This is a genomic window from Mucilaginibacter gossypii, from assembly GCF_017569325.2.
Classification (GTDB): Bacteria; Bacteroidota; Bacteroidia; order Sphingobacteriales; family Sphingobacteriaceae; genus Mucilaginibacter; species Mucilaginibacter gossypii.
Window position 1 is genome coordinate 6,052,164 of the sequence record NZ_CP071878.2, and the last position, 55,752, is coordinate 6,107,915.

Annotated in this window: 67 protein-coding genes and 1 tRNA gene (2 of these 68 running past the window's edge); 27 read left to right on the forward strand and 41 right to left on the reverse strand. The window is 41.9% G+C overall.

Annotated features, from left to right (window positions below; translation table 11 throughout):
* Positions 1-517, forward strand: the 3' portion of a protein-coding gene (locus J3L18_RS25745; RefSeq protein ID WP_223266101.1) for a murein L,D-transpeptidase catalytic domain-containing protein. It extends 89 nt beyond the left edge of the window; 517 of the gene's 606 nt are visible here — the last part of the coding sequence; the start codon falls outside the window, past its left edge; it ends in the stop codon at positions 515-517.
* A gap of 27 nt (positions 518-544) precedes the next feature.
* Here J3L18_RS25745 and J3L18_RS25750 read toward each other — a convergent pair whose 3' ends face one another.
* The gene (locus J3L18_RS25750) at positions 545-1,126 is read right to left on the reverse strand and encodes a hypothetical protein (RefSeq protein ID WP_129568205.1); all 582 of its coding nucleotides are present in this window, start codon (positions 1,124-1,126) and stop codon (positions 545-547) included.
* 129 nt (positions 1,127-1,255) lie between these two features.
* Positions 1,256-3,616 (reverse strand): prolyl oligopeptidase family serine peptidase, encoded by a 2,361-nt coding sequence (locus J3L18_RS25755; protein ID WP_129568206.1) that lies wholly within the window; start codon positions 3,614-3,616, stop codon positions 1,256-1,258.
* Positions 3,617-3,687: 71 nt separating this feature from the next.
* Between J3L18_RS25755 and J3L18_RS25760 the strand changes: the two genes are divergently transcribed.
* Genes J3L18_RS25760 through J3L18_RS25775 form a run of 4 tightly spaced genes read left to right on the forward strand, consistent with a single transcriptional unit; the run spans position 3,688 to position 4,980 of the window.
* Positions 3,688-4,203, forward strand: a complete 516-nt coding sequence (locus tag J3L18_RS25760) for a GNAT family N-acetyltransferase (protein WP_129568207.1) — start codon at positions 3,688-3,690, stop codon at positions 4,201-4,203.
* Positions 4,204-4,219: 16 nt separating this feature from the next.
* Complete coding sequence (locus J3L18_RS25765) at positions 4,220-4,483, forward strand: ATPase (protein WP_208102379.1); 264 nt, start codon at positions 4,220-4,222, stop codon at positions 4,481-4,483.
* Positions 4,476-4,808, forward strand: coding sequence for a hypothetical protein (locus J3L18_RS25770; protein ID WP_208102378.1), 333 nt, complete (start codon positions 4,476-4,478; stop codon positions 4,806-4,808). The genes J3L18_RS25765 and J3L18_RS25770 overlap by 8 nt, the downstream gene beginning before the upstream one ends.
* Before the next feature lies 1 nt (position 4,809).
* On the forward strand, positions 4,810-4,980 hold the full coding sequence (locus J3L18_RS25775) for a DUF8506 family protein (RefSeq protein ID WP_189549082.1): 171 nt from the start codon (positions 4,810-4,812) through the stop codon (positions 4,978-4,980).
* Between the two features lie 7 nt (positions 4,981-4,987).
* Here the strand turns inward: J3L18_RS25775 and J3L18_RS25780 are convergent, their stop codons facing one another.
* Positions 4,988-5,482 (reverse strand): GNAT family N-acetyltransferase, encoded by a 495-nt coding sequence (locus tag J3L18_RS25780; protein ID WP_129568208.1) that lies wholly within the window; start codon positions 5,480-5,482, stop codon positions 4,988-4,990.
* A gap of 41 nt (positions 5,483-5,523) precedes the next feature.
* A complete protein-coding gene (gene pepT, locus J3L18_RS25785; RefSeq protein ID WP_129568209.1) occupies positions 5,524-6,774 on the reverse strand; it encodes a peptidase T in 1,251 nt (416 codons plus the stop codon).
* A 78-nt stretch (positions 6,775-6,852) separates the two neighbouring features.
* Here pepT and J3L18_RS25790 point away from each other — a divergent pair, with 78 nt between their 5' ends.
* From J3L18_RS25790 to J3L18_RS25810, 5 genes are all read left to right on the forward strand, one after another.
* A complete protein-coding gene (locus J3L18_RS25790; protein ID WP_129568210.1) occupies positions 6,853-7,602 on the forward strand; it encodes a hypothetical protein in 750 nt (249 codons plus the stop codon).
* Positions 7,602-7,967 carry an MmcQ/YjbR family DNA-binding protein gene (locus J3L18_RS25795; RefSeq protein WP_129568211.1) on the forward strand — a complete coding sequence of 122 codons (366 nt, stop codon included), beginning with the start codon at positions 7,602-7,604 and terminating at the stop codon, positions 7,965-7,967. Before J3L18_RS25790 ends, J3L18_RS25795 begins: the two co-directional genes overlap by 1 nt.
* Before the next feature lie 16 nt (positions 7,968-7,983).
* The gene (locus tag J3L18_RS25800) at positions 7,984-8,385 is read left to right on the forward strand and encodes a ribonuclease E inhibitor RraB (RefSeq protein ID WP_129568212.1); all 402 of its coding nucleotides are present in this window, start codon (positions 7,984-7,986) and stop codon (positions 8,383-8,385) included.
* Between the two features lie 63 nt (positions 8,386-8,448).
* Positions 8,449-10,194, forward strand: a complete 1,746-nt coding sequence (locus J3L18_RS25805; protein WP_129568213.1) for a M14 family zinc carboxypeptidase — start codon at positions 8,449-8,451, stop codon at positions 10,192-10,194.
* A complete protein-coding gene (locus J3L18_RS25810) occupies positions 10,195-10,824 on the forward strand; it encodes a rhomboid family intramembrane serine protease (protein WP_129568214.1) in 630 nt (209 codons plus the stop codon).
* Here the strand turns inward: J3L18_RS25810 and J3L18_RS25815 are convergent.
* On the reverse strand, positions 10,793-11,782 hold the full coding sequence (locus tag J3L18_RS25815; protein ID WP_129568215.1) for a hypothetical protein: 990 nt from the start codon (positions 11,780-11,782) through the stop codon (positions 10,793-10,795). The two genes, J3L18_RS25810 and J3L18_RS25815, sit on opposite strands and share 32 nt — an antisense overlap.
* A 54-nt stretch (positions 11,783-11,836) precedes the next feature.
* On the opposite strand from J3L18_RS25815, the gene J3L18_RS25820 reads away from it, so the two are divergent.
* Both J3L18_RS25820 and J3L18_RS25825 read left to right on the forward strand, forming a co-directional pair.
* The gene (locus J3L18_RS25820) at positions 11,837-12,850 is read left to right on the forward strand and encodes a dipeptide epimerase (protein WP_129568216.1); all 1,014 of its coding nucleotides are present in this window, start codon (positions 11,837-11,839) and stop codon (positions 12,848-12,850) included.
* Positions 12,851-12,963: 113 nt separating this feature from the next.
* Positions 12,964-13,149: a CsbD family protein gene (locus J3L18_RS25825; RefSeq protein WP_091169309.1), complete on the forward strand. Its 186-nt coding sequence runs from the start codon at positions 12,964-12,966 to the stop codon at positions 13,147-13,149.
* A gap of 31 nt (positions 13,150-13,180) precedes the next feature.
* Here J3L18_RS25825 and J3L18_RS25830 read toward each other — a convergent pair whose 3' ends face one another.
* Positions 13,181-13,732, reverse strand: a complete 552-nt coding sequence (locus tag J3L18_RS25830; RefSeq protein WP_129568217.1) for a Uma2 family endonuclease — start codon at positions 13,730-13,732, stop codon at positions 13,181-13,183.
* A gap of 131 nt (positions 13,733-13,863) precedes the next feature.
* On the opposite strand from J3L18_RS25830, the gene J3L18_RS25835 reads away from it, so the two are divergent.
* From J3L18_RS25835 to lpxB, 4 genes are read left to right on the forward strand one after another with little or no spacing between them, the layout of a single operon-like run.
* Positions 13,864-15,216: an alpha/beta hydrolase family protein gene (locus J3L18_RS25835; RefSeq protein WP_129568218.1), complete on the forward strand. Its 1,353-nt coding sequence runs from the start codon at positions 13,864-13,866 to the stop codon at positions 15,214-15,216.
* 42 nt (positions 15,217-15,258) lie between these two features.
* The gene (gene surE / locus J3L18_RS25840; protein ID WP_112655549.1) at positions 15,259-16,032 is read left to right on the forward strand and encodes a 5'/3'-nucleotidase SurE; all 774 of its coding nucleotides are present in this window, start codon (positions 15,259-15,261) and stop codon (positions 16,030-16,032) included.
* A gap of 2 nt (positions 16,033-16,034) precedes the next feature.
* Positions 16,035-16,301 carry a hypothetical protein gene (locus tag J3L18_RS25845; RefSeq protein WP_090532473.1) on the forward strand — a complete coding sequence of 89 codons (267 nt, stop codon included), beginning with the start codon at positions 16,035-16,037 and terminating at the stop codon, positions 16,299-16,301.
* A complete protein-coding gene (gene lpxB / locus J3L18_RS25850) occupies positions 16,301-17,422 on the forward strand; it encodes a lipid-A-disaccharide synthase (protein ID WP_129568219.1) in 1,122 nt (373 codons plus the stop codon). Before J3L18_RS25845 ends, lpxB begins: the two co-directional genes overlap by 1 nt.
* 95 nt (positions 17,423-17,517) lie before the next feature.
* On the opposite strand, the gene J3L18_RS25855 is transcribed toward lpxB, so the two are convergent.
* The 5 genes from J3L18_RS25855 to J3L18_RS25875 form a co-directional block, all read right to left on the reverse strand.
* Positions 17,518-17,685: a hypothetical protein gene (locus J3L18_RS25855; RefSeq protein ID WP_167516292.1), complete on the reverse strand. Its 168-nt coding sequence runs from the start codon at positions 17,683-17,685 to the stop codon at positions 17,518-17,520.
* A 377-nt stretch (positions 17,686-18,062) separates the two neighbouring features.
* Positions 18,063-18,227, reverse strand: coding sequence for a hypothetical protein (locus J3L18_RS25860; RefSeq protein ID WP_158604167.1), 165 nt, complete (start codon positions 18,225-18,227; stop codon positions 18,063-18,065).
* A gap of 38 nt (positions 18,228-18,265) precedes the next feature.
* Complete coding sequence (locus tag J3L18_RS25865; protein ID WP_255485329.1) at positions 18,266-18,394, reverse strand: hypothetical protein; 129 nt, start codon at positions 18,392-18,394, stop codon at positions 18,266-18,268.
* Between the two features lie 41 nt (positions 18,395-18,435).
* Positions 18,436-18,612 carry a hypothetical protein gene (locus tag J3L18_RS25870; protein WP_189549084.1) on the reverse strand — a complete coding sequence of 59 codons (177 nt, stop codon included), beginning with the start codon at positions 18,610-18,612 and terminating at the stop codon, positions 18,436-18,438.
* Between the two features lie 201 nt (positions 18,613-18,813).
* Positions 18,814-20,025: an MFS transporter gene (locus J3L18_RS25875; protein ID WP_208102377.1), complete on the reverse strand. Its 1,212-nt coding sequence runs from the start codon at positions 20,023-20,025 to the stop codon at positions 18,814-18,816.
* Positions 20,026-20,798: 773 nt separating this feature from the next.
* Here J3L18_RS25875 and J3L18_RS25880 point away from each other — a divergent pair.
* The 10 genes from J3L18_RS25880 (at position 20,799) to J3L18_RS25925 (ending at position 26,739) form a co-directional block, all read left to right on the forward strand.
* A tRNA-Ala gene (locus tag J3L18_RS25880) sits at positions 20,799-20,872 on the forward strand.
* A gap of 401 nt (positions 20,873-21,273) precedes the next feature.
* Complete coding sequence (locus J3L18_RS25885; RefSeq protein ID WP_112658263.1) at positions 21,274-21,603, forward strand: ArsR/SmtB family transcription factor; 330 nt, start codon at positions 21,274-21,276, stop codon at positions 21,601-21,603.
* A gap of 56 nt (positions 21,604-21,659) precedes the next feature.
* Positions 21,660-22,232: a DUF6428 family protein gene (locus tag J3L18_RS25890; protein WP_129568220.1), complete on the forward strand. Its 573-nt coding sequence runs from the start codon at positions 21,660-21,662 to the stop codon at positions 22,230-22,232.
* A 10-nt stretch (positions 22,233-22,242) separates the two neighbouring features.
* Entirely contained in the window at positions 22,243-22,668 is a 426-nt protein-coding gene (arsN2, locus tag J3L18_RS25895; protein WP_112658259.1) for an arsenic resistance N-acetyltransferase ArsN2, read from the forward strand.
* Positions 22,665-23,087 (forward strand): arsenate reductase ArsC, encoded by a 423-nt coding sequence (locus J3L18_RS25900; RefSeq protein WP_112658257.1) that lies wholly within the window; start codon positions 22,665-22,667, stop codon positions 23,085-23,087. Before arsN2 ends, J3L18_RS25900 begins: the two co-directional genes overlap by 4 nt.
* A 64-nt stretch (positions 23,088-23,151) precedes the next feature.
* Entirely contained in the window at positions 23,152-23,778 is a 627-nt protein-coding gene (locus J3L18_RS25905; RefSeq protein WP_112658255.1) for a hypothetical protein, read from the forward strand.
* Between the two features lie 43 nt (positions 23,779-23,821).
* Positions 23,822-24,913 carry an ACR3 family arsenite efflux transporter gene (gene arsB, locus J3L18_RS25910; RefSeq protein ID WP_112658253.1) on the forward strand — a complete coding sequence of 364 codons (1,092 nt, stop codon included), beginning with the start codon at positions 23,822-23,824 and terminating at the stop codon, positions 24,911-24,913.
* On the forward strand, positions 24,913-25,683 hold the full coding sequence (locus J3L18_RS25915) for a metallophosphoesterase family protein (RefSeq protein ID WP_112658251.1): 771 nt from the start codon (positions 24,913-24,915) through the stop codon (positions 25,681-25,683). The genes arsB and J3L18_RS25915 overlap by 1 nt, the downstream gene beginning before the upstream one ends.
* Entirely contained in the window at positions 25,683-26,375 is a 693-nt protein-coding gene (locus J3L18_RS25920; RefSeq protein ID WP_112658249.1) for a metallophosphoesterase family protein, read from the forward strand. The genes J3L18_RS25915 and J3L18_RS25920 overlap by 1 nt, the downstream gene beginning before the upstream one ends.
* 1 nt (position 26,376) lies before the next feature.
* Positions 26,377-26,739 carry a hypothetical protein gene (locus J3L18_RS25925; protein ID WP_129568221.1) on the forward strand — a complete coding sequence of 121 codons (363 nt, stop codon included), beginning with the start codon at positions 26,377-26,379 and terminating at the stop codon, positions 26,737-26,739.
* Here J3L18_RS25925 and J3L18_RS25930 read toward each other — a convergent pair.
* From J3L18_RS25930 to J3L18_RS26065, 28 genes are all read right to left on the reverse strand, one after another.
* Positions 26,736-26,951 carry a GDCCVxC domain-containing (seleno)protein gene (locus J3L18_RS25930; protein WP_112658245.1) on the reverse strand — a complete coding sequence of 72 codons (216 nt, stop codon included), beginning with the start codon at positions 26,949-26,951 and terminating at the stop codon, positions 26,736-26,738. The two genes, J3L18_RS25925 and J3L18_RS25930, sit on opposite strands and share 4 nt — an antisense overlap.
* A 4-nt stretch (positions 26,952-26,955) precedes the next feature.
* A complete protein-coding gene (gene merTP / locus J3L18_RS25935; protein WP_112658243.1) occupies positions 26,956-27,558 on the reverse strand; it encodes a mercuric transport protein MerTP in 603 nt (200 codons plus the stop codon).
* Positions 27,555-27,923, reverse strand: coding sequence for an ArsR/SmtB family transcription factor (locus tag J3L18_RS25940; RefSeq protein ID WP_311084507.1), 369 nt, complete (start codon positions 27,921-27,923; stop codon positions 27,555-27,557). The genes merTP and J3L18_RS25940 overlap by 4 nt, the downstream gene beginning before the upstream one ends.
* A 69-nt stretch (positions 27,924-27,992) precedes the next feature.
* Positions 27,993-29,240: an efflux RND transporter periplasmic adaptor subunit gene (locus tag J3L18_RS25945; protein WP_112658239.1), complete on the reverse strand. Its 1,248-nt coding sequence runs from the start codon at positions 29,238-29,240 to the stop codon at positions 27,993-27,995.
* Positions 29,233-30,507, reverse strand: coding sequence for a heavy metal-binding domain-containing protein (locus tag J3L18_RS25950; RefSeq protein WP_112658237.1), 1,275 nt, complete (start codon positions 30,505-30,507; stop codon positions 29,233-29,235). The genes J3L18_RS25945 and J3L18_RS25950 overlap by 8 nt, the downstream gene beginning before the upstream one ends.
* On the reverse strand, positions 30,482-31,717 hold the full coding sequence (locus J3L18_RS25955; protein ID WP_112658235.1) for a TolC family protein: 1,236 nt from the start codon (positions 31,715-31,717) through the stop codon (positions 30,482-30,484). Before J3L18_RS25955 ends, J3L18_RS25950 begins: the two co-directional genes overlap by 26 nt.
* Positions 31,718-31,721: 4 nt before the next feature.
* Positions 31,722-33,614, reverse strand: a complete 1,893-nt coding sequence (locus tag J3L18_RS25960) for an efflux RND transporter permease subunit (protein ID WP_112658233.1) — start codon at positions 33,612-33,614, stop codon at positions 31,722-31,724.
* The gene (locus J3L18_RS25965; protein ID WP_112658231.1) at positions 33,611-34,885 is read right to left on the reverse strand and encodes an efflux RND transporter permease subunit; all 1,275 of its coding nucleotides are present in this window, start codon (positions 34,883-34,885) and stop codon (positions 33,611-33,613) included. Before J3L18_RS25965 ends, J3L18_RS25960 begins: the two co-directional genes overlap by 4 nt.
* A gap of 58 nt (positions 34,886-34,943) precedes the next feature.
* Complete coding sequence (locus tag J3L18_RS25970) at positions 34,944-35,186, reverse strand: heavy metal-binding domain-containing protein (protein WP_112658229.1); 243 nt, start codon at positions 35,184-35,186, stop codon at positions 34,944-34,946.
* 41 nt (positions 35,187-35,227) lie between these two features.
* Positions 35,228-35,650, reverse strand: coding sequence for a hypothetical protein (locus J3L18_RS25975; protein ID WP_129568222.1), 423 nt, complete (start codon positions 35,648-35,650; stop codon positions 35,228-35,230).
* Between the two features lie 123 nt (positions 35,651-35,773).
* The gene (locus J3L18_RS25980; protein ID WP_129568223.1) at positions 35,774-36,148 is read right to left on the reverse strand and encodes an HYC_CC_PP family protein; all 375 of its coding nucleotides are present in this window, start codon (positions 36,146-36,148) and stop codon (positions 35,774-35,776) included.
* 410 nt (positions 36,149-36,558) lie between these two features.
* Positions 36,559-36,744 carry a hypothetical protein gene (locus J3L18_RS25985; protein ID WP_112683082.1) on the reverse strand — a complete coding sequence of 62 codons (186 nt, stop codon included), beginning with the start codon at positions 36,742-36,744 and terminating at the stop codon, positions 36,559-36,561.
* Between the two features lie 298 nt (positions 36,745-37,042).
* A complete protein-coding gene (locus J3L18_RS25990; protein ID WP_208102376.1) occupies positions 37,043-37,582 on the reverse strand; it encodes a c-type cytochrome in 540 nt (179 codons plus the stop codon).
* A gap of 108 nt (positions 37,583-37,690) precedes the next feature.
* The gene (locus J3L18_RS25995) at positions 37,691-38,119 is read right to left on the reverse strand and encodes a hypothetical protein (RefSeq protein WP_112658221.1); all 429 of its coding nucleotides are present in this window, start codon (positions 38,117-38,119) and stop codon (positions 37,691-37,693) included.
* An 18-nt stretch (positions 38,120-38,137) separates the two neighbouring features.
* A complete protein-coding gene (locus J3L18_RS26000) occupies positions 38,138-38,641 on the reverse strand; it encodes a GNAT family N-acetyltransferase (protein WP_112658219.1) in 504 nt (167 codons plus the stop codon).
* A 26-nt stretch (positions 38,642-38,667) separates the two neighbouring features.
* The gene (locus J3L18_RS26005) at positions 38,668-40,773 is read right to left on the reverse strand and encodes a copper-translocating P-type ATPase (RefSeq protein WP_223266102.1); all 2,106 of its coding nucleotides are present in this window, start codon (positions 40,771-40,773) and stop codon (positions 38,668-38,670) included.
* A gap of 7 nt (positions 40,774-40,780) precedes the next feature.
* Positions 40,781-41,359: a TlpA family protein disulfide reductase gene (locus tag J3L18_RS26010; RefSeq protein WP_112658217.1), complete on the reverse strand. Its 579-nt coding sequence runs from the start codon at positions 41,357-41,359 to the stop codon at positions 40,781-40,783.
* A gap of 17 nt (positions 41,360-41,376) precedes the next feature.
* On the reverse strand, positions 41,377-42,291 hold the full coding sequence (locus J3L18_RS26015; protein WP_208057684.1) for a DUF4396 domain-containing protein: 915 nt from the start codon (positions 42,289-42,291) through the stop codon (positions 41,377-41,379).
* Positions 42,292-42,352: 61 nt separating this feature from the next.
* A complete protein-coding gene (locus J3L18_RS26020; RefSeq protein ID WP_112658213.1) occupies positions 42,353-45,073 on the reverse strand; it encodes a multicopper oxidase domain-containing protein in 2,721 nt (906 codons plus the stop codon).
* A gap of 74 nt (positions 45,074-45,147) precedes the next feature.
* The gene (locus J3L18_RS26025) at positions 45,148-45,597 is read right to left on the reverse strand and encodes a heme-binding domain-containing protein (RefSeq protein WP_112658211.1); all 450 of its coding nucleotides are present in this window, start codon (positions 45,595-45,597) and stop codon (positions 45,148-45,150) included.
* 4 nt (positions 45,598-45,601) lie between these two features.
* Entirely contained in the window at positions 45,602-46,207 is a 606-nt protein-coding gene (locus J3L18_RS26030) for a DUF3347 domain-containing protein (RefSeq protein ID WP_112658281.1), read from the reverse strand.
* Between the two features lie 76 nt (positions 46,208-46,283).
* Positions 46,284-46,784: a DUF3347 domain-containing protein gene (locus tag J3L18_RS26035; protein WP_112658209.1), complete on the reverse strand. Its 501-nt coding sequence runs from the start codon at positions 46,782-46,784 to the stop codon at positions 46,284-46,286.
* 73 nt (positions 46,785-46,857) lie between these two features.
* Positions 46,858-47,286 (reverse strand): hypothetical protein, encoded by a 429-nt coding sequence (locus J3L18_RS26040; protein ID WP_112658207.1) that lies wholly within the window; start codon positions 47,284-47,286, stop codon positions 46,858-46,860.
* Between the two features lie 91 nt (positions 47,287-47,377).
* Positions 47,378-48,628, reverse strand: coding sequence for a type II restriction enzyme NmeDI-related protein (locus tag J3L18_RS26045; RefSeq protein ID WP_112658205.1), 1,251 nt, complete (start codon positions 48,626-48,628; stop codon positions 47,378-47,380).
* A gap of 160 nt (positions 48,629-48,788) precedes the next feature.
* On the reverse strand, positions 48,789-49,514 hold the full coding sequence (locus J3L18_RS26050) for a class I SAM-dependent methyltransferase (RefSeq protein ID WP_166091214.1): 726 nt from the start codon (positions 49,512-49,514) through the stop codon (positions 48,789-48,791).
* 258 nt (positions 49,515-49,772) lie between these two features.
* The gene (locus J3L18_RS26055) at positions 49,773-50,870 is read right to left on the reverse strand and encodes a multicopper oxidase domain-containing protein (RefSeq protein WP_129568225.1); all 1,098 of its coding nucleotides are present in this window, start codon (positions 50,868-50,870) and stop codon (positions 49,773-49,775) included.
* A gap of 20 nt (positions 50,871-50,890) precedes the next feature.
* On the reverse strand, positions 50,891-53,329 hold the full coding sequence (locus J3L18_RS26060; protein ID WP_129568226.1) for a TonB-dependent receptor domain-containing protein: 2,439 nt from the start codon (positions 53,327-53,329) through the stop codon (positions 50,891-50,893).
* Positions 53,330-53,786: 457 nt separating this feature from the next.
* Positions 53,787-54,338: a hypothetical protein gene (locus J3L18_RS26065; RefSeq protein WP_129568227.1), complete on the reverse strand. Its 552-nt coding sequence runs from the start codon at positions 54,336-54,338 to the stop codon at positions 53,787-53,789.
* A 321-nt stretch (positions 54,339-54,659) separates the two neighbouring features.
* Here J3L18_RS26065 and J3L18_RS26070 point away from each other — a divergent pair, with 321 nt between their 5' ends.
* A complete protein-coding gene (locus J3L18_RS26070) occupies positions 54,660-54,893 on the forward strand; it encodes a hypothetical protein (RefSeq protein ID WP_129568228.1) in 234 nt (77 codons plus the stop codon).
* Between the two features lie 315 nt (positions 54,894-55,208).
* On the opposite strand, the gene J3L18_RS26075 is transcribed toward J3L18_RS26070, so the two are convergent.
* Together J3L18_RS26075 and J3L18_RS26080 are read right to left on the reverse strand one after the other, a co-directional pair.
* Positions 55,209-55,376, reverse strand: coding sequence for a hypothetical protein (locus J3L18_RS26075; protein WP_166091212.1), 168 nt, complete (start codon positions 55,374-55,376; stop codon positions 55,209-55,211).
* Between the two features lie 171 nt (positions 55,377-55,547).
* On the reverse strand, positions 55,548-55,752 hold the final stretch of the coding sequence (locus tag J3L18_RS26080) for a vitamin K epoxide reductase family protein (protein ID WP_202985346.1). The gene runs 1,193 nt beyond the window's last position; 205 of the gene's 1,398 nt are visible here — the last part of the coding sequence; its start codon lies off the right edge, out of view; it ends in the stop codon at positions 55,548-55,550.

A 55,752-nucleotide genomic window follows, 5' to 3' on the forward strand; every position in this document is an offset into this window, starting at 1 on the left:
TGTTAAAGAAAAAGCCAAACAAAGCCTGGCGTTTTGCCGGCAACGTGGTTACAACACCCGCTATTGTATTTTAATTGACATGACCCTGCCATCGGGTGTTAAACGTTTTATGGTATGGGATTTCAGGAAAAACGATGTGCTGGTTTCCGGACTGGTGAGCCATGGCTGCGGCCGTAACCCCTGGAGTGGTGAATGGTCGAAAGACAAACCGGCGTTCAGTAACCTGGATGGCAGCCATTGTACTGCTCCCGGTAAGTATCAAATAGATGGGCGGGCCTACAGCGCCTGGGGAATCCACGTAAAGTATTACCTCACCGGATTGGAAGCAACCAATAATAACGCTTTAGCAAGGCAGATCGTTTTTCATTCGTGGGAACAGGTAGCCGAAACGGAAGTTTACCCTAAAGGGACACCAGAAGGCTGGGGCTGTCCGGCTATATCAAATAATACCATGAAAATTGTAGATGCTTTGTTGAAGAAACAAAAGAAGCATGTGTTGATGTGGATATACAATTAATATACGCTCATTCCCAATCTGTTTTTTCTACTTTACAATAGTTTTTACAAATCCGTACACGGATATTGTATCGGTATATTCGCTTTCCCACAAATGCGACGCGGCGATCTGAAAATAGAACTTGCCCTTCAAAAGCTCACCCTTTACGTAGGTGTCTTTATCAAGAACAACGTTTTTATCTATCACTTTAAAAACAGGTTTTTTGTATGAGCTATCAGTAATTGAAAAAGTTTGATTGTATTTGGCTTCAAATACACCTGGTGATTTAACAAACTTCAATTCATAGCGGGCATCAGAAAAAGGAGTGTCCGTCAATTTAAAAACAAGAGCATTTTTATCGAGCGTCACTTCGCAATTTCTGAAATATTGCCTGACTTTACCTTCAATAACTGTCGTTTCTGAAGTGTAATTACGTTTTGATGTATCTTTCGTTTGCCTGTTAATTACATAGCTGAAATGTTCTTCTTTAAAAAAAGGCTCATCATAAAGTTTGCTTGAATAGTTTTTCGCTGGATACAAAGTTGGTGTTTTTACCAATTTTGATTGTTTTTGTATTGGCTGTGAACAGGAAAAAAGAAACAGTGTGAGTAAAATGGATACCTTTTTCATAAATGATTGAGTTTTAGCTTAGCACGCAGCTTAACCTGTGAGAGTTTTAATATATAGCCGCCGGTACAGCATGCGATTGCCGCATCGCGTCTCCCGCTTGTCCCCCCTTTGCTGCTCCTCTTAATTACTTTACTTCTTCAACGTCCGCTCAAATAACTTATAAATCCGTTTATACTCATCGGCCCAGCTGCTGGGTTGTTCAAAGCCGTGGTCTTCTACAGGGTACGAGGCCAGCTCCCAGTTTTCTTTGTGTAACTCTATCAGTTTTTGAGTAAGGCGAATGATATCCTGGTAGTTCACATTCTGATCTATCATACCATGGAGCATCAGCAGGTTGCCTTTTAAGCCGTTGGCAAAATAAATAGGCGAACTTTTACGGTAAGCCTGTTCATCCGTAAAAGGTTCATTGAGGATGTTGGATGTATACTCGTGGTTGTAGTGCGCCCAATCGGTAACGGAACGGATGGCCCCACCTGCCGCGAAAACGTTTGGTTCGGTGAACATGCCCATCAATGTAATAAAGCCACCATATGAGCCACCATACAAGCCAACATGTTTAGGATTGACACCATACTTTTCAACCAGTAATTTTACGCCGTCAACCTGGTCGGTAAGGTCTTTGCCGCCCATGTGGCGATAGATCCCTGTCCGGAAATCCCGGCCATAACCTGCGCTCGCTGTGTAGTCAATGTCCAGCACAGTGTAACCATTATCGGCCAGCATGTTGTTGAACATAAACTCACGGAAATAATAACTCCACGAATAGGTGACATTTTGCAGGTAGCCCGCACCGTGTACAAAAACTACAGCTGGTTTTGCTGGATCTTGCTTTTTAGGCTGATACAGGCGAGCATAAACATCGGTACCGTAGCGGTTTTTAAAGGAAATAATCTCGGGGTCCCGCCAGGAGTATGACAAGTATTCGGCCGAAACCGAGTTGGTTATTTTTACCGCCTTTGCGCCCGGTTTATTAGCCTGGATATATAGCTCCCATGGCCTGTTTGAATAAGAATAGCGGATAGCCAGCCACTTTTCATCGGGCGAAAGTGTTACCTCGTTGCCGCCTTTCATACCGGTAATTTTAACAGGGGTACCACCGCTAACCGGGATGCTGTAAAAATGGGTAATGCCCGGATGATCGATATTGGCAGTAAAATAAAACGTCTTTTTATTCTGGCTTAACTGCAAAGTTTGTACTTCCCATTTGCCGCTGGTGAGCTGCTTTTTAGCACCGCTGGTTACATCAACCACATAAATATGCGAGTAACCGCTGGCCTCGCTCTGGTAATAAAAATGGTTATCATCAATAAAACCTGTATTCCCGGGATCATCAATGCCGGGGCCGCCAATCCAGGCCTCATCCCGCTGACGGTCAAGCAGGCTTAGTTTACCGCTTACCGGGTCTAAGCGCATGATCCAGCAGTCTTTATTATCCTGTGCTGAGATAATGACCACGGCATTGCTGCCGCTTTGATTCCATAAAACGCCATCGATATTTACCTGCCTGTCGGCGTTTTCCTTTTGACGGGCTTTTAATTCATCGGGATAATCTTTTAAATAGTCGGGCAGGTCTTTAATGCCGGGGATCTCTGATGTAATAACCGGGTAAACTGCTTCACGGCGTTTATCGTAAATAAACGTCTCTGAGGTTGACGATGGCCGGCCCACTTTTGAGCGGTTCGGAATATCCTCGGTAAAACCCGATGCGGTAACATAATTAGGTACAATAGCATTTTGAACGCCATCGGTGCGTTTGGTAAGGCGATAGGTGATAAACCTGCCATCCGGACTGATCTGTACAGCGCTCAGTCTTTTATCGCCATAGGCAATCTCTTTCAGCTTGTCGGGCTTAAGCAATGCTGTTTCTGTTGAATCTTTTTTATCCTCCTTTGCTTCCTTTTTGATGATCTCAAACAACTCAAGCTGTTGCTTTTTGAGCCATTGTTCCTGTTCGCCGGGTTTATCCTTACTTTTTTTATCGCTTGCTGTCCGTACAAAATTGGTGAGCTGTACCAGGGTGCCGCCATTCAGGTTCAGGGCAAAGAGATTATTATCTTCTTTGTAAATGATCTTTGTTTCATCACCGCTGAAAACAGGGCTGTCTTCCTGCGCTACGGTATTTGTTAGCCGGGTGGTTTTGTTGGCTTTTACATCGTATAAAAATAAATCGCCGTTTTTACTGAATACCTTTTGGCTGTGCTTTTTGTTCCATTCTCCGTAACCGGCTGCCAGATCGCGCTGCTCGGCAATGCTGACTTTTTGTACCTTGTTGTCGCCGGGGCTAACTGAATATAACCGGGTATCGCCCGAAGCATCATCATCCCATTTAAAATAGATCTTTTTACTATCGTTAGCCCAGTTGATATTGGAGGGTGAAACCCCGATCCATTTGGGGGCGCGCATAATTTTTTCGATGCTAAGGGTATCCAGCTTTTGGGCAAAGGCGCCCGTTGCCGGGATCAGGAACAATAAGCCTAACAGTTTTTTCATATCTCAATAAAGCATGCAATTTAACAGTTTGGCTAATGATTGTTATTTTTAAGCATTTTATTGTTACAATAATGGAACTACAGGGCAACGGATTTTTATTGAGGGCGTGGCAACCGGGCGATGAAGCATCACTTCAAAAGCATGCGGATAACCCGAAGGTATCGGCTTTTTTGCGCGACAGGTTCCCGTGCCCTTATACTATGGAGGACGCCCTGTTTTGGGTAAACCTGGCCCAAAATCAGCAACCTTTAACCAACTTTGCCATAGTAGTTAACGGTGAAGCCTGCGGCGGCATTGGTGTTGAACTTTTTACCGACGAAAGCCGCATAACCGCGGAAATAGGCTATTGGCTTGGTGAAGAACATTGGGGAAAGGGCTTAGCAACCGAGGCTGTAAAACTGGTAACCACTTATGCTTTTGAACATTTTTCGCTATTGCGTTTAGAAGCCGGTGTGTATAATAGAAACACGGCATCCATGCGGGTGCTCGAAAAAGCAGGCTATATTCAGGAGGCCGTACTACGAAGGTCAGTTATTAAAAATGGCGAGGTGATGGATAAATATATGTATGCTATTTTTAAGGATTAACAACTAAATTCACAGGATGCCTAATTTGTATATCATAGCAGGTTGTAACGGTGCCGGTAAAACCACGGCAAGCTATACAGTTTTGCCCGAATTGCTTAACTGTAATGAGTTTGTAAATGCAGATAACATCGCGGCGGGACTATCTCCCTTCAATCCGGAAAGTGTTGCATTCGAAGCCGGCCGGATCATGCTGCAACGGATTGATGAGTTGCTGAACCGGGGAGTTGACTTTGCCTTTGAAACAACGCCTTTCAACCCGGAGTTATGTATCTTTGGTTAAAAGAGCCCGGCAAAAAGGATATGAAGTTACTTTATTGTTTTTTTGGTTGAGCTCTCCTGAAATGGCAATGGAACGAGTAGCTAAACGAGTGAGTAAAGGAGGCCATAATATCCCTGCCGATGTAATAGAACGGAGATATTACCGGGGAATAAGAAATTTGGTATCTTTGTATATACCTCTTTGTGATAAATGGCTGATTGCAAACAACACGGATCTTGGGCCGGTGTTTGTTGCACAAAGTGCGGATGAACTTAAAACCAATATTATAACACCCGATATTTGGGAAACGATTTTATCGCAAGCTAATGACAACAAAAACACATAAAATGGATATAAACGAGTTTGCTGAAAAAGTGCTTGAAGGCATGAAGCGGGCAAACCGCAAACTGGTAGAAACTGCCGCTGCCAACAACGAAAGCCTTATCATTGGAGATAAAGACGGCAGTTTCAAAGCTGTACCCGCAAAAGAGCTTTTAAAAACCCTTCCCGCCAAATAGCAATCAGCTATAGTTCCTTTCGCATTACATAATCGTTCATCCAGTATTTACCAATGGCTATATCCTCTTCATAAGCTATGGTAAACCCCATTTTTTCATAGAATGATTTGGCGTTGTTGTGCCTGTTGACGTTAAGTTCCAGCGTTTTCTTACCGGCATCTTTAGTTTTTTGGGCCACCTCGTTAATCAATACCTTTCCGTAGCCTTTGCCCTGGGTTTGCGGCAGGCAGTATAGCTTGTGCAGCTTATAAACCTCCGGGTTTTCCTCGCGGGGCGAATAGGCTGCAAATGCCACCGGATTGCCTTCTTCCTCCAGTAACAGGTAAGTTTGCTGATTTTCTTTAACCTGTTTGGTTATTTTCTCTGTCGAGTAAATCTCGCCAAGCATAAAGGATATCTGTTCGCGCTCAAGAATGGGGCTGTAGGTTACCCACCATGTTTTATCGGCAATATCACTGATAGTTTCCACATCGTTTAAGGTGGCAGTACGTATTGTATACATCTTCAAATTTAGTTTGGTGTTATTAAGAAAAGTCGTATGTCTTAACTTCTTTCTTCCCAGATCATGCACAGGTGCAAAATGGTTTCAACTGCTTTCTGCATATCCTGAATTGATACCCACTCGTGCCTGCTGTGAAAAGCATGTTCGCCGGCAAAAATGTTAGGACAAGGCAAGCCCATGAATGAAAGTCGTGAGCCATCGGTACCACCCCGGATACTGCACAATTTGGCGTTTAAGCCGGTACGGTTAATGGCCTCCATTGCATAATCAACAATTTGTGGGTGTTGGTCAAGCACACCTTTCATATTACGGTATTGCTGGCTCACGGTAATATCAAACGTAGAACCGGGAAATTTCTTTAATACTTTAGTAGCGGTTTGGCGGATAACCTCTACGTGATTTGCGAGTTTATTTTCATCAAAATCCCGGATAATAAAATCGATAGATGCGGTTTCCACATGGCCTTCTATACCTACGGGATGCACAAATCCCTGCATGCCTTCGGTATGTTCAGGCGAAAGTTCATCAGGCAGGGCGGCAATAATTTGCCCGGTAATTTTAATAGCGCTTTCCATTTTGCCTTTTGCAAATCCCGGATGAGAGCTTACACCATTAATAGTAAGCCTGGCCCCATCTGCCGAAAAGGTTTCATTCTCCATATTACCCGCGCTTTCGCCGTCCATAGTATAGGCAGCAAAGGCACCCAATTTGGCAATATCCACATGATCTACACCATGGCCAACTTCTTCGTCGGGCGTAAACAGGATCCGGATATCGCCATGCTTTATTTCGGGATGGTTCATGAATTGATAGCAGGCATCCATTATTTCGGCCACGCCGGCTTTATTATCGGCGCCGAGCAGCGTGGTGCCGCTGGCTGTAATAACATCGTTACCCAACTGGTTCTTCAGATCGGTATGCTCGGCCATGCGGATCACCTGGGTGTTATCATCAGGCAATATTAAATCCTGGCCCTGGTAATTTTTATGTACAATTGGTTTTACATCCTTTCCGCTGCAATCGGGCGCGGTATCCATATGCGAGCAAAAGCAAGTTACGGGTACCGTTTTATCAGTATTTGACGGAATTGTAGCATAAACATAACCGTACTCATCCAAATGCGCATCGGTTATACCCATAACCAGCAGTTCATCAACCAGCAGCCTACCAAGATCTTTTTGCTTTTCTGTTGATGGAAATGAAACCGAAGAGGGGTCTGATTGCGTGTCTACGGTAACATAACGCAAGAAGCGTTCGGCTACTGTGAACTTAATGAATGAACTGAAATTCATATAAAGCTTTTATATTAGTGAAAATTTCGGCGGCGGTTAATACCATCTCCAATTGTAAATATTGATTAAAATTATACATTGAAAAAATATTTTCTGCTTTTTGTTTTGGTTTGTGCTTCGGCTATGGCAAAAGCCCAAAGTGGTTTTAATTATTATGAATGGGGCATTGGCGGAGGTGTCAATTACGCTCGTGGGTTCGATGACCTTAAAAAACAAGTATGGCATCCCGGGGGTACGCTCAATTTAACTTACAACTACAGTCCTTATGTACCAATAGCGCTCGATTTCCATTTTGGAACTATTGAAGGCGGCGGCCTTACACCCAGTACAGACGAGTTTGGCCGCAAATCAAAAAATAATTTTTTAGCGCTTGTTCTTCGTGCCGATTTACAAATGGGGGAAATAATTGATTATAGTAACAGCGGATTTTTAAACGTTATTAAAAACTTTTACATAGGCTCGGGCATTGGTGCAATAAAAAATAAGATGGCGTTTGTACAACGGTCAAATCCACCTGGATATGAGAACCATGGGCCTGTTGGCGAAACCGAGGGTTTTCAGGGAAAAGACAAGAGCATTAACCTTATGGTACCAATAAGATTGGGCTATGAGTTTAAAATTTACGATGATTACGACCAGGTTGGTTATACTATAACCCTTGGTGTTCAGCATAGCTATACTTTTGGCGAGGGGCTTGACGGCTACAATGACAACCCTCAAAAATTTAAGAACAATGCGCCCGATCAGTTTGTTCAATACAGCATTGGATTTAAGTATAACTTTGGCAATACAGTATCCTACACCAAATTGGTCAGAAATTTCAGGTAATGAACATAGAAGAACTGCGCGACTATTGTTTGCAAAAACCGGGTGCGACCGAAGGTTTCCCTTTTGGTGAGGATACACTGGTTTTTAAAATTGCCGAAAAGATATTTCTGTTAACCGGTTTACAAACCGGCGATAGGTTCAATGTTAAATGCGACCCTGAATGGGCTGTTGAACTCCGCGAACGCTACCCCGAAGTGCAGCCTGGCTACCACATGAACAAAAAAATGTGGAACACTGTGCAAATGAACGGCGCTCTTACCCGTAAACAAATCTGCGAAATGATTGACCACTCATATAATGAAGTGGTTAAAAGTTTACCCAAAAAGGTGCAAGCTGAGATAGCAGAATTACAAGCAAAAGCATAACATCATTTTTATCACCGTGGGATTATTCAGTTTTTTCGGTAAAAAGGATAACGGACAATTTGTATCGGCAGAGGCATTCAGTGAAAAATCGACAATACAGCTTAACATGTTGCCGGTACTTATGGAAAAACTAAGGGCGTTAAATGTTAACGAAGACAGGGAACTGATGCTTGAGTTTTTCTTTTATACCAATACCTATCAAAAGTCCGGGGCATTTGCGCAGGAATTATCCAATTTGAACTACCAGGTAAAATATGGCGTTTCTGAAGGGGATAAAAATCTATTCATTATTACCGGCTGGTCTGCTAAAGTAAAAATGCAAGATGCAGTTGTAGCTTCATGGATTAGCCAGATGTGTAGCCTTGGTTATAAATTTGATTGTGAGTTCGACGGCTGGGGTACCACACCCGATCAGTAATATTATTGTGTGCCGCACATCTAATTGGCATTCTTAAACTATATTTGAGCAACGTATTTGCTTATGAAGATAGTTTTCGCTGCCCTTATTGCCTGTTCCATTGCCTTATCTGCCCAAGCCCAGCTTACACCGTTTGAGTTAAGTAAGGATAAAAATTATACCGCCACCTACGCCCAGGTAATTGATTACTATCAAAAGTTAAATAAGCTGTATCCGCAGCAAATGAAACTTATCAACTATGGCACAACCGATGTGGGTAAACCCTTAACACTTGTAGTGCTTTCAAAAGATAAAATATTTGATCCCGCGGTTATTAAAAAGCAAAATAAAAGGGTATTGCTCATCAACAACGGCATCCACCCTGGCGAACCGGAAGGTATTGACGCCAGTATGATGCTGGTGCGTGATCTGCTTAAAAATAATACCCTGCCAAAAGATGTGGTGATTTGCCTTATAGCGCTGTATAATATCGACGGTAACCTTAACCGGGGGCTGAGCCGTGTAAGTCAGAACGGCCCATCGGCCTATGGTTTCAGGGGTAACTATCGCAATCTTGATTTAAACCGCGATTTTATTAAGGCCGATAGCCGCAATGCTTTAGCCTTTACACAGATTCTTACCACCTGGAAACCTGAAGTCTTTTTAGATAATCACACCAGCGATGGCGCCGACTATCAATATGTGATGACGCTCATTGAAACTCAAAAGGAAAAGCAAAATCCCATCCTGGCCGATTATACCACCGAAACACTTACGCCGTACCTGTACAGCAAAATGAAAAAGAGCGGCTATGAAATGATACCTTATGGCGCTGGAGAAGAGGGCTTACCCGATTCTGGCATTGTTAGTTTTTTGGAAACCCCTCGCTTTGCTACCGGTTTTACTGCCCAGCATAACATCATCAGCTATATTACCGAAACGCACATGCTGAAGCCTTTTGACAAGCGTGTATACGCAACTTATGATTTTATGCAGCACCTTATTGAAATTAACCAGCGCGATGCGAAACTGATAGGAGAACTGAAGCGTAAAGCCGATGAACAGGTAACCAGCCAAAAAACTTTTGCATTAAGCTGGGCGGTTGATAAAAGTAAGGTTGATACCATCACCTTTAAAGGTTATGAGGCAGGCTATAAAACCAGCGGAGTGAGCGGATTGCCAAGACTATATTATGATCGTGATAAGCCATACACTAAAACCATCAAATATTACAATACCTATAAAGTTACTGCCGCTGCCGATAAACCTGTTGCCTATGTAATTCCGCAGGCATGGGGTAAGGTGATTGATTTGTTTAAGCTGAACGGGGTACAAATGAAACAGCTGGCACATGATACTACGCTTAACCTGCAAATGTATTATATAGCCGATCTGAAAACACCGGCCCGGCCATTTGAGGGCCATTATCTGCATACCGGCGTAAAACTTAACCCGGTGGATATGCCTGTTAAATTTTATACCGGCGATTATGTAGTATATACTAATCAGCCAATAAACCGTTATATCGTGGAAACGCTGGAACCGCAAGGTGTCGACTCGTTTTTTGCGTGGAACTTTTTTGATTCGGTGCTGGGCGAAAAAGAATATTTTTCGGACTATGTTTTTGAAGATATAGCCGCCGATCTGCTAAAAAAGGATCCGTCGATTAAACAAAAACTGGAAGATGCCAAAGCGAAAGACCCACAGTTGGCCAATAATGCCGGAGCGCAATTATTCTTTGTTTACCGCAATTCGCCTTACTTTGAAAAAACTTTTATGCGCTACCCGGTAGGCAGACTATTAACTAATACCAAACTCGACCTTAAATAAATGGAATACTTACAAACGGCCCCGGTGGCCTGTGCTATTTTCGTAATAACAATTATTACTTCGCTTTTAGCTTTTTCAAACAATAACCTTTATGGCCGTATGATGCTGCATCCTTACACCGTTTCGCGGGGAAAGGATATTCATACCATCATCACCAGCGGGCTTATTCACCGCGATTGGATGCATTTGTTTTTCAATATGCTGTCGTTTTATTTTTTCGCGTTCGGGTTGGAGCCATTATTGGGCCACGTTCAATTTGCCATATTGTACACTGTAAGCTTAATTTTAAGCGATATGCCAACTGTGCTCAAACACAAAGATCATTACAGCTATTACAGCCTTGGAGCTTCAGGGGCAGTAAGTGCGGTTATTTTTAGTGCAATATTATATAATCCATTGGCTCAGATGATGATATTGCCGATACCGATACCTATTCCGGCAGTAATATTTGGTGTGTTATATTTGGTATATTGCCATTATGCCTCAAAGTATTCGCGCGATCAGATCAACCACGATGCCCACTTTTATGGCGCACTGAGCGGCTTGATGATCACCATTATATTTCACCATGAAATTTTGCCCGATTTTTGGCAGCAAATTACAATGGCAGTTTCAAATCTTGGCCATTAATAAACTCCCCATCAGCATTAAATAAAAAGCTCATAGGTTTTTCGGGGTTCCTGATAATCTCCAACAGCAGGAACCCCCAATTTTTCCAAAAGTTTTCCAGTACCTGTCCGTAGGTTTTGTTCATCCAGTCGTCAAACAGTGGTTTGCTGCTGGTACCACGCAGGGGCAGGGCTTCTAAGGATATAGTATCGCCAATATTGAAAATATCGTACTCGGGCAGGCGGTTAAACAGGTAAGCCGAATAAAAGAACCGGGCGTTCAACTCTTCAAACTGGATGGGGTGCAATATGTTATCGCCAATTTTATCTAAAGCTTCTTTATGATAGCGGGCGTTGGCGCCGTTATCCTGCAGGCAAAGTATCAGGCCAAAATCTTTTATCCTTAATGAAAAGGTAAGCGTATTGATCTCATCGCGGTAGCCAAAAACGTTCTCAGCATTATCAACCTTAAACAATATCAGGCTGTACGGCTTAAAACCATCAAACTCAACCGGCAGATTGAGGCTTTGCAGCATCATGTGCAGGTTATTGAACTTGTGGATAATGGATTGCGATATGTTAAATTCCTCGCCCTGCGAGTGCTGGAGTTTGATGCCGGCCTGAATCTCATTAAAAATAATTCCGTACAGCAATTTACCCGCCCACAGAAACAGTTTGTCCTCATCAAGCGTTTTCACGGCGTCGTAACCGCTATCAAAAGCAACAGCAATTTCGTTTTCGAGGGGTTCAAGATAGCGTTCGTTAACTTCGGCTGTGCAGGGCAGTTTCAGGTCTTTATAAGTAGCCATACTTTCGTCGAGCAACTTAAAAGGCTTATCTTCCAGCTCATAACGGCTCATGAGCCATTGCGGAAATACCTGGATCTGTTCCTCGGGCGAATTAAGGTTTTGCCCTGTAAGGAAACATTTATTGTTGCTGAAATTGAAACTGGTGAACGGTGAATAAATTTGTGCCGGCATGGCCGCAAAGATAAGCACGATTTTCGTACTAAAATTTTAGCTTTGGTTTTTAACATGGAACTGACATATCAACCTTACGAGCTTCAGCTGAAGCATGCTTTTACGATAGCCAAATTTTCGCGTACCTCTACCCCGGTTATGCTGGTGCAGATCAGCCATGAAGGCAAAACCGGTTACGGCGAAGCTTCAATGGTGCCTTATATGGGCGAAAGCCATCAAAGTGCTACGGAATTTTTAAGCAAGGTTGATATTGCCCGGTTTAGTTACCCTTTTGATTTTGCAGCGATCATCAATTACCTCGATAGCATTGCTCCTGGTAATCCGGCTATTAAAGCAGCCATTGATATTGCGTTGCATGACCTGGACGGCAAATTAAAAAAACAGCCCTGCTGGCAGTTATTAGGAAGCAACCCTGCGTTGATGCCCGTTACCAGTTTCACGATAGGCATTGATACGCCCGAAATGATCATCAAAAAGGTAAAAGAGGCAGAAGGGTTTAAAGTGATCAAGGTTAAGCTTGGTCGGGATACGGATAAAGAATTGATCTCTACCATCCGCTCAGTTACCGATGTGCCGCTTTATGTAGATGCTAACCAGGGCTGGACAGATCTGCAGCAGAGTTTGGATATGACCCATTGGCTGCATGAGCAAGGGGTACAATTGATAGAACAGCCCATGCTCAAAACTGATCCCGACAGCAATGCCTGGCTCACCGAACGGAGTCCTATTCCTATTATTGGCGATGAAGCCGTTCAACGTTTTGAAGATGTGGAAAAAGCGAAAGGTATTTATACCGGGATCAATATTAAACTGATGAAATCTGCAGGTTTATATGAAGCGAAAAGAATGATTGACAAAGCCCGCGAGCTTGACCTGAAGATCATGATTGGATGTATGACCGAAACAAGCTGTGCCGCTTTAGCAGGTTTAGCCATTGCTCCGCAAGCAGATTGGGTTGACCTTGACGGCCCCTTTTTAGTAAGTAATAACCCTTATGTAATGCCGGAATTTAGTGACGGAAAATACATACTAAACCACGATCCGGGCTTAGGGTTGAGATTTAGTTAAGTAGCTTTGATAACCATTCCAGGGCTTTCAGCTTTCGGCATTCTGCTTTTGGCTTTTTTTCAAACCATCCTTGGCCTCGTCCGTTATCCTGATACATCTAAATAAAAAACATTATGGACAAGTTAGAAATAAAAGGCGGATGGAATGAGCTGAAAGGCAAAATCAAACAAGCCTACGGCGACCTTACCGACGATGACCTTGCCTGGCAGGAAGGTAAAGATGATGAAACACTTGGCAAGCTTCAGAAAAAAACGGGCAAAACCCGCGATGAACTGGTAAAGTGGATAAACAGTTTATAAAATTTGAGAAGCTCCGGGGACGGGGCTTTTTTTATTGGAATAGTTTGGATACTTCAATATCAAAACCTGGTAGCAGCACTGATTTAAGAACCTCTGTTAATTGAGCTTTTTGTTCGAGGACATAAGCTCTTTCTTTTAGAATATATAAATCGGCATTTTGCTGAATAGGATCTATGATAATGTATTCCTTTACACCGTATTTTTCGTAGATGTCCTTTTTCTGCCTTAGATCATAATACGCATTTGAGGGTGAGAGTATCTCTACGATTAAGTCGGGTGCACCTTCAATGCGATCCTTTATTAGTTCTTTCTTTCTATCTTCTGCTATGTAAAGAATATCGGGCTGTACTATATTACCCACATCAAACTTCACATCCATAGGAGAGTAAAGCCATTGCCCTTTTCGGCCATGTTGAATATTGTAAAGAACAATAATTTCAGACAATGCATATAAGATCTGTTGATGAATGGGAAGGGGTGAAGGCGACATAATTAAATCATAGTTAATCAACTGAAAAGGAGCACCTTCCTCAAGCATCAAATAATCATCAATGGTGTATTTTTTCTTATCAGCCGTCAGCATAAATCAAATATAACTAAAATTCATTTTGTTACCAATATAGCCGCCATGTAAACAAACCCAATATTATTAAATATTATATATGCAACTATTCCGATGCAGGCGTGTCATATAAGTACTTATAACTACAAAATATGAAACTAAACCTCAACCATCTAATCTTATTTATTTTATTTTTTACATTCTCATCTACATTATCTGCACAGGAAAACGCTTTAGAAAAAGCCGCATCCAACGCCGAGAAAAGGATCAGCCAGATCCGGGTTAACAATGAGATCGACGCCGATTCAACCTTTAAACTGCTTAGCAACTGGCATGATTACCCGGATATAAAAGGCGGCAAAGACTATCTTTTCTACTATACTGATTCGCTGTTTGGTAAAGTGCCGTTCAGGGTGTTTGTGCCTGTTTCTTATAATAACATACGTAAATCCACTTGTATACTATTACTTCATGGTGCCGTTGGCCAAAGTAGTTTCGCCGATGCAGACAGCATTCAAAAATTTGACGATGATATCATTTTTGCCATCCTTAAAAAGCAGGATAACGTCATTGTCAGGCCGATTGGTGACCCTAAAAAGTTCTTCAACTGGGTATTAAATAAAAAAGCTTTTCGCGATCGCGATGTGCCAAATTTTACCTATCAAACACTGGCCAATATATTAATTTCGGTAAAAAAGCAAGTTAACATCAATGACAGCAAAATATTTGCTTTAGGGCATTCAGATGGCTCGGACGGCGCCATTGGTTTGGGTCTTTACACACCAAATCAATTCGCCGGCTTTATGGCGTATAATTCAATGTTCGACAATATCTTTGCCCGCGACTTTTATATCAGAAACATTATAAACAATCCGCTATACGTGGTACATTCTGACCTCGACGATCTGCGCCCCATCCAACAAACCCGCATTATTATGGATTGGTTAAAAGATAGGCATAATCATTTGATTTATAAGGAATACATCGGCTACCAACATTACGATAAGCATTTAAACACCGACCTTCCTTATACACCCGTATTTATAAATAGTGTGAGCCGTAACTTATTCAAAAACACAATCTATTGGGAATGCTATAGCGATAAAATTTATAATTCGTACGCATGGATAAAACTAACGGGTATCGATACCGGACTTAATCGTGCTGCCTGGCATCAGTCACTTACTTTTCCTAATTATGATAAGATCAAAAAAGAAATTGATACCAGGTACCGGCAGTATCAGGGCCTGAACAAAAGCGCCGCCGTTAAAGGGACATTTTTCAATAATATATTCAACCTTGAAACATCGGGTGTAAAAGAAACAGAGATAATGATTAGCCCACTAATGGTAAACCTGGAGCAACCGGTTGTTGTAAACATAAACGGCAAACAGGTTTTCAGAGGCAAAATACAAGCGGACAAAAACTTTATGCTTCGGAATTTCAAAGCCAGTTTTGACAGGGATGCCATTTGGGTAAACTCGGTTAAATTAAAAGTAGAATAAGCCTGGCCGGGTTACATTGTTGAGGATTGTTAACTTTGCCCAATGAAAGTTACCAAACCCACCATACTTGTTGTAAATGACGATGGCATCACCGCGCCGGGCATCAAAGCCCTGATGGATGCCATGGCCGAAATTGGCCGTGTTGTAGTTGTTGCCCCGGATAGTCCGCAATCAGGTATGGGGCATGCCATTACCATCGGCAAACCTTTACGGCTTGACCAGGTTGACATTTACGAGGGCATTGAAATGTACCGCTGCTCGGGCACTCCGGTTGATTGCGTGAAGCTGGCTGTTAACAAGATCTTTAAAGGTAAAAAGCCTGATCTTTGTGTTTCGGGCATTAACCATGGCCTTAATAACTCTATCAATGTGCTGTATTCGGGCACGATGTCGGCAGCGGTTGAGGGAGCCATTGAGGGTATCCCGTCGATAGGTTTTTCGTTAGATGATTATACTTTACAGGCCGATTTTGAGCCTTGCATCAGGTTTGTAAAAGAACTTGCTTTACAGGTTTTAGCCCATGGTTTACCACAAGCCAGTTTGTTAAATGTAAACTTTCCTGGTACCAAACACATTAAAGGCATTAAAATATGCAGGCAGGCGGCTGCCAAATGGGCCGAAGAATTTGATGAACGCATGGATCCGCATAAAAGGCCATATTACTGGCTTACCGGTGTTTTTCAATTGAATGATGGCGGCGAGGATACCGATGTGTGGGCTTTGGAACAGGGTTATGCTTCGGTTGTGCCGGTGCAGTTTGATATGACTGCACACCACGTTATCCCCTACTTAAACAACTGGAAATTCAACCTGTAATTATGCTAAACAAAAACGACGTATCCTTAGGCCTGCTCATTGGCGCCATACTGCCAGGTGTTAGTCTGTTTGTTTTTGGATTTCTGCTTAAAAATCAGCTGGTTTTCATGCATAAGCCGGGTATTCCCTACTTTGTTGCTTTTGCCATCAATTTGTTTATCATCCGTTATTTTTATGGCAAAGGGGCCGATAAAACGGGAAACGGCATTGCCATGATCTCGCTTTTGTTTATGCTGGCCATATTCATTTTTAAATTGCAATCTCTATAATGAAATATTACCTGGTAGCCGGCGAAGCTTCGGGCGATTTGCACGGGGCTAATTTGATGAAAGCACTCAAATCGCTTGACCCGGATGCTGAATTTCGCTTTTTTGGCGGCGACCTGATGCAGGCCGAGGGCGGCACACTGGTAAAACATTATGCCGATATGGCTTTTATGGGCTTTGTTGAAGTGGTTGCCAACCTGCAAACCATTCTTAAAAACATGAGATCGTGCAAGCGGGATATCTCGGCTTACCACCCCGACGTATTGATCCTGATAGATTTTCCCGGCTTTAACCTCAAAATAGCCGAGTACGCCAAAGCTAATGGCATACCGGTTAACTACTATATTTCGCCCAAAGTTTGGGCCTGGAACCAGAAGCGGGTGTTAAAAATCAAACGCATTGTTGACCACCTATTTTGCATATTGCCTTTTGAAGTGGCATTTTACAAAGAGTGGGGAATGGATGTTGATTATGTAGGTAACCCTTTGCTTGATGCGGTTTCAGCATTTAATCCTGACCCTGATTTCCTGCAAAAAAATAAACTTGGCGAAAAGAAAATTATAGCACTGTTACCCGGCAGCCGCAAACAGGAAATCAGCAGACTGCTGCCCGATATGATCCGGGCTTCGGCCAACTTTCCTGAATACCAGTTTGTAATTGCCGGTGCACCGGCTTTTCAGGCTGATTATTATGCGCCTTACTTAAACGGCGCCGAGATCCCCGTTGTATTCAACGGCACTTATGATCTGCTGAATCATGCCCATGCAGCTATTGTAGCCTCCGGTACCGCAACACTTGAAACCGCGCTGTTTAATGTGCCGCAGGCAGTGGTTTATAAAGGCGGGAAATTAACTATCGCCATAGCGCGCATGCTGGTTAAGCTTAAATTTATATCGCTGGTTAACCTGATCATGGATAAAGCGGTAGTGAAGGAGTTGATCCAGGAAGAGTGTACGGCTAACAAGATAAGTGAAGAGTTAAAACTGATTGTCAATGATGTAACCTATCGCCAAAACATACTCAATAATTATGACGAGCTTGATGTGCGCATGGGGCAACCGGGGGCATCAGCCAAAACAGCCGGGTTAATTGTTAAATATACTGAAGCAGATAGGAAATCATAGTAAATTCAGCGACTTCTTTAAAGTAAAAGACCACTATTGCTGTACGCAATGACGCAGGGAAATGCTATTTAGCCAGGTTGTTTTTAACAACAAGCTCAGGATTCTATTTCTTTATCATTATTTTCTTCTGGTTTTAGTTCGGATTGGATGATATCCTGTTCCAACTTTTTTTCATCTTTCTGGTTTCGCCTGATGATCCAAACCAGCAAAATAATAACAGCAATAACAACAATTGTTACTATGGGATAATTAACCTGGTCCATAATGTTTGTATTTATGTAGAGTATGTAATTTCACAGATAACAATACACCATACAGACAATCAGTCTTTAGCTCCTGCTCGTGCAGGATCAATTGACCGTAACCGATTTGTTCATCACCTGGTTAACGGTAACACGCGTAAATAGATGGTGCAATATGATGTTCAACCGCATAGGCCATTCGCCCGCCGCTTTACCCAAATAACCGTTTCAGGCATTTACTTTAGGTGACCAAAGTGTTAATATATTGTTATTTAATATTAAACAAAGATAGCATTAAGCTTGCCCGGCTTTACTAAAAAAATAGAGCCCTGTTTTTGCAGGGCTCCACGTTTTCATAGGTGATGTTAGTACTCGATAGGTAGATATATATATGTTGATCAAGCGGCAGACAGCGTTTGCTGTGCTGCTACCTGCTTGTTGTTGCTCATGAATTGGGTTTTGGCCCTGTAGTTTTTCAGATCTTCCCTCAACAGCTCCAATAATTCGGCATCAAAGCGTGCAAGTAATTTAGTTATTGCGGGGGTTGGTTTATATGCTTTCATAGGTAGATGTAGTGTAGGTGATGTTTTTTATATTTAGTTTAAGCTGCCGGCGTTAAGTAGGGCGTTTTAGTTTTGATAGCTTTTAAGTCGCTCATGATGATGTTTTTAAGTGCATTATCAAAGCTTGCTATTAGTTTGGTGGTTGATGTTTGTTTTTGCGTTTTCATGTTGTAGGTTTTGAATGTTTTAATATTTTAATGTCTTCGTTTTAGTCTTTCTTTTTTTCGTCCCCGTTTTCGGTGAGGTTATCGTGGCGGCGTTTTGCTTCTTTATACTGCCTTAATATTTGTTCCTCATCGCGTGGGTCTGAAGTTTTTGTCGGTTCCACTGGGTTTTCCCACTCTTTCTCTTCTTCAGGTTTAACCGCTTTGTCTTTTGCCTTCATAACAACTGCGTTTGATAAGTACCAATCTAAATCGATGCCAAACTTTTATCCGAGAGCAAAAAAAGTCATTAAAAATTCAGATTTATTTTACAATTGGGTGTAAATTGCTGTAATACAGTGAGTTTTTTTAGGAGGAAAAATTTAATTTTTTTTGCCAACTCTACCCGGGATAGCCATTCGGACCAGATAAACAGGTATGCGTTACCGAACATCAGGTGCATTACCGGACGATTTCCTGTAGTATAACAAATGCACCGCTATTACTATTACCGATAAGACAGCTCCAATAGCACATACCCCGTTCCACTCGTAGTTTTTCCAAACTAAGCTGGCGAAGAACGTGCCTAAAGCCCCGCCTATAAAATAAGACACCATGTATACTGTATTGATACGATTGCGGGCTTCCGGGATCAATGCAAAAATAATAGACTGGTTAGAGATATGAGTAGCCTGCACACCCATATCAAGCAGAATAACCCCGATGATTAGTCCTATTATACTATGGCTCGAAAAATAGAATACAATAAAAGAGATCAGGATAAGCGAAAGTGTATAAATTGATAATTTGTATGCGTCCATTTTATCACTCAGGCGCCCCATAAAGCCAACGGCTACCGCACCGAAAGCGCCAACTAGGCCAAACATACCCGCAGCGGCGCTGCCCTCATTAAACTGAGGCTGTTTTAACAGGAATACCAGCGTTGTCCAAAATGCGCTGAAACCGGCAAAACATAAAGCCCCTCTGAATGCTGCCAACCTTAATTTAGGCTGGGTTTTTACTAAATGGATCAATGATTTCATCAATTTACCGTAATTGCCTTTATAATCGGGTTCAATTTCGGGCAAAAACAAAAATATCATAACCCAGATGAGCAACATTAACCCGGCGGCTATATAAAACATGCTTCGCCAGCCAAAATGCTCGCCTATAAAACCGCTTAATGTGCGTGACAGCAAAATGCCGATTAATAAGCCGCTCATTACAAAGCCAATCTTCTTACCCCGCTCATGTGGCTTGGCTAAGTGGGCCGCCATTGGGATCAGCAATTGCGGAATAATCGATGATACGCCCACCAAAAAACCCGCTATCATAAGTATAGTTACCGAAGGCGCCATGGCGCAGGCTATTAACGATATGATCATGAGCACAAAATCAATTAAAATAAGACGCTTACGCTTAAGCATATCCGCCAATGGCACTATAAATAATAAACCTGTAGCGTAGCCAATTTGCGTAAAAAGCGATATTTGCTGCGCTTTTTTATCGCTTACGCCAAAAGTATTCGCCATATCGGCCAGTAATGGTTGATTATAATATATGTTTGCTACCACCAAACCTGTAGCTATGGTCATGATCCATAAAGTTAATGGCGTAAGATGCGGATGTTGTTTTGCGGTATGTGTTGATGACATATTTAAAAAGGCAGTATGTTTTTGCTGCAAAAGTGTTAAAGCATCTTTAAAAAAAAGCCTTTGTAAAGTAATTTTTATTATGCAAGTGCGTTTAGAACATAAATTGTTTTAGCAGACAATCGTTCTTTAAGGAGCTAAAAGCAGTACTAAGGCAAAAAAATTTTGGTATTTTGGAGTTTTTTAAAGAAAAATTAGCGATTATTTTGCTTTAAAAACAAAAGACGCTTTGAAATTTAATTTTAAACCGGGTTTTAATTCTAATTTTACTTTAAAAATCATTTAAAATTAAATTTTTGTAAACTTTATAAATAAAATCGTATCATTTTTGAATAAAAATGAACGAGGTAATAATTATTATCAAATAATTTGAAAAAATTAGTAAATTAATAATGTTTTATTCTTATTTTTGACAATAAGATACCGGATGGTAGTGTAATTGATAAAACTTACAAAACAATTACAAAATTTATTTTCCGAATATCAAAACTTAGTGTTACTTTTACACCGTATTAAAAATAACGCAATACATAAAGTAGTCTTCTCATAATTTAGGTTTATAATTGGTTAGTAAAGGCCCCTGCCCATCAGGGGCTTTACTTTTTTATAAGCTTTTGTTCCCGCCCGTGAAGCAATTTAGGGCAGGCCAGGTGCATGTATATTTTAAGTTTAAATTAAACAAGCCGACGGTAAAGGCGCTGGGACAGGATCGGATAAAATAAATAACAATAGAATTTCATTTTAATTCACAAAATTCTATATTTGCAGCCCACCACGGGGGATTAGCTCAGCTGGCTAGAGCGCTTGCATGGCATGCAAGAGGTCATCGGTTCGACTCCGATATTCTCCACTCTGACAATCAAGGCTTTACGATTTTTCGTGAGGCCTTTTTTCTTTGTGATAAAACCGTGATAAAACAAAAAACGGTTAAAATCAATTTAAAATGTCTGGTCTTTTCTCACTTAGTTTCATTAAAACCATATCATTTCACTGATAACGAACTAACTTTAAAATTCATTTGCTTTAAATATCTTGTCAAGAACCAGATCTGTCTTATCTTCATTAATCAAATTATAATTACACTACGCCCGAAATTGATATAGGAATCTTGGGAGGAATTTGTCAACCAAATGGCATTTAAATGCCTACTTAAAATATTGTTGTGATCCTGGAACAAGGGACAATCTTCTAAATTATTTTTCTTTATTTTTTTGATAATTAAAATATTAATCGTAATATTGCAATATAATTATGGGGCTTACCAAAACAGAAATATTCACCGAAGAACAGAACAGGTTAGCTGTGATGCTCAAAGCCATCGCGCATCCTGCCCGTATCGCCATCTTACAGGAGATCATTAAATCGAATACCTGTATCTGCGGTGACCTGGTAGACGAATTGGGTTTAGCACAACCGACCATTTCACAGCATTTGAAAGAACTGAAAAATGCCGGCCTGATACAAGGAACCATTGATGGCGTGAGTGTATGCTATTGCATCAACCCGCCTGTTTGGAATGAATTACGTGAACAAATGAGCGGGTTCTTTGCGGCGTATGATTTGAAGACTACCTGCTGTTAAAAAAAATTTGATTAAATCCATCGCAATATTGCAATGATAAAATTAACTATAAAGCCATGAATAAAGTAGAAGCGATCAACTGGAAAACCTTTAAAGACACCTTATTACAGCACCCCGACCTTGACCTGCAATTCCAATACGCGGAAGGCAAACTGGTAGATGCAGCTTATCATATTACTGAGATCAAACAAGCGCCTATCACTTCGGTAGACTGCGGCGGTGTCATGAATGCCTGGACAGAGATCATCGTGCAATTATGGGTACCGGAGAATGCTGATCAGCAGGAACGTTCTATGAAAGTTGGCAAAGCTTTATCTATCGTAGACATTCTAGAAAAAATGCTGCCGCTTAACCCGAACGGTACGGTAAAGATCGAGTTCGGTAATTCAGGGTTTGATACCCGCCAAATGTTCCCGAACGAAATGATCGTTGACGGCAATGCTTTAACCGTAGACCTGCGCCCTGATGCGGTTCAGTGTAAAGCGATAGGCCGTGGCGGCAGTTGCGGTACGACCGAAAAAGGTGAAGAATGCTGTACACCCGCAGTAGCGGAAAAACCTAAAGTACAATTAGTGAACCTGGCTGCACCTGCTGAAGCTTGCTGCACGCCAGGCGGAGGCTGCTGCTAATATTGGAAATATGATCATCGACCAAGCGCAAACATACCGGGACAAAATAGTTGAGCTGCTGGTGGCTGAAAAGCTAGCGGTAGCCGACCTGCCGGAAACGCTGGATAATTTTATTGTTGCCATTCAGGATGGTAATGTGGTTGGTGTCGGTGGTGTTGAGGTTTATGGCAGTTACGGATTGTTACGCTCTTTAGCCGTGCACCGTGAACATAGAAATGCCGGAATCGCTGGCAAACTATTGGCAAGACTGGACAGTATGAGCAAAAAGAATGACCTTTCAGCTTTGTACCTATTAACAGAAACAGCATCGGCGTACTTCGAGCGAAAGAGATACAACCAAATTACCCGGGAAGAAGTGCCTGCCGAGGTTCAAGGATCATCCGAGTTTAGCCACGTTTGCCCGGTATCAGCTATTGTTATGAAAAAAGAATTATGAGCAAGAAAAACATATTAGTGCTTTGCACCGGTAACAGCTGCCGCAGCCAATTGGCCGAAGGTTACCTGCGCTTTTTTGCAGTTGATAAGGCCAATGTTTACAGTGCAGGAATTGAAACGCACGGTGTTAATCCCAAAGCCATACAGGTGATGGCTGAAGATCATATTGATATCTCCAAACATACCTCTAAACATGTAGATGAATATACGGCTATCCCATTTGACCGGGTGATCACCGTTTGCGATAACGCCAATGAAGCCTGCCCATTCTTTCCGGGTCAGGTGGAACGCTTCCACGAGAACTTTCCCGATCCGGCTAAAGCGACCGGCACACCCGAAGACGTAATGGATGAGTTTCGCAGGGTACGTGATATGATCAAAGTTTACGCGGCTGGTTTTGTAAGTAAACACGTTAACTAACCTTTTTTGACCTTATCAATCGTTAAATAGCAATAAACCAATTTAACCACCAAACTTAAAAATCATGAAACACTTATCCTTACTTTTCTTAGCAGGCCTACTGGTAGTAAGTTCCGCTTTTGCACCAGTGGCAGACCCCATCTATCCTGAACTCGCGCAAGCCTTTAAACAGATCAAAAAGAGCACTCTCGTTACAGATGAACGGCAGGAAGTGCTTTACGGTATCCAGCAATTGGGCATCGTTACTAAAGGCAAGAAACTACCGGTGATCGTAGAGTTTGTCGGCAACGATGGCTTTAGTGCACCGGTTGCTAAAGCGGTATTAAAATCAGCGTTAGCATCTTACGGTATCAATGATGTAAAGATCTTCGTAGTTGGTGCTTCATCTTCTCCTAAAGTAGCCCCGGCATTAGCGAAACTGGGCTTTAAGCTCAGCGGTGACGAAGCCAAATATAACGACCAGGGTGGTTCGGTGACAATGGAAACCTCGCCTTCAAACCCGCAGGCGATCCATGTGCTGGCACAGGAAAGCGCGGCTTCACTGCTGGCCAGCCCCGATAAGTTCGCCGTTAAACTAAAATATGCAGCTTTGCCAGCAGGTGCGACCGAGGAGCAATACGAGGCGCAAGCCAAATTAATTACAGCGGAAATGTTTTTTGCCGCCTCTAAATTCAAAGAAAACTGGAAGTAGTTTACACTCAATTCATATTAAAACCCGATATACGCCATAAATTATGTCAGCAAACAACTGTGCCCCGGCGGCAGAACGCAAAAAACTTAGCTTCCTTGATAGCTACTTAACCCTTTGGATATTCCTGGCGATGGCTATTGGCGTAGCTATTGGCTATTTCATTCCCTCATCGTCTGGTTTTATCAACTCCTTTTCGAGCGGTACAACCAATATCCCTTTAGCTATCGGTTTGATCTTAATGATGTACCCACCGTTGGCCAAAGTGAAATACGGGAACATGGGCGAGGTGTTCAAGGATACGAAAGTATTAAGCGCTTCACTTATCCTTAACTGGATCATCGGGCCGGTATTGATGTTTGTATTGGCGATAACTTTATTACGCGACCATCCGGCTTATATGGTCGGATTGATACTGATCGGTTTAGCCCGTTGTATCGCGATGGTGGTAGTTTGGAATGAACTGGCAGAAGGCAACCGCGAATACGCCGCTGGTCTGATCGCTTTGAACAGTATCTTCCAGGTGCTGTTGTACAGTGTCTATGCTTACCTGTTTATTACCGTATTGCCGCCATTATTTGGCCTGAAAGGGTTAGCCGTAAATATCACCATCGGTGAGATTGCGAAAAGCGTGGGCATTTACTTAGGCATTCCCTTTGCCGCAGGCGTTATCAGCCGTTACACTTTAATCAAACTCAAAGGCGAAGAATGGTTCCAAACGAAATATGTACCGTTCATATCGCCCATCACCCTGATAGCTTTGCTATTTACCATCGTGGTCATGTTCAGCTTAAAAGGAAACCTGATCGTACATATACCTTTTGATGTATTGCGGATAGCAATTCCGCTGGTGATCTACTTTACCATCATGTTCGTGCTAAGCTTTTTTATCGGCAAATCATTTGGTGCGGATTATTCCAAGAGCACCTCTATCGCTTTTACCGCTACCGGTAACAACTTTGAACTGGCCATTGCAGTTGCAATTGGTGTTTTTGGCATTAATTCAGGCGAAGCTTTTGCCGGGGTGATTGGTCCATTAGTGGAAGTGCCTGCGCTGATCGCTTTAGTTAACCTCGCTTTCTATTTCCGTAAAAAATACTATACCTCTAAAACTAAAACGCTAACTACTATACAATAATGAAGATTGCTCTTTTTTCTGATATACACGCTAACTTACCGGCGCTGGAGGCTTTCTTCAATGACGTAGAAACTCAAAAGCCTGATGCCATTTATTGCCTGGGTGACCTTGTAGGTTATAATATCTGGCCAAATGAAGTCATTGACGAGATCCGTAAACGAGGCATCCCCTGTATTACCGGAAACTATGATTTTGGCATCGGCCGTCACAGCGATGATTGCGGCTGTGCCTATAAAACCGACGAGGAAAAAGCGATGGGCAAAGTATCCATTGCTTATACCAACGAAGTGGTGAAAGATGAGCAAAGGGCTTATCTGCGTACCCTTCCTGCACATATTCGTTTAGAGTTTCAATTGAATAATGATAAACTGAACGTGCTTTTTGTACACGGCAGTCCCCGTAAAGTAAATGAATACCTGTTTGAAGACAGGGATGAAAAAAGTATGCTGCGTATTATGGAAGGAGGTGATGCCGATGTGATGTGCTTCGGCCATACCCACCAGCCCTATCACCGCATTTTACCAACTGAAATCACGGAGGATACCCATTACCGTCATGCCATCAATATCGGCTCGGTTGGTAAACCGAAAGATAAAGACCCGCGCGGTGGTTATGTGTTGCTGCAGATCAATGAAAACAGTTCTGTTAAAGATAAGAACAGCATTAAGGTAGAATTTATCCGCTTTGACTATGATATAGAAAAAGCGGCCAAAGCCGTGGAAGATAGCCAGCTTCCGAACGAATATGCAGATATGTTAAGGAACGGATAATGAGGATAGCACTATTTTCTGATATACATGCCAACCTGCCGGCATTTGAAGCATTTTTAACAGACCTGGACAGTCGTAAAGTGGATGCGGTTTATTGTTTAGGCGATATGATCGGATATAACATCTGGCCTAATGAGATCATTGCTGAAATCCGCAGGCGCGGTATTGCCACATTGGCTGGGAACCACGACCAAAAGACAAAAGGCTACGCTTATGAACTGGTTTCTGCCGAAAACAGGCAATACCTGACTATGTTACCCGCACATATTAAACTGGAATTTCAATTGAATAATGATCATTTGAATATAGTTCTGGCGCATGGCAGTACCCGCAGTATCAATGAATATGTTTTGGAAGATACTGACGAAACTTATGTACTGGCGATGATGAACGAAGCTGAGGCGGATATTTTATGTGTTGGTCATTCCCATTTACCTTATCATCGCATCATTGATGATAACGGCAGCTTTAAGCATGTCATTAATATCGGTTCCGTTGGCAAACCAAAAGATGGCAACCCCAATTGCTGCTATGTGCTGCTGACTATAAATGAAAGCAGTTCGGTTAATGACAGGGATGGAATCCATGTGGACTCTATCAGGGTACCTTACAATGTTGAACGGGCGGCTAAAGCAGTTGAAGATAGTCCGTTACCGGATGAACTTGCTGACCGCTTGCGCAAAGCTTACTGATATGCATAACGAGACATTAAACATCTGGAAACAGTTTGATAAGGGCTTGAAGCAGTATGTATGCGGCAAAGTCAATCACGGTGAAGAATGCCATGATATATTGCAGAACCTATACCTTAAAATCGACAGTTATGTTGAACTGGTTAAAAAGGTGCGTAACCTGCCATCATGCTTATTCCGAATGGCGCATCATGAAGTGATGAATCACTACCGGGGCAACTCAAAATATGAACTGCATGAAGTGATGGGCTTTGACCGGCCCGTTCATGATCCGGAGGTCAGGGATGGCAGCTTGAAACTGGCCGATTGCTGCCTGTATGTAATTTATACATGTTTTACAAAGTATTCAAGTAACGACTTCTAACCGCAGCAAGATGTACCCTGCTGAACAGGTGGACATTTGACTGATCCGTAACTGCAAAAGACACAGCAATCACCAGCCAGCGGCTTTAAACGGGTCTTGCAGCTTTCACATTCATAGAAAAACTGGCAGGCATCAGTTGGCATTTCTTCTTCTTTTTGAAAGCCGCATTGAGGACAGGTAATTATAGAATTAAGCAGGATCGTTGTTGCCATGAGATTAGTTATTTTTGATCAAAGTAGATTGATACCCTATTTCTTTTATTTTTAGATTGATGCTGTCGGTGTTCGTTTTGGTTGGATCATAACGGACAGCTGTTTCCGCATTTTCAAAAGACGTGTTGGATGCAGATACGCCGTTAAGTCCCATTAAAACTCCATCAATATGTTTGGTACAATCCGCACAGCCCATGCCTTTAATATTCAGTTTAACAAATTTGAATTTAGCTTGCGGAGTAATGGTTGCTATTGGTTGAGTGGTTTTGTAAAAAAAAGAAGAATAATAGGGAAAGGCAATTACCACTCCTGAAAACAGGGTTACGACGAGCAGAAACTTTTTCGACTTCCAGAATGATCGTTTTACAGGCTCACAACAATCCTCTTGCCCACGGCGAACCACAGCCAATTGCTGATACCAGGCCACAGCAAAAATCAGCATGGTCAAACCAATAATATAAGGCCGGAAAGGTTCTATCCAGTTAAAATAGGTAGCTGCCCCGCTTATTCCTCCAAATATGGCGAGCAAGGGTGTAATGCAGCAAAGGGATGCTGCTAATGCGGCAACGAGGCCACCAATCCAGCTGTTTTGAATGTTGACGCTCATGCTTTGATGGTTGATAAAGGCTGATTGATTAAATTAAACAAAGGTTGGAGCAAAGGTAAATGTGGCGGACAAATCGAATAAAATATAGTTTGCCCGGACTTACGAAACTGTATCAATCCGCCGTCTTTTAATTTACGCAGATGTTGGGATATAGCCGGAATAGTCATTTCCAGAATATTACTGAGATCGCAGGGACACAATTCTTTTTCCTGGTGCAAAAGAAAAAATATCTTCAACCTGACCTCATTACCTGCTAAAGCTAAAGCCGCTGACAATGCGGAAAATTCTTGTTGGTTTTCTTTAATGGTTTCTTTGCAATTCTTAATTTGTCCAGAATCAGCAAAAATTCGTTTACAGGTGCTCATCTCCATAATTAAGCAGCAAATATACCAGTATTTAAGCAATTACTTAAATACTGGTGCCAAATATTATAATTACATTTTCATGCCGCTCATGCTATTATTCCCATTTTTAAAAATAGCTTCGCTGTTTAATAAATAAGCGCCATTCGTTACCACAATATCGCCAGGATTTAAGCCGGAAAGGACAGATACATAATTTGAGTTACCCGCACCCGATTTTATCATTTTTGCTGAAAAGCTGCCATCTGCATTTTTTATCCAAACCAGGCTCCCTTTGCCGTCAGTTAAAACAGCAGAGGCAGGCACGGCCAATGAACGCTGTTTACTATTTGCAATAGAAATATAGGCCAGCATTCCGGGTCTAATTAAGTCTTGCGAGTTAGGAATACTGATCCTGATCAGATCCACTTTGGAGGCATCCGATAATTCAGGGTTAATAAACTCAACCTTACCTGCAATGACCTGTCCGCCGAGGTCAGGAAATGAAACACTAACCTGGTCATTTAGCTTATAATTCCCAGCTTCACCGGCATACAATTGAGCTTCTATCCATAAGCTGTTTAACGCCTGCGTTTTCAGTATGGACATGCCCTCGGTTACATAATCTCCCTCATGAACTGCTATTTCACTAACTGTTCCGCTAATTTTGCTTAAAACGGTTGTCATCGCAGATGTTTTTCCGGAAGCAGCTAAGCTCCTGATCTGTGCCGGTGACAGACCCCAAAGTTGCAGTTTGTTTTCGGCAGCACTGATCAGTTGCTGATAATCCACATCCGGGTTATGCAGCACTTTCTGCTGCTGTTTGGCCAGAAGGTATTCCTTTTCAGCTTCCAGCAGGTCTTCACTATAAAGGGAATACACAGGCTGGCCGACCGATACTTTTTCGCCGGTAGTTCTCACAAATAGCTGCTGTATCCTGCCGGCTATTCTTGCACTTAGCTCAGCTGCTGTATTTTCATTAGTGGTTACCGTTCCGGTCAATGTTTTTTCAATCCCAACATTTTCTTCCCGAACCGTGTCTGTCCTGATACCTGCTAACTGGATCTGTCCAGCGGTTAAAGTGATCTTGTTCATATCGGTATTGATATTACCTCCTGTAAGCTCCACTTTGATCAGCTTCATTCCACAGATCGGGCAATTACCTGGATGATCTTCGTGTATTTGCGGGTGCATGGAACATGTGTAATAAGCTTTGCTTTGTACTTTTACAATCTGCTGTGGTTTTTGCTTACAGGCGGCAAACAGCGCAGCTATCAATAAGGAAAAGGCTAATAATTGCAATGGTTTTAGCCAACTATGTTGTTTGATCTTGTTATTCATTGCCTGATGTTTTAATAAATCCTTCACTGTCTGTTAAATATTGAGCATTTGAAGCCAGGCTATCGGTGAGGGATAAGCCTTTCGTTATTTGTATTTCATTGCCATTTATAATTCCCGTATTTACCTGATGAGCCTGAAATAACGGCCCTTTTTTTAGCCATACTATTTTTGTACGGCCTAAGTCCAATAATGCCGATCTTGGTATCCATAAGCCTTTTGCTGAACGGGTTTGTATGTTAGCGTTAACCAGGCTGTTTACTTTCAGGGCATGATCCATGTTATCAATATAAACCCTGATGCTGGTGGTTTTATCACCGTCCTGCAGGGTAGGTTCAATAAAGTTGACTTTCCCGCTGATTGTTTTGCCGGGCATATCCGGTAAGGTGATCTTTACAGACTGGTTTATTTTTAAAGCGGCAACTGCCGATGGATCGATCTTGATCACGGCCCACAATTTATGCGGGTTGACCACATTAAAAATATTCTGCCCTTTTTCTACATACATCCCCTCTTTGATGGAAAGCGGCAGATTGTTTGCGAAATTTGGTGGTGCTTCGGCATTCGTAACGCCCGCCATTTGACTATGCGGCATATCATGAACATGTCCGGCATAGGGACTATACACCGGCAGACTATAAAATGGATTACCGCTTTTGACTTCCAGGGCCACCTGTGCTGTTGTCATTCCTAATAACGATAGTTTTTGTTTGGCCGCATTGATCAATCCCGTTTCCCCGGCTGAATTTTTGATCAGATAGATCAGGTCTTGCTGCGCGGTAACCATATCCGGGCTGTAAATATCAAATATGCGCTGACCTGCATGTATTTTCTGGAATGCGTATTTGATGTACAGCTTTTCGATACGTCCGGAAAAACGGGCCGCAATGTTATTAAATGTCCGTGTATCAAAATCCAGATAGCCCTGGGCTACGATTTGGGTTGGAATCGATTTTTCTTCCGGGCTAATGGCATTTATGTCAGCTATCACCGATGAATTGACTGGCTGCAACACCGTGTTCAGACTGATGCCTGCCCGCTCACTGGTCTGGCCCGATTTTTTAACCAGGGTCATGCCGCATATGGGGCAATTGCCCGGATGATCTTCCATGATCTGCGGATGCATCGGGCAGGTATATTTGATGTCGCTTTTTACCGGTGCTGCAGCAATACCGGATTGCTTCTTTTTATCCGAGCAGGCACTGATCAGCATCGTGATTAACAGGAGACCACTCAGTATGATCCTAATGAGTTTCATTTTCTTTTTCATAAGCTACCTGTACTAATAAAAGTTCCTGTAAACGGTCTAAAGCATCCATCCGGGCCGACTGCAAACCTTTAATGCTGTCCAATACAGATGGCAGATCGCCGGTATTCTGTTCATAAGCGAGCAGGGATGTTTTGTACGTATTCTGTAAAGCAGGAATAATGTTTTGTTTATAGTTTTTAAGCTGCCTTTTTTTGCTGCTCATATCCGTTCTTAAACCGGCCAGCTGCCCTTCAGCCTGGTTCAGCATATCCAGTTTTTTTTGCTGTAGTTCGGCTACCTCATACCGGATACCTTTCAGGTTGGCCTTGTATTCTTTGGATGCCCAAGGGACGATAGGTATAGTTACCGAAGCCATTAAAATGTACTGGTTCGCCATTCCCCCATAGCTGAACATGTGTCCCGCCTGGATACCGAAATCAGGCTTGCGCTTGCTGTATTCCATTTTAGCATTCAACTGCTGCAGATCAATATTCCGGCTGATCCCTTTAATATCACTACGGGCATTGGCAAGGCTTGCGGTATCTGTCAGAGCAGTTTCGTATTCCTTTAATACAATGCTGGTATCCACGGTAAAGGGCGTTTGTTTATCCCGGTTCATCAGCGTATTGAGCATGATATTCTTCTGGCTGATATCATCGTTTAATTGTTCCCGCGTATTGTCCAGCTGATACAAGTCTGCTTTGGCTTTGTAAATATTAGGCAGCTTTTCTTTACCATAAGTAAGCCGGATATTCGCGTCTTTGAGCATATACTCCAGCAGGCTTTGCGTGTTTTTCAATAAGGTTAGTTTTTTCTCCAGCACGACACGTTCATAATAATATTGCTTCGCCTGTGCGATCAGTTGATTTTTCAGGTAGTTTTTATCCTCGGCGGTTACTTTGGACATCCCTTTCATATAATCTTCTTTGGCCCGCAGTTTAGCCGGGTTGGTGAACATTTGCTCTGCCTGGATCATAAAGGATCCTGTATTTGGATTGACCTGATAAGGGGTTTGATACTGGCCTGCACTGATCTTTGGCGCATCCAGGCTTTTTGATCCGGTTGCATAAACATCCTGCGCACTTATTTTTGCATCATACGCCTGCAATGACGGGTTAGCTGTAATTCGCGCCAGTACGCTATCTAAAGGCAAGCGCTGAACCTGAGCTTTTGCTGTCAGCCCTGCAAAGCAGATAAGCACTATATAGGTGATTTGATATTTAGTTTTCATGATATTATTCCTTTACATCCAATACGTCCAGTTTGCCATGCTTCCTTAGTTCATATTCTTTGACCATCAGGAAGATCAATGGGGTAACCAGTAAAATATGCGTGGAAGAAGTTAAAACCCCGCCAATCATTGGCAGCACAATGGGCAGCATAACATCACTGCCAGTCCCGGTTGCCCAAAGCACCGGCACCAAACCAAACAAGGCTACGCAAACCGTCATCAGTTTGGGCCGTAATCGTTTTACTGCTCCATTCATCACATAGGTGCGCAGGTCTTCTTTGGTTATGGTTTCTTTCGAGTCTCCTTTTAAAGCGACTAATTGCTGCATCGCATCATTGAGATAGATCACCATCACGATACCCGTTTCTACCGCGATACCAAACAGAGCGATAAAGCCGACCGCAACCGCAACGGATAAATGCACCCCAAAGAAATACACCATGTAAGCGCCACCGATCAGCGCAAACGGGATACTGATCAAACTGAAAAAAGCTTCGCGGATAGAGTGGAATGCAAAATACAGACACCCAAAAATGATAATTAATACGATGGGAAGAATGAGCTTTAAGGTACGCTCCGCACGGATGAGATTCTCGTACTGGCCGCTCCATTCAATAAAATAGCCTTTGGGCAATGATTTTACCATCGTATTAAGCCTGTCCTGTGCTTCTTTCACGGTACTGCCCAGGTCGCGTTCCCTGACATTGAACAATACAGTGCCACGCAATAAGGCATTTTCAGACTGGATCATCGCCGGGCCATCGCTGATCTTGATATCCGCAACTGACGACAACGGAACAGGGCCATAACTCATCGTTTGAACCAGGGTGCGCCTGATCTCTTCCAGGTTGCTCCGGTAATCCTGCGCTAAGCGCAGATTCACACTGAAGCGCCTGCGACCTTCAATGGTTGGTGTAAGGTTCATGCCGCCTAACGCGCTTTCCACTACCTCGTTCACGTCATCCACGCTCAGGCCATATCTGCCAATAGCATCCTTGTTTACCTGAATATCCAAATATTTGCCGCCAGTAATCGGGTCAACATACAGATCCTTTACACCATTAATGCCCTGCAAAGCCTGTTTCATTTGGTTAGACAAGGCATAAATGGTATCCAGATTTTGGCCGTAAACCTTTAAACCTACATCGGTACGGATGCCGGTTGAAAGCATATTGATCCGGTTGATGATCGGCTGTGTCCAGCCATTCACTACACCCGGTATTTGTAATTTGCTATTCAGTTCATTGATAATATCTTCCTTTTTAATGCCCCTGCGCCATTCGCTGGTTGGTTTTAACAGGATGATGGTTTCCACCATGCTGATCGGTGAATTATCCGTTGCGGTATTCGCCCGGCCTGCCTTTCCTAAAACGTTTTTTACTTCCGGCACGCTTTTTATGATCCTGTCCTGTACCTGTAAAAGCTGTTTAGCCTCTGAGTTGGATACATCCGGCAAGGTAACCGGCATAAAAAGGATCGTTCCTTCATCGAGCGGTGGCATAAATTCGCTGCCCAGGCTCAACAAAAGCGGGATGCTGATCAGTAGTGCGACGATGTTGATACCTATAGTCGTTTTGCGCCAGGTAATGCACCAGTTTAAAATGGGCCGGTAAACGCGTTCTAAAAAACGATTCAATGGGTTACGGTCATCTGAGCTCAGCTTACCTTTCAGAAAAAAGGAGATCAATACCGGGGCCAGCGTAACTGCGAGGATCGCATCGATAGCCAGTATAAAAGTTTTTGTCCACGCCAAAGGGCCAAACAGTTTGCCTTCCTGTCCTTCCAGCATAAATACCGGCAGAAAGGATGCTACGATGATCAGCGTGGAAAAGAACACGCCTCGGCCCACCTGTTTACAGGATGCTTCTATAATTCTAATTCGTTCTGCTGTGGTCATGATTTTTCTTTTTCTTGTGCAGCGGATAAATTCCGGTGCGAATTTTCTACCATCACGATCCCGTTGTCAACGATCACCCCGATGGCTAAGGCAATACCGGTTAAGGACATAATATTGGAGCTAATGCCAAAGGCATTGAGCAGGATAAAGCTGGCCGCGATGGTGATGGGGATCTGGATAATAATGCTCAACGCGCTTTTTAAACTCAGTAAGAACAGGATAACGATGATTGACACCGTGATCATTTCCTCGATTAATGTATGTTTAACTGAACCGATAGCGTTTTCGATCAGTTCACTCCGGTCATAAGCTATCTTAAACTTCACGCCCGGCGGAAAGCCTTTTTGTATATCGGCCATTTTATCCTTAACCGCGTGAATGACCTTATCGGCATTTTCTCCATAGCGCATGACGACGATACCGCCAACCGCTTCCCCTTCACCGTTCTGATCGAATATGCCCAGGCGCAGGTCGCCACCCATTTGTACTGTTGCAATATCTTTCACCCTGACAGGAATGGTCTTGATGGTTCCGATGGAAATATTTTCTACATCCTGCAAACTCTTGATATAACCGAGACCACGGACAATATACCCGGTACCGTTCATTTCAAATTTGCGCCCGCCCACATCATTGTTATTACTTTTAACAGCCTTCAATACCTGTGATAGGGGGATATTGTAATAACTGAGTTTATGCGGGTCTATATTGATCTGGTACTGCTTTTCAAAGCCGCCGAAAGAGGCTACTTCACTCACGCCCGGTACGGTTTGCAGTCCTAATTTGACATACCAGTCCTGTAAGGCCCGCTGTTCGCCCAGGTCTATGCCTTTGGCATCCAGTGTGTACCACAGGATATGGCCCACGCCCGTTCCGTCTGGTCCGAGGGTTGGTGTGATGCCTTCCGGCAATAGACGCTGCGCATAACTTAACCTTTCCAATACCCGGCTGCGTGCCCAATAAACATCCGTATTGTCCTGAAAGACAACATAAACAAAGCTCATTCCAAACATGGAGGTGGCCCGGATGGCTTTGACTTTGGGGATGCCCTGCAGGTTACTCACCAAAGGGTAGGTTACCTGGTCTTCCATGATCTGCGGGCTGCGGCCTTCCCATTCCGTAAATACGATCACCTGGTTTTCCGAGAGGTCGGGAATGGCATCAATAGGATTTTCACGTACTGAATAAGCGCCCCATGCAAAAAGCACAATGGCGATCAGTAATACGATATACCTGTTTTTTAAGGACAGGCTAATAAGTTGATTGATCATCTTAAAGGTTTTGATAAGCCGTCCGTCTGCCAGCTGGCAGACGGACGGCTTAAATGAATTACATCTTCATGGTTTCAGCTTTCTTTTTAGCCGGTTCCTTTTTTACCAGTTCCATACCGCATTTAGGGCATTTGCCGGGCTTATCACTTAATACTTTCGGGTGCATAGTACAGGTATATTGTACTTTTGCCGGTTTAACTTTTTTCGTGGTGTCCGATAAAGCTTTAACGGGTAGATCCGCAGCAAATACGGTTGCAGCAGAGAAAAAGATGGCCGTAGCCATCAGGGTTACTTTTTTCATTTGTTTTTTAATTTAAAAATAGATAAATAGACGGGCATCCCTTAAGAATGATTGATTTTTGACAGGTAATAATTGATCCTGTACTGATGATGATAAGCATCGTAAGAAACCAAATCATTATCCGTCCTGAAGTTGCCATCTATCAAGTCGAAAGCTTTACCGTCCCTGTATATATTTTTCAAATTCTCCAGGGTAAGGGAATATATCTTTTCAGAATCTTTCAAGCTGAAATAGTAAGAAACAACAGGTTTAAAAAGATTAAGTTTATCTCCGGGACGCTCACGTTTGTATATGATGATGACGCCTTTATCCACAACATTATAATCAGAAGGTTGATGTTGTTGAACGGCAGTAATAACAGTATTATTTGAAAGAATTTCAGTAGCATTTAAGCTATGAGCTTGAATAAGTGTTGTTGAAAACAACAATACAAGCATTATAGTTGAAAATGTGATAGTTTTCATTTTTAAAAATTTAAATAGGTATCCCATTGCATGGGCTTGCATCAAATTTGATTAATAAAAAAAGGGATTACAGCTTAAAGAGCCAGATACTCCATTAAACCGTAAGAAAAAGGGGGGGGGAAATCAGATTCTGTAAGTACAAAACAGTGTATAAAGCGCATCCTGAGTGGCTGGCGGCGCATGACTATTATAAGCCAGGGCATTTTTGACGCTTATGTTTTCAGCAGGAATTTGGAAATAATACTCAGCAATTATTAGAGCAAATTGTACATATACAATGGAACTTGTTTTTGTAAAAACATGATTATCTTTTATCTTAAACTCTTGCTTAGTTGTTTTACAACAAGAGGGATCGGACTTGTTCGGACAATTCAGTTGTGCAGTTTTAGCAATACTGACGGTTGAAAGTTGCCCACAGCAATAAAATCTATTTACAGAAACCCCGTAAACAGAGATTGCGTAAGCAAATACGAGCAATAGGGCAATAACTTTTTTCAACACACAAATATAGATAAAAATTAAAAATTTGCCACACACTAAAGTAAAAAGTTTCTACAAAGCGAATTTATGAAAGACAGTTGTTCACGCACACCTGCCGTGCTCCATGTAATGCTTTTAAAGGGGTTGCACTAAACTTTTTGGCCTGACAGCAGATATAATCGCTATCGCCAAGCGAGTGCAGCGTATGACCACATATGCCAAGCGATTGGATTATAATAGGGTAATAGGATTACTAAAAAAAGAACAAGATCAAAACGCTCCGTAAAAAGGGTGAAGTGATATTATCACAAGGCAGTAAGCAAAAAATAGATTAATGATAGTCGGTGAAGAACTTGAATAAGTCTCAGAAATAATTCATCAGATATAAGAAAGCCCCGTAAGCCGGGGCGTTCAAAACTAATTTTAAATTACATTTTCATTTTACCCATCGAGGTTCCTTTTTTCATTTTCATGGGCTTTTTCTTCTTATGAATAACTTTTTTCTTATGAGTTTGAAAGACATCAACTTTTACAGATGAGTTTATGTTTGGTTCCGCATACACGCTGCTAAATGAGATCGCAGTTAAGGCAATCATACAAAAGAATATTTTCATGGTATTTCAATTTATTACTGGTGAACCACTTGATAAACAATAACCGTTCCAATATTTAAGAATATAATAGCTTTTGGTTTAGTCACAATATAATGTTTAAACTAAGCTAACGATTATTTGCCGGTATACCCACTTTGCTTAATGATTAATAAAAGCCAAACCCAAAGGTGTCATTTAACTACTTAAAAAATCAATCTAAGTGCTACTGTTACTGATACGGAACTTATAAATCTAAATCAACTAACAGTGGAATCTTCTTAGTAAAAGCAGGAAACAACATTGTTTCATTGCTGTCCGGCTATCTTTTCTTTTTTGAAAACTGTTTTTTTGGTAATGTTTTTTTTCTGTTAAGTAACAGGCCTTCCAGCCGGGCGATTGTCTTGTTTAACATAACAATAATGAGAAAGGCGATAATCAACGTAATAACTAATCCAATTATCGCCCAGGTATTGTCTGCAGATAAGTTTCTTTCACTAATTTTTCCTTTACTGTGTTTATCATCGTTGGCGGGTTGCATGGTTTTCCATTCGGTTTTTATATACGAAATGATATCCTTAACATCCTTATTGGTGAGGTTACTAAACACCGGCATCGGCTGCTGATTGAATTTATTATAAATCTCCAATGCCTCTGGATTCTTTTTTTCAATCAGGGCCTGATTGTTTTGTATCCAACTAATCAGATAATCTTCTTTGTGGCCCATTGTCACCATTGGCCCCAAGGCTGGCCCCACCATTTGTTCATCGATTTTATGGCAGGAACCACAGTTGTTGGCTGTGAATAATGCTTTACCTTTGACCGGATCCTGCGCGACCGCAATTTGTATAGCCAATAGCATAATTAGGTTAGTGATTAGTAATCTACGTGTGAATTGATCTGAGCTCATAGCAATAGCTTTTAATGGTTTAAAAAGAGGCCGGTTAGATAGCACTTATTATTTTCACTTTCATTTACTGAACTCGATATTAACATCCCTGTCGTGCAGATGAAAAATTATTTTTTCAATTCTCTGATCGGTCCAGCGTACTGTCAATCCGTAATCTAAATATCTACTTCCGTTCGGGTGAACCCCAAAACCTTTTAAAACTGTAATATATTTGTTGGCATGCACGATGCTCATAGGGATTGGCATGACAGACGTATCTCCGGTAGTATGTTCGTCAGACTTCTCAATGAAAACACTATATCCCGGATTTGTTGGCATATTAGTTTTGACCCTGATGACCGTATTTTTGGTATGACAGCCTGAGCTATCCGATTGGGGGCCTATTACAATTTGTTTATTCTGATAACGACGATAAGATGAAGAACAAAAATCTATGTCAACCCGTGTTTCGGCTTTCGATTTTTTAAATAAATTAAAAATTTTTATCATTCTTATTTTAGCAAATGGTTAATGAGACAATTTAACTTGATGATCTTGTAAATCGAGCGTAAGCTTTATAAAATTATTTTCGGCTAATCCATTTTCGATAAACCCACAATTTTTAAAAACTGAAAGCGCGGGCTTGTTTTCACAGTAGATTTTTGTGTAGAGACGTTTTAATTTGAGATAGGAGAAGGCGTAGTCGCTGACCAGGGATAAGGCCTTACCCGCTATTCCTTTGCCCCAAAATAGTTTTTCTCCGATAAGTACATTGCATCGGGCCTCTTCATCTGAAATATTCGTTAGTTCGATGTTTCCAATGTGATGATCAGGAAAATTAAGGCATATGGCAAAACATTTATCTGTTGTATTCTGAAGCACGTAAGATAGCCATGCAGCTTCTAAATCCATCGAGATGTACTTTCCCGGCATTTCCCCGGTTAATCTCCAGAGCTCCGGATCAATACTCCACTTTAAATTGTTTTCCGCATCGCTAATCAGCAAAGGCCTGATATAAATTGAATAATCCATGCCATCATTCTATTATTAAGTTATGACTATTTTACTTTTAACAAGCTGGCATTAATGGCTACGACAACCGTGCTAACGGTCATTAATACAGCTCCAGCTGCCGGGTTTAATACTATACCCTGATTATACAGCACACCGGCGGCGAGCGGCAGGGCAACGACATTGTAACCGGTCGCCCAGGCCAGGTTCTGAATCATTTTCCGGTAAGTGGCTTTACCAAACAAGATCAAATTAACGATATCCTTCGGATTGCTATTGACCAAAACGATTCCGGCCGTTTCTGCCGCAATATCACTGCCGGACCCCACCGCAATGCCAATATCTGCCTGTGCCAGGGCAGGGGCATCATTTACCCCGTCTCCGGTCATAGCCACAAACTCGCCTTTTTGCTGTAATTCCTTTATTTTATCTAATTTTTGATGAGGCAAAACTTCGGCAAAAAAACCGTCCATTTTTAAATAGTCACTTACACTTTCAGCTACCCGCTTATTATCGCCTGTTAAAAGCAGTGATTTGATCCCGTTGTCATGCAGGGTTTGTATGGCTTCAGCCGATTCAGGACGTATCATATCTGATAAAACAATATAACCGTATAAAACATCATTGATCATAACGAAAACCACCGTTTCACTGCCACTAGCCTCGAACCCTTCCGGTAATTTGATATGCTGTTCTTTCAGATAACCCGGGCTGATCACTTTTAGATGTTTACCCTCGACCATTGCTTCCACTCCTTTACCGGTGATCGCCTGAAAATCTTTTGCTTCCGGAACATCCAGGGAGCGTTTCTTGATCTCAGCGAGGATTCCTGTGGCGATGGGGTGCTCCGATTTTTGCTCCAGTGCGCCAACGATACGCAGGAGTTCGTTTTCCCATTTTTGATGATCGTCGCTTTGATGGTCGATAACGACTACCCTGGCCACTTCAAATTTTCCAATTGTAAGGGTGCCGGTTTTATCGAAAACAATAGTGCTGATCTTACGGGAGTTTTCAAATGCGGTCCGATTTTTAATTAACAGACCATGCTGCGCGGAAAGAGATGTCGATTTAGCTACCACTAGCGGAACAGCGAGTCCTAGAGCGTGTGGACAGCAGATCACGATGACCGTAACCATTCGTTCCATTGCAAAGGCCAAGTCTTTGCCATCAGCCAGCCAAAAGACAAAAGTGCCGATACCGGCGATCAACGCGATGATGGTCAGCCATTTTGCTGCTTTATCGGCTAATAGCTGTGTATTGGATTTGGCATCCTGCGCATTTTTAACCAAGGTAATAACTTTTGACAAATAAGAATCTTCACCACTATGGCTCACTTTTACCTTTAGTGAACCGTTGCCATTTACAGAACCTGCGATTACATCCTGTCCTTTTGTTTTTTGCACCGGAGTAGATTCACCCGTCAGCATGGATTCATTGAGGTAACTTTCTCCATCCTCAATAATGCCGTCAGCGGGGATTTTTTCTCCTGGTTTGATCAGGATCAGGTCGCCCAGTTTTAAACTATCCGTTTTAACTTCGGTTGTGTTTTTTCCATTGATCAAATGCGCTTCAGCAGGCATCAACTGTACCAACAACTCCAATTCCCTTGATGCTCCGGCGACTGAACGCATTTCAATCCAATGCCCTAAAAGCATGATCCCGATCAGGGTGGTTAGTTCCCAAAAAAAGTCCATTCCTTTTAAGCCGAACACGGTTGCCGCACTATAAATGTAGGCGACGGTTATGGCAAACCCAATCAAGGTCATCATTCCCGGACTTTTCGCTTTCAGTTCACTGAGCCATCCGGTCAGAAATGGCCATCCGCCATACACAAACACTACAGTCGACAGGCCGAATAGCAGGTAATTAGACCCTGTAAAGTGAAGTTCAAGGCGCAGCCATTGCTGGATTTGCATGGAAAGCAACATCACAGGAACGGTTAGCAGCAGCACAACGTAAAACCGCTTCTTAAAATCAGCGATCATCATTGCGTGATGATCATGGCCCCTCATTCCCATTCGTGCTTGAGCATCGTTTTTACCGTGCCTCATATGCTCCTTGTTTACTGCTGCCTCCAGGGTTTGTTTTTCATGTTCATGTGACGATGATATGCTATTCATATCTCCGGGATGATATTTGTGGGTGTCTTTCATTATCTGCTTATTTTGTTAATAAACTTTTTAAATATTTGATAAAATGTTCATCGTTAAAATCTAATCCCCCTTCCTGTTTGAACACAATTTTTCCAGATTGATCTAAAATGACTGTTGTAGGGATCGCATCGCCTATAAAATCCGCAGGAATCTGGCTCGCCGCCACGTAAACAGGGAGCGTCAATCTATTGCTACTCATAAAAGCCAGAGACTTTTTTAGATTACGATCCATATCCACAGTAACGAATACCAGGTTTGGATCGCTTTTCAAACGCCTGTATAATTTATCCAGACCAGGCATCTCTTCCCTGCATGGCGCGCACCATGGGGCCCAAAAATTGATTACTACGACCTTTCCTTTTAAATCGGTTAAATTTAATTTTTTACTTCTTTTATCTTCGAGCGTCAACGACGGTGTATCGCTTACTATTGAATAATAGGTAGCGGAGGTAGGTACAGGTACTTTGTTTGTATTTGAGTAGTAAGGTTCTGCCGAGCTATTTAATGCACCTGTTGACAGCAGCAAAAGAGCCGCTATTCGCGCATAAAAGCCTTTCTTTTTTTTATTTGTAGTTTGATAATCCATCGTTCATTGATTAAGCATCACATTTTCATAGGTTGACTTGTATGTCCTGGCTGCATTTTATATCTACCCCAATGAGCGGCAGCGGCACCGCCAAGAACAAGAAAGAGCAGGGAAAGAACAGCAACCATTATTTTTTTATTGATATTCTCGGAAGAAGGCATGGTCATCTGGCCATGGCCATTTTTGATGGCGACGTTGGCGGTTGCACCGGATGCCATATTCATTCCGGGCATGACCGCAGGTGATGGTTCATCCTTATTTATGACGGCACCGCCTTTTCCTAATACCCGTTGGGTGCCCATACCGTGTTTGAGTTTGTTTTTAACCATCCACCAGTTGACAGGGTAGGCCAGGCAACCCCCAATGAGGGAGGCAAGGGACATGATTCCCCAAAAACGCAGTGAACTAATTTCCATATTTTCCATGTTGTTGGTCATCAGAATGATCATTACCGGAATCATCCCGGACATCACAAAATTCATTGACATCAATTCCGGATACCAGGTTTTACGAACGGCGGCCAGGTAAGTACCACCCAACATATCTTTCATGAATAGGGCCTGAAAAATAAATAAACCGAAAACGAAGCCCGCCAAATATTCAAGGATACTATCCAGCCACATCGGTAAACCAAGCGCGGCAGTCAGAAAAGCAACCACAATAACGCCGGTTGCATCTCCGGCCATGCAATGGATTGTTGAACCAACCGCTTGTTTCCAAAGCGGCGCGATAAATTTTTCATGGGTGTTTGGGGCGGGCTCCCGGCACGAAATTATGTAGATAGCCAGTCCGAAGATGCCGGTATATAAAGTAACCAAGATCCATCCCCATTTCATTACTTTCATCTCAGGGGTACTGGTTACCAAATCATAAGTAACATATCCGACTGAGGCCGCTGTCAAAGAAAACCAGGTAATGAGTAATATTTCCATGAGCATGTTTATTAATTACCAATAACTTAATGCCGGCTTAGAAGCCGGCATTAAGTTAAATTTAATAAGTTACTGTTAAACCTGCACCCAATCCCATATCGCTGTCATAATGACTTGATAAGGAAAAGTATTTGGTGACAATATACCTTAGTCCTGCTGCATACTCTTTATCGGTGTTGATCATGAAATTCATACGAAGGCGTTTTGATAAAGGAATATCCTCACGGCCCAATTGAAACCGTAATTTACCGTCACCGTCAATACGCGCGTCTGCTATGACCAGCATCGGCAAAGTGTAGGCCATACCGGCTACCACAGTTCTGCGGCTTTCTTTGTTGCTTACCTGCCCGAATAGGTTCCTGTAATCGCTGCCAAAAATATTTTTTTCATTGGGATTAAATTGTTTGTAATGGTAATCGAATCCGACGTAAGGGAAAAACCATTGATTCCGGCCTATGTAACGACCAACCATCGTTTCACTCTCATAGCCCATTTTAGCATTTAACCCCAGGTGCCATATCGAGTTAGCTTTCCATCTAGTATTAGCAAACATGACTTCACCGTCTGTCCCACTACTTTCTAATCCGATACGTGCCATAGGATGGGGCATTTGATCGTCAGCATTTAAACGACGCCTTGCCAACTTGGGATCTGTAATATCCGTTTTATCAACCAGGGTATCTTGGTAACTAAATACCCGTCCCATTCCGCTCATCATGTGATACAAGATATGGCAATGAAAGAACCAATCACCCCCCGGCTCGGTCGCGGCAAACTCGATAGTATCACTTTCCATAGGCATAATATCCAGGACATTCTTCATCGGGGCATATTCGCCCTGCCCATTCAATACTCTGAAATCATGTCCGTGCAGGTGCATGGGATGTCGCATCATCGTATTATTATATAAAATGATACGGACATTTTCCCCCTTTTTGATCAAAATTTTATCCGCCTCGGAGACTACCTTGTTATCTATACTCCAGACATAACGATTCATGTTACCGGTCAAATTAAATTTGAGTTCTTTTACCGGACCTGGACGCAAGGTTGTTTTTTCAGGTGCCCGGAGCATTGCATAGCTTAGGGTTACAATATCTGCATTGCTATTTCCCATATCCATACCGGCCATGCTTTGAGCACCGCCCTGCGGCTGTATCTTTTCGCTACTATCCTTGGTCGGCGCAGGGCTTTTTTCCATATCGCTCTTCCGCATCTCCTGCTTAATTTTCACCGTATCAGCCGGATTTTCAGGTCCCGAAATCTCGGGATACATGACGGTGTTCATATCCATCTCCTGGTTTTTCATGTCCATCCCTTCCATCTTTACCAGGTTGCCCTTCATGTCCATCATGTCATTCATCATTTTCATGCCGGCAAAGTACTTTAGCTTCGGCATTTTTGCAGCCGCAACTTTTTCGCCACTACCCAGCCAGAGCGAAGCATGCTTGGTACGGTCCTCAGGGGTGACTAGAAATTCATAACTTTTATTTTCGGGGATCGTCACCACAATATCGTAGGTTTCTGATACCGCGATAATAAGCCGGTCCACTTCAACTGGTTCTACATCGTTACCATCATTGGCAACCACGGTAATCTTACCCCCCGCCCAATTTAGCCAAAAATAAGAAGAGGCTCCGCCGTTGGCTATACGCAACCTTACTTTATCACCGGCCTTAAATTGCGGCAGTGTAGACTGATTTTTACCGTTGATCAGAAAATTATCGTAAGCCACATCGCTCACATCCATAGCGGTCATTCTCTTCCACTCATTAGTCAGCTTAGTTTTTAAATGTCCGGTACGAATCGCTTCAGCATAGCTCTGGGTGGTTCCCTTAAGGATACTAAACCAGTCGGTTTGGTTGTGAAGACTTCTTTCCACTTCTTTGGGATTCATATCAATCCAGTCGCTCAGTACAACCGGGACCGTCGGAATATTCCATTCCTGCCTTTTTTTCATAATGAAGGCCCCGTACATACCGATTTGCTCCTGCAATCCTGAATGGCTATGATACCAGTGGGTACCATGCTGTACGATTGGAAACTTATAAAGATATTTGGTATGAGGTTTAATGGGCATCTGTGTAATGTAAGGAACGCCATCCATTTTATTGGGTAAAAACAATCCATGCCAGTGAAGTGAGGTTTCTTCATTCAATTCATTGTGAACCCATATTTCAGCGGTATCACCTTCGGTAAATGTCAGCGTGGGCATGGGGATCTGGCCATTTACTGCAATGGCGCGCTTTGATTTTTTCCCAAGCATTACCGTAGTATCCCTGATGTATAAGTCGTAACGGACGGTATGCGGAGGAGCAACAGCTGCAATCGTATTTATAGGGCCTAAATTGGCTTTGGCGCTTTTTATACCAGCCGCCGCAGCATCGTTGTCACCCATTTTCATTCCATCCATATTATCCGTTTTCTTGCCGTCGTCCTTGCCCATCGGCATTTCCATACCGGTTGGTTTTTCCGGATTTGATTTAGATTTCTCCTCTTCCATTTTCATTCCATCCATGCCACCCGTTTTTTTTGTGGTGGGATTTGCAGGCGTTTGCATGCCAGAGGCCTTTTTTGCAACGGTTTTGCTTTTTTCTTTGACCAGCTTCATACCACATTTTGGGCAATTGCCCGGCTTTGATGCATGAATTTCCGGATGCATAGGGCAGGTGTAAGTAACAGCCTGTTGTTTTTCCATCCCAGCCATATTCCGCATGTCGCCTTGAGCGAATGCCAGCTGTTTAAAACAAAGCATTACCACAATTACTAATATTTTTTTCATCTTTACATTTACATATTTAAGACACTATAGCTGGTCAGCCTTTCCGCGGCTGACCGGCTATTTTAGTCATTACTTTATTCATTGACCTTCCTGATCCAACTTTTAATCAGAGCCGTGTCTCGCGGATTAAGTGCAGCGTCGCGGTGAATAATCAGGTATGAAGGCAAAGGCATAGTTCCTTCATCTAAACTTGTGCTGATTGCCCGCAACTTGCTTCTTTTCTTTCTTGCCGAATATGTTCCGAATTCATCGAAGTTTAATTCAGCCTTGCCATTACGGACATGCCTGTCCAGCATCAGTCGCATCGGCTGCAAATGGGCGTAAAAGGGATAATTGGTGTTATTGCTATGGCAATCATAACAGTCTTTCTTAAAAATCGCCTGTACGTCCTGCGGCATGCTGTATACCTCAGCGATATTGTTCGCTGGAATAAGTTTACTCTGGTTGTATTCCCCGGGTATAAACTGAATAACAATAACCGCAATGATGACAACACCCAGCCCAATTAAAATTTTACGCTTCATGTTTCTATTTCAATTCTTCTTTAATCGAACCACAAGTAGGCATTGCCGAACCCAGGTAAGGGTTTTTTATCTCTTTTATTTCGCTTAGCCAAATGGCACCCTTTTTATCATTGAACATCGGGCAGCGGTCAACATATAAAGGCATGCTGGTTCCAAATAATTTTACAAGATCGTACATATCTTTACTCAGCATGTCGAAGTGTTCGCGTTGATGCGGTAATTTGCCGCCACTTATGCCAATATGCTCTGCCATTTCCTTCGCGTCATCAGCTATGTCTGTATACGACTTTTTTTGGTCTGCCGTCAATATAGATTTGTCGAGTTTAACAAAGCCCTCCGATAACGCTTTGCCGGCAGTAGCAGCATCGTTACTATTGTCAGCGGTTAAAGCATTCTTCAGTTGTAAATAATTAGCAATCATCTCCTTAACAGAAGCACTCGTTTTATTATCAACCCCTGGTTTTGATGAAGGAGATTCGGAGGTTGCCGCAGTTGCCACAGCTGACGTATCATTACCCGCTTGCGCAGTCGTGTTTTTAGTATTGTTATTACAAGCTGCTACAAGTAAAGAGGAAAGGCCAAGGGCCAAAACAATGATTAGATTTTTCATATTGTTAAAATTGAAAGTAAAATGCATCCGGAGCATAAAAACGCTCCGGGTACATCAATTAAATAATAGAGGTTAATTACTTATTCAGAGTTTCAGTTACTTTCCCGCAGGTAAGCATCTGGCTACCGAAATATGGATTTTTGATTGACGCATCCGCAGACAACCAATAACTTTTCTTCATTGGGCAATAGTCATAATAAACTGCCTGATCGGTCAGCTTTACAGCCTTAGCCAATTTAAAGAAGTTGGAAGAGAAATTAGCGAAGTGCTCGCGCTGATGGGCGATATCCTTGCTTTCTGAAATATGCTTGGCATCGAAGGCTAACTTGTCCTGGAATGACATAAAGGCATTCATATCAGCGGCAGGCAGCGATTTCATATCAACAGCATTAACCGCTTTGAGAAAGTCAGCTGCATGCGTCGCTGCATCGGTGCTGTTAGATTTGATCAAATCGTTCTTAACATCGTAATAAGAAGACAATAAAGAACCAAGTGCAGATGACTTTGCACTATTCTGAGTGAAGCCTTGGGTAAAAGTAGCTGCAGCTAATGCAACTAAAAGAAATATTTTTTTCATTTTGATTTAATTAATTTTAATAAACATTTAAGGCATGGCTAACCATGTCAACAAGTAACTAAAATTAAAAAAATCAAATTTGGAAACTCCGGATGATGAGCCGAATGCCCCTCGTCGGAGGCCGCTTTTGAGGTATCAGGTAATTAGAAGCTATATCCAAATCATATACGGGCACAAAACGGTAGTCGTAATATAAACCTGCAGAGATAAATGGAATCTGGATATGAACCTTCTCAGGTTGCGGAACAAGCTTAGCAAGCGCCGCAAAATTATTGGACATTCCCTGACAGCACGGGTCTGCTTTTGATTCAAATTGCGGACCGTCACTTTTCGGCTGTTGAAGGGACATCATCTTCATGTGATCATGATGAGCCGCGTGCAAACCATCTTCATGCAACACGCTTTTCCCCGTGCCCTCCACATTCATATGGAGCGCACAACTGAACCCGGCAACCGCGTTCAATAAAAAAACAGTTAAAAGAAATAGCGCCTTACTTTTCATTTTCCGAACAAATTTACATAACTATTTTTATAAATGTTTACATAATTCGGTAAAAAAATTACACAATTATCCATGGTTAAGCATATTGCAATCAACAAACGCATTTTGCTATCTTTTTCATGCTATGATGATCTTCACCTAATTTGCAGATTGCATCACAATATTGACGCAGGTCAGAAAAACAAATATAGGCCATTTGCATGTTCCCTTTACGGATAGAGGGCCTCGAAAGCTGCATGATGACATCCTTTTCCCGCTGATCCGGGACAACCAAATATAGCATTTCACCATCGTCCTGTACACTATAAATCAAATCAGTCAATCGTAGTATCCCCGAATAGATACTCGTACTCTTTTCGACTTCAAAAGCGGCAATCACTTTGGATGTGCCCTTAACGAACCACAAAACATCAATGAGTTTGACTGTATTCAAAATTTCTTTTTCAAGATCCATTTGCGGGAACTCTGCCAGGGAAATAAAAGTAAATTTATTTCCGTCCCAGGATTTGGAACGGTCATTAGATGCGGCTATTACATCATAGCCTAATGAGCACCCGATCTTTAAAAGGCGATACTGCATTTCATTATGTAAATGTTCATCTTCCGTTTCTGCCTTTTTGTCCTTATGCCGCTTTTCAATTAATTTTTCGAGACGAGTACGTTCAGTTTCTGATAGATATTCGTCCTTGCCTAACAACAACTTTTGCGTGCCAATCTCAAATAACAAACCGGCAAAAGCTCCAGTATCCAGCGAAAGTTCATTACAATATTTACGGTTCATATCCATAATGACCTCCCTGATCTTCAGGTACTCGCTCCAACTTCCCAGTTTCTTTTTGTCTTTAAATAAATAATTAAATCCATTGATGATCGCGGTGTTGAACGGCGGAATAAGTGTTGGATGTAAAAAATACAGGATACTGGCCACTGCAGGTCCTAAACCTTTTATCTTTAAAGCATCCAGCTTTTCAATTTCCCGCAGGATTTGGGCTTCATTCTTTGCGTTGATGCAGTTTTCCAAGAATTGTCCAAAAGCAATCTTATTTGCCTGGTTCTCATAAATATCGGGAATCCTTAGTTTAGGTTTCCAATAAAACGGGTGGGAAGCACCTTCAAAGACTTGTTTTTGTTCCGTAATGCAACTCAAAACAAATTCCAATGAAGATCCCTTAAAGTCATTGCCGAAACGTTTGGTCTTGATATCATCGATAACCTGCAATACCCCCCTACGGATAGAACGGAAGGCTTTTAAGCGTTCTTCATTATTGATGAACCAGGTATTATAGACGGATTCCTGATCATTCTTATACTGGGCAATGATAGATCGTAAATGTTCGCTCATGTTTAGCTTAATAGGCTAAGATAACAGAACTTTTTTTATTAATTCTAATCATTGCTAAATCATTAGAGCGATGAAAGCTTGTTTACTCAAGGTAAGCGTTAATAATATTATTTTGCGATCCAACGTGCTAAAGCCTGTTGTAGGGCTTTGAGATTGCGGATCAATCGTTCTTTATAACTATCCAGTAAAAATTTATTTTTCTGATTATCTGGTTGAATGGCTGCTTCGGATTTGCTAAGATCCGATGGCTGAATACTACAAAATCACTTTTTGCATGATGATGATAGTGATGTGCCATTTCGGCAAGACCTAATCCTTCGAAATACATTTTCGACCTGTTCGTGGCTTCTGCGAGTTCTTCAGGCTCATAAAAATGGGTATCTGTTATATGTATTTCACCACGGTCCGTTAAATGGTTTAGCGCCTCAATTATTACACCCGCAAAGGAAGCAAAATACTGTACAGAAGCGGAAAATAAGATAACATCAAATTTAAGTCCTGTTAAGCTTTCAGTTGGAAAGCTGTCATGGATAAATTTTAAATTTGACTTATTAAAAACAGCTATCGCCTGATGGATTTCGCTTTTGTTCGGATCTAATCCAATGATTTCAGTTTGCTGTATTTCGGCTAATTTTGCAGAAAGCCAACCATTGCCGCAACCTATCTCTAAAATCTTTAAGGGTTTCCTCTTCTTTTTAAGATAGTTGATCAATCTATCGCAGGATTTTTTTCTGATCTTCCACTCTTTAAAATGAACATGACCGGGTTCGATCTCGGGTAGCACCGATACCTGAAAATCAGAATAGGTTCTCTTTTCCTTTTGTCGCAAAAGGACATAAACCTTTTCAAAAACGGGATCATGATCTATATTATTAATCCTCAACACATGTATATCTGTATTTGAGCCCTAAAAAACAAGGGCTTCAATTAACATATACGCAAAAATAATAGATAACGTTGCTTCTAAATATAAGTAGTATGAGAACTCGCTTTGAAGCTTAACGACAGCATTTTTTTATAAATAAGAATTTGAAAAGCCAAATAAGGCCACTTTTAATCTTTTTCATATTTATGATTTCTATATTAAGGTATACGTTTAATCAGCCACGATTATTGTATGAACTTAACTGATTAGAGGCTCCGTTTAATTTACTTCATACATTGCAATCATTCCAGCCGCCAAATGATCATTCACATGACAGTGAAACTGCCAGCTACCGGTGTTGTTGGCGTTCATGTCAGCGGTAAGCAAGTTAGCAGGCCCCAAATATAACACATCCGTGCGACCGCCACTCACCGTAACGGTATTGCCATGCCAATGGGCGGTATGGTTATCCAGTTCATTTCCGAGGTCCATCACATACCAGCGTACTTTATCGTTAGCTTTGATCGCAGTAAATTTGCAATTTCCGTACATTAACCCATTCACAGAATGCTTCAGGTTACTTTCCTGGAAATCAGGATCATCATTACTTACGTGGTTTAACGTATATTTAGCTTTATTAGCTGACAGATAAAGACTATTATTCTCATCCATGATCATAAACAGGGCAAACTTCTCTTTGTCCATGTCCTTTGGTTTGTTTTGATCGAGATAACCTTTCCGGTAAATGACAATAGCACCGACAAGGCCCGCGTAAATATCCTTATTGTCTTCTTCCATGACATGGGAATGGTATATCCATCCAACAGAAGAACCATCCTCGCTGCCAGGCCCCGAATTTTCAGTGACTGCCCATTGATAGATAAAAGTTGCCCCAGGAGCGATGCCGGTAATCCCCTCATTATTGCTGTCGTAAACTACCCCATGAGGATGAATACTAAAAGGGAAGGTGGCTTTATTTTTAAAAATAACTTTAATACTGTCATTTACTTCCGCTCTGATGACCGGGCCGATCAGCCCCATGTCCGCCGATTCCTTTACTTTCGGTTGCGTGAAGCTGGCATCGGTATATTCCCGGTATACCGCCTTTATATATTTTTTGCCTATGCGGTCTGTGTCGTTTTGTAAATAAGTATTCTCCTTTATGCCGAAGGCAATCCCGGTTATTTGATTTATACCGGTCGGAGCGTAGTCCCATACTATCTCTTCTGCGGCTATATAATAAACCCGGGTGTTTGTCGCTGTAGTTAACCTCGAAATCGTTAAAATATTTTTATCTTTTTTACAGGCTGTCAAGATCATCAGAAAAACCAAGAGAATGGCTAAGGTGAATATGAGAGGTGATTTTTTTAATTTCATGGCTGTTTAATAAAAAATAATTAAAATTTAGCCCCTAGCCCAAAGTAGAAGCTTCTGCCTATTGCAGGAATGATTCCCGGCCCGGGATATTCATTCGTACGAATGGTGAAATATCGCTTGTCCGCAAGGTTATTCACCCCGAATTTTAAATTGTAGGAATGGAGGGTTAATTTGCCCGACCAATCTAAAACCTGGTAAGCAGGAATTAAACCGACCGCCGGATCAGAGCTATTTAGCGCGTTAGTGGCATCGGCATAAGACTTAGCCGTCTTACTGATCAAAAAGGTGGTAGAAAAAGGTTTATAAGAGTAAGTGATACCCAGCCTTTCTATAGCTCTTGGTGCATATTCGACATCCTTATTTTTAAATTCCCCTGTCGTGTAGCGCGCATCTATGTAGGAAAAAGAATTAAAAAAACTGATCTTGCCAAAAGAAGCATCGGGGAAGAAGGCCCTGGTTACATTCAACTCAATATAAGTTTCCAGTCCCCGGTGGACGCTATTGGCCACATTCGTGCGTAAGGTATATTCATTCCCCTGCGCATCTGTTTTTTGTATGATCCCAATCCGGTTATTATAGCGCAAATAAAAACCGCTGACATCAAAGTTAAAATAGTTTTTGACCGTTCCGCGCCAGCCTAAATCCGTGTTATAGCCATCGGCGTCTTTCATATTGGGGTCTATAACCGCGGTACTTGCAAATGGCGTAAGCTGGTCGTAAGTTACCGGCCGGTAAGCCTGTGAGATATTACCATAAATATTTGTGCTATTGGTGGTTTTGTATTGAAGACCTATTCCGAACAAGGCTACATACCTGTTTTTAGACCGATCAGAGGTCAGCACATCATTTCCGTCCGTAACATAGCCTTTCGCCGTGGAATTGATGTATTCATAACGAATTCCTGGTGTAATGGAGAACCTGTCATTAAGCTTGAACGTATTTTCTAAAAAGGGGGCGATATTTAAAGTGGTAAAATCAAGGTCATATTCATATCTTGGATCTAATAAGCTGAGGTCAAAATCGCTGCCGGTTGTTCCTTCACCGCCGCCTTGTCTTTTCATCCTACCTGTAAAAGCTCTTAATCCAGCCGCGAGTATATTCTCTTGCTTAAATAATTTGTAAGTATGCAATACACGAACCTCGGTCGTCCAGTTTGTAAACCGCTCTCTTTGAACTTCGCGATTCCCGTAAGCGTTGGTTACCGGGCTGATGGTGTCCAACTCGGCAGGTCCACCATCTTCATTTTTCCAAACGAGGTCGCGGGAACTTAACAAGACGGAGGATTTAAAATACAATAGCGTATGGGCCGTAAATTTATATTCTGCAGTCGCGGCAAAGATATTCCACGGACTGCGCAGCCAGTTCCTGGCACGGTAAGATGCCCGGCTGTCCAGATTGAATTGCACATCATCAAAACCACCCGGCATGTGGATACGGTTTCTCAAAATTGAATATTCCAATCCTATTTTTAGCCTGGCATTAGCCTGGTAATTAACACCCGCAAAACCGGAAACCTGCTGTACTTCCGAATTTGACCGCCAGCCTTGTATGTTTTTATATTGAATAAATCCATAATAATTAAATTTCCCTATGGTACCGCCAGCGGAGGTAAATGCATTAAATAGTCCAAAGCTTCCACCGGTTTCCTGAACATTGATCTCCAGTGGTTTATCTTTTACTCCCTGCTTAGTGATATAATTGATCACTCCGCCGAATTGGGGACCAAATTGCAATGACGACGCGCCTCTTGTAACCTCTATCCGTTCTATAGCTTCTAAAGGCGGGAGGTAATAAGCTTCCGGATAGCCATAAATATCAGCAGCGACATTATAGCCATTCTGTCTAGTATTTGTTTCAACTGATTGCGTTGGGTTTAATCCCCGGAATCCTATTCCGTTTGATGGAAAACCCCCGCCCTCCGTTTCTGAATAATTGGCGCCGGGAATACGTCCGAGAACCTGCCGCGGGTTATTTTGAGCGGTATTCGCATCCAGACTGTCCAGCAAAATGACCTCTGTTTTTTTACCAGCGTAAATTACCCCATTATGCACATCATTCAGATACCCCATACCGGTTATAGCTTTATAGCCCTTAACGGTCACTTCAGTTAACTGCTTTACTGCCACCTGGAGTTGGATATTAACTTGTACCTGTTCTATGCCGGTTAATACAATCGTCTTTTGCTGGCTAAAATATCCTTCCCGGCTTAGTTTGATCAGATGACTTCCATTCTGAATTTGAATAAACGAAAAAAAACCATTTTTGTCAGTCATAATCGTTAGCGTGTCCAATTGAACGGTGACTGCGGACAGGCTTATTCCGTTTTCGCCGGTAACGTGCCCGTAAATCTGATACCGCTTGATTTGAGCAGAAAGCGAAGATTGAATTATTAAAGACAACAAAATAAGAATTGTCGTCTTTGGTTTAGAAAGAAAAAAATTAAAGTAAGCTATATTCATTTTTATTTAGACTAATTACAAATAAGTCACAATGATACAAGAAATCACTTAGAAAATAAAACTTTATTAAAGTAAATTAAAAACTTCTTGCTGCAGTTGGCGTAAATCACACTTTCAAGGCTACATAGCCTACTCAATTATTTATGAAAGTTTAATGATTAATTTGAAACTGTGAATAGATATAGCCGAGTGTGAATAATTTGCTAAACAGTGTAAAACGCCGCTATTGTAATATTGAAGAGATTAATATAAATATTCAGAAAGAATCTTCACTTTAGGTTTTAAAGTAAGATAGTTTTTCGTTTTAAAAAAAAGATTGCTCGCAAAAGCTGGACGTAATGTCGTCCTCAGACTTGCGTCCTAATAACTGGAAATCGATTTAAATTTAAGGCATCACCTATTAAGATAAGTTTTAATAAGAAAACTGCGAAAAGGTCTCTATTAAATTCATGGGTCCTTATTTTGAAGCATTATATTGTTGTATCAATTTTCTGATAACCTTAAAATTGTATTTATTTTGTTGCTTGAAGGCAAGGTAGACCTGCTGTTTATCATTGATCAGATCGGTAAAGTGTTGGACTAATTGTTTGTCTGTTCCAAACAAACGCCTTTCGTTATTAATTTCGACCAGTGGCATATTCTTTTTATTTGCATACCAATACTTGGTAGTTGCTCTGTAACGATGAGATATCAATTCATACAAGTTAATTTCCCCGCGTTCGAGCAGGGCAACGAAAGTTGGCTTATCTTGACCTGGTAAAATGGCGGCTATGAATGTCTGAGGATTCATTTTTGACCAATGATAATCCTTTAGCTTATCTTCAGTTACCGACCCAAAATTCGTACTTCCGGGTAATTCATATAGAATATTTCCCAACCAGTTATATTTCAGTTTTACGGCGATGGTATCACCTTGTTTTGTAATAATATAATCGTTGGGCATCTTTTGAGCATAAGCACCTTTCAGGGATAAAAGAAGCACAATTGAGAGGGCGATAATCCTGGTCATAATATAAATTTTAATAGATAAAATTAACTTATTATTATGATGGTAACGTTATGAACTTGCCCATATTATGTAACAATACAGGTTGAAAGCAAAATTTAAAACCGCCTTTTAATTGACGGCGACAAAGGCGTATCTTATTCTGGCGTAATAAGAAATTATAAATGGTTCGTGTGACCGCTGTAGATCAAACGCTCTTTGCGCAGGATCTTTACCTTCGTTTTTCTGGATAATTCACCTACTCATTAATCCGGGTTCCGACCGTATATTTCGGATATCCACTATTTAATAAAACAAATGCGTTCGGGTAATCTTTATACTAATATGGAAAATCATTTCTTTATTAAAGCGCCTTTATGTTTTAACGCGCTGTCCAAAACCCTCGAAATCAATCACGAAGAGGAAATTTTCAGGGTCTCTTTAAATGGAACAACAATCGGCGCGGTTACCAGCAACGAAGATAAAAGCTGGGACCTGGCCGGGGGTGAACTTGATCAGGAAACAGTGAATTTGATAGGCGAAGGCATCGAAAAATATTATGATGAACATTACAGTTAATTTTTAATGTCTTAGTGCACTCAACCAGAAAAGCCCCGCCTAATCGTTTCGTAGGAAAACCCTTTGAAGAAGCTGCCTTTTCATTACCTGTCAAGATTCGTAACAATTGGGTAATTATCGTGCTTAATAATAGGATAACGAAAGAAAAGGAGGATGATTCCGAGTAAAGCGTATACCGCCAGGCTACTTTCGCTTTCATCTTTCGTTCTCATTTTATTAAAGCGTGCAGCCAGCACCTTTGTTCCGCCTTCCTGAATGTTTTTATATTCCGATTTGACGTAGGCGAGGATATTTTTTACATCCTGATCAGCAAGGTTAGTAAAACAGCCATGGCCTGCTGGTTAAACTGCTTATATATTTCCACCACTTAGGATCTTTCTTTGTGATCAGCGCCCGGTTATTTTGTATCCATTGGATCAGGTATTCCTCCTTATGTCCGATGGTAACCATCGGCCCGGGCCGGCCCTTCCGGTAGCGAGTCAATTTTATGACATGTGCCAAAATTATTGGCCGCCAATAACTTTTCCTTTCACCGCATCCGGGCCATTACAAAACAGTTACCGTAGTCGTTAGAACGTAAACAATTAAAATACTTTTAGCTGTGGTCTTATTTAATAGGTTTCATTGTTACGCTCTATGCCACGGTGCCGCTGTTTAAAAAATATATCGGTTAAATGTTCCGTATTTTTCCTTTATCCTTCCTTTTGGTAAACTAAGGGCCAGCAATACCAGACCGGACACTATGCCGTTCCATAAAGCAAAAGGCGGCACCCCTTTTACCAGAAGTATGGCTGCGATCAGCCAAAGGACGAAAATAAAATTAAGGAACCGTAAGGTCCGGCCAACCTCCGCCATGGCA

What these genes read in the sequence shown, in the direction of transcription:
- J3L18_RS25750 (WP_129568205.1), bottom strand. Translation starts at nt 1,126, where the DNA reads ATGAAAAAGGTATCCATTTTACTCACACTGTTTCTTTTTTCCTGTTCA.
- J3L18_RS25755 (WP_129568206.1), bottom strand. Translation starts at nt 3,616, where the DNA reads ATGAAAAAACTGTTAGGCTTATTGTTCCTGATCCCGGCAACGGGCGCC.
- J3L18_RS25760 (WP_129568207.1), top strand. Translation starts at nt 3,688, where the DNA reads ATGGAACTACAGGGCAACGGATTTTTATTGAGGGCGTGGCAACCGGGC.
- J3L18_RS25765 (WP_208102379.1), top strand. Translation starts at nt 4,220, where the DNA reads ATGCCTAATTTGTATATCATAGCAGGTTGTAACGGTGCCGGTAAAACC.
- J3L18_RS25775 (WP_189549082.1), top strand. Translation starts at nt 4,810, where the DNA reads ATGGATATAAACGAGTTTGCTGAAAAAGTGCTTGAAGGCATGAAGCGG.
- J3L18_RS25780 (WP_129568208.1), bottom strand. Translation starts at nt 5,482, where the DNA reads ATGTATACAATACGTACTGCCACCTTAAACGATGTGGAAACTATCAGT.
- pepT (WP_129568209.1), bottom strand. Translation starts at nt 6,774, where the DNA reads ATGAATTTCAGTTCATTCATTAAGTTCACAGTAGCCGAACGCTTCTTG.
- J3L18_RS25795 (WP_129568211.1), top strand. Translation starts at nt 7,602, where the DNA reads ATGAACATAGAAGAACTGCGCGACTATTGTTTGCAAAAACCGGGTGCG.
- J3L18_RS25805 (WP_129568213.1), top strand. Translation starts at nt 8,449, where the DNA reads ATGAAGATAGTTTTCGCTGCCCTTATTGCCTGTTCCATTGCCTTATCT.
- J3L18_RS25810 (WP_129568214.1), top strand. Translation starts at nt 10,195, where the DNA reads ATGGAATACTTACAAACGGCCCCGGTGGCCTGTGCTATTTTCGTAATA.
- J3L18_RS25815 (WP_129568215.1), bottom strand. Translation starts at nt 11,782, where the DNA reads ATGCCGGCACAAATTTATTCACCGTTCACCAGTTTCAATTTCAGCAAC.
- J3L18_RS25820 (WP_129568216.1), top strand. Translation starts at nt 11,837, where the DNA reads ATGGAACTGACATATCAACCTTACGAGCTTCAGCTGAAGCATGCTTTT.
- J3L18_RS25825 (WP_091169309.1), top strand. Translation starts at nt 12,964, where the DNA reads ATGGACAAGTTAGAAATAAAAGGCGGATGGAATGAGCTGAAAGGCAAA.
- J3L18_RS25830 (WP_129568217.1), bottom strand. Translation starts at nt 13,732, where the DNA reads ATGCTGACGGCTGATAAGAAAAAATACACCATTGATGATTATTTGATG.
- J3L18_RS25835 (WP_129568218.1), top strand. Translation starts at nt 13,864, where the DNA reads ATGAAACTAAACCTCAACCATCTAATCTTATTTATTTTATTTTTTACA.
- surE (WP_112655549.1), top strand. Translation starts at nt 15,259, where the DNA reads ATGAAAGTTACCAAACCCACCATACTTGTTGTAAATGACGATGGCATC.
- J3L18_RS25845 (WP_090532473.1), top strand. Translation starts at nt 16,035, where the DNA reads ATGCTAAACAAAAACGACGTATCCTTAGGCCTGCTCATTGGCGCCATA.
- lpxB (WP_129568219.1), top strand. Translation starts at nt 16,301, where the DNA reads ATGAAATATTACCTGGTAGCCGGCGAAGCTTCGGGCGATTTGCACGGG.
- J3L18_RS25855 (WP_167516292.1), bottom strand. Translation starts at nt 17,685, where the DNA reads ATGGACCAGGTTAATTATCCCATAGTAACAATTGTTGTTATTGCTGTT.
- J3L18_RS25860 (WP_158604167.1), bottom strand. Translation starts at nt 18,227, where the DNA reads ATGAAAGCATATAAACCAACCCCCGCAATAACTAAATTACTTGCACGC.
- J3L18_RS25865 (WP_255485329.1), bottom strand. Translation starts at nt 18,394, where the DNA reads ATGAAAACGCAAAAACAAACATCAACCACCAAACTAATAGCAAGCTTT.
- J3L18_RS25870 (WP_189549084.1), bottom strand. Translation starts at nt 18,612, where the DNA reads ATGAAGGCAAAAGACAAAGCGGTTAAACCTGAAGAAGAGAAAGAGTGG.
- J3L18_RS25875 (WP_208102377.1), bottom strand. Translation starts at nt 20,025, where the DNA reads ATGTCATCAACACATACCGCAAAACAACATCCGCATCTTACGCCATTA.
- J3L18_RS25885 (WP_112658263.1), top strand. Translation starts at nt 21,274, where the DNA reads ATGGGGCTTACCAAAACAGAAATATTCACCGAAGAACAGAACAGGTTA.
- J3L18_RS25890 (WP_129568220.1), top strand. Translation starts at nt 21,660, where the DNA reads ATGAATAAAGTAGAAGCGATCAACTGGAAAACCTTTAAAGACACCTTA.
- arsN2 (WP_112658259.1), top strand. Translation starts at nt 22,243, where the DNA reads ATGATCATCGACCAAGCGCAAACATACCGGGACAAAATAGTTGAGCTG.
- J3L18_RS25900 (WP_112658257.1), top strand. Translation starts at nt 22,665, where the DNA reads ATGAGCAAGAAAAACATATTAGTGCTTTGCACCGGTAACAGCTGCCGC.
- J3L18_RS25905 (WP_112658255.1), top strand. Translation starts at nt 23,152, where the DNA reads ATGAAACACTTATCCTTACTTTTCTTAGCAGGCCTACTGGTAGTAAGT.
- arsB (WP_112658253.1), top strand. Translation starts at nt 23,822, where the DNA reads ATGTCAGCAAACAACTGTGCCCCGGCGGCAGAACGCAAAAAACTTAGC.
- J3L18_RS25915 (WP_112658251.1), top strand. Translation starts at nt 24,913, where the DNA reads ATGAAGATTGCTCTTTTTTCTGATATACACGCTAACTTACCGGCGCTG.
- J3L18_RS25920 (WP_112658249.1), top strand. Translation starts at nt 25,683, where the DNA reads ATGAGGATAGCACTATTTTCTGATATACATGCCAACCTGCCGGCATTT.
- J3L18_RS25925 (WP_129568221.1), top strand. Translation starts at nt 26,377, where the DNA reads ATGCATAACGAGACATTAAACATCTGGAAACAGTTTGATAAGGGCTTG.
- J3L18_RS25930 (WP_112658245.1), bottom strand. Translation starts at nt 26,951, where the DNA reads ATGGCAACAACGATCCTGCTTAATTCTATAATTACCTGTCCTCAATGC.
- merTP (WP_112658243.1), bottom strand. Translation starts at nt 27,558, where the DNA reads ATGAGCGTCAACATTCAAAACAGCTGGATTGGTGGCCTCGTTGCCGCA.
- J3L18_RS25940 (WP_311084507.1), bottom strand. Translation starts at nt 27,923, where the DNA reads ATGAGCACCTGTAAACGAATTTTTGCTGATTCTGGACAAATTAAGAAT.
- J3L18_RS25945 (WP_112658239.1), bottom strand. Translation starts at nt 29,240, where the DNA reads ATGAATAACAAGATCAAACAACATAGTTGGCTAAAACCATTGCAATTA.
- J3L18_RS25950 (WP_112658237.1), bottom strand. Translation starts at nt 30,507, where the DNA reads ATGAAAAAGAAAATGAAACTCATTAGGATCATACTGAGTGGTCTCCTG.
- J3L18_RS25955 (WP_112658235.1), bottom strand. Translation starts at nt 31,717, where the DNA reads ATGAAAACTAAATATCAAATCACCTATATAGTGCTTATCTGCTTTGCA.
- J3L18_RS25960 (WP_112658233.1), bottom strand. Translation starts at nt 33,614, where the DNA reads ATGACCACAGCAGAACGAATTAGAATTATAGAAGCATCCTGTAAACAG.
- J3L18_RS25965 (WP_112658231.1), bottom strand. Translation starts at nt 34,885, where the DNA reads ATGATCAATCAACTTATTAGCCTGTCCTTAAAAAACAGGTATATCGTA.
- J3L18_RS25970 (WP_112658229.1), bottom strand. Translation starts at nt 35,186, where the DNA reads ATGAAAAAAGTAACCCTGATGGCTACGGCCATCTTTTTCTCTGCTGCA.
- J3L18_RS25975 (WP_129568222.1), bottom strand. Translation starts at nt 35,650, where the DNA reads ATGAAAACTATCACATTTTCAACTATAATGCTTGTATTGTTGTTTTCA.
- J3L18_RS25985 (WP_112683082.1), bottom strand. Translation starts at nt 36,744, where the DNA reads ATGAAAATATTCTTTTGTATGATTGCCTTAACTGCGATCTCATTTAGC.
- J3L18_RS25990 (WP_208102376.1), bottom strand. Translation starts at nt 37,582, where the DNA reads ATGCTATTGGCTATACAAATTGCGGTCGCGCAGGATCCGGTCAAAGGT.
- J3L18_RS25995 (WP_112658221.1), bottom strand. Translation starts at nt 38,119, where the DNA reads ATGATAAAAATTTTTAATTTATTTAAAAAATCGAAAGCCGAAACACGG.
- J3L18_RS26000 (WP_112658219.1), bottom strand. Translation starts at nt 38,641, where the DNA reads ATGGATTATTCAATTTATATCAGGCCTTTGCTGATTAGCGATGCGGAA.
- J3L18_RS26005 (WP_223266102.1), bottom strand. Translation starts at nt 40,773, where the DNA reads ATGAAAGACACCCACAAATATCATCCCGGAGATATGAATAGCATATCA.
- J3L18_RS26010 (WP_112658217.1), bottom strand. Translation starts at nt 41,359, where the DNA reads ATGGATTATCAAACTACAAATAAAAAAAAGAAAGGCTTTTATGCGCGA.
- J3L18_RS26015 (WP_208057684.1), bottom strand. Translation starts at nt 42,291, where the DNA reads ATGGAAATATTACTCATTACCTGGTTTTCTTTGACAGCGGCCTCAGTC.
- J3L18_RS26020 (WP_112658213.1), bottom strand. Translation starts at nt 45,073, where the DNA reads ATGAAAAAAATATTAGTAATTGTGGTAATGCTTTGTTTTAAACAGCTG.
- J3L18_RS26025 (WP_112658211.1), bottom strand. Translation starts at nt 45,597, where the DNA reads ATGAAGCGTAAAATTTTAATTGGGCTGGGTGTTGTCATCATTGCGGTT.
- J3L18_RS26030 (WP_112658281.1), bottom strand. Translation starts at nt 46,207, where the DNA reads ATGAAAAATCTAATCATTGTTTTGGCCCTTGGCCTTTCCTCTTTACTT.
- J3L18_RS26035 (WP_112658209.1), bottom strand. Translation starts at nt 46,784, where the DNA reads ATGAAAAAAATATTTCTTTTAGTTGCATTAGCTGCAGCTACTTTTACC.
- J3L18_RS26040 (WP_112658207.1), bottom strand. Translation starts at nt 47,286, where the DNA reads ATGAAAAGTAAGGCGCTATTTCTTTTAACTGTTTTTTTATTGAACGCG.
- J3L18_RS26045 (WP_112658205.1), bottom strand. Translation starts at nt 48,628, where the DNA reads ATGAGCGAACATTTACGATCTATCATTGCCCAGTATAAGAATGATCAG.
- J3L18_RS26055 (WP_129568225.1), bottom strand. Translation starts at nt 50,870, where the DNA reads ATGAAATTAAAAAAATCACCTCTCATATTCACCTTAGCCATTCTCTTG.
- J3L18_RS26060 (WP_129568226.1), bottom strand. Translation starts at nt 53,329, where the DNA reads ATGAATATAGCTTACTTTAATTTTTTTCTTTCTAAACCAAAGACGACA.
- J3L18_RS26065 (WP_129568227.1), bottom strand. Translation starts at nt 54,338, where the DNA reads ATGACCAGGATTATCGCCCTCTCAATTGTGCTTCTTTTATCCCTGAAA.
- J3L18_RS26070 (WP_129568228.1), top strand. Translation starts at nt 54,660, where the DNA reads ATGGAAAATCATTTCTTTATTAAAGCGCCTTTATGTTTTAACGCGCTG.